The organism is Gammaproteobacteria bacterium, assembly GCA_021648145.1.
GTDB lineage: Bacteria > Pseudomonadota > Gammaproteobacteria > JAADGQ01 > JAADGQ01 > S141-38.
Genome location: JAKITI010000009.1, coordinates 1 through 57,671, shown reverse-complemented (window position 1 = coordinate 57,671; position 57,671 = coordinate 1). Strand labels below are relative to the sequence as shown.

Annotated in this window: 48 protein-coding genes, 1 other RNA gene and 1 pseudogene (1 of these 50 running past the window's edge); 27 read left to right on the top strand and 23 right to left on the bottom strand. The window is 44.8% G+C overall.

Annotated features, from left to right (window positions below):
* Both groL and groES read right to left on the bottom strand, forming a co-directional pair.
* Positions 1 to 1,073, bottom strand: partial view of a chaperonin GroEL gene (gene groL, locus L3J70_07350; protein MCF6236173.1) — the 5' portion only. It extends 574 nt beyond the left edge of the window; the window shows 1,073 of its 1,647 coding nt (coding positions 1-1,073); the start codon lies at positions 1,071 to 1,073; the stop codon falls past the left edge of the window.
* 65 nt (positions 1,074 to 1,138) lie between these two features.
* The gene (gene groES, locus L3J70_07345) at positions 1,139 to 1,429 is read right to left on the bottom strand and encodes a co-chaperone GroES (protein MCF6236172.1); all 291 of its coding nucleotides are present in this window, start codon (positions 1,427 to 1,429) and stop codon (positions 1,139 to 1,141) included.
* A 206-nt stretch (positions 1,430 to 1,635) separates the two neighbouring features.
* Between groES and argH the strand changes: the two genes are divergently transcribed.
* The 3 genes from argH to L3J70_07330 are packed head-to-tail and all read left to right on the top strand — an operon-like array spanning position 1,636 to position 6,621.
* Positions 1,636 to 3,033, top strand: a complete 1,398-nt coding sequence (argH, locus tag L3J70_07340) for an argininosuccinate lyase (GenBank protein ID MCF6236171.1) — start codon at positions 1,636 to 1,638, stop codon at positions 3,031 to 3,033.
* A complete protein-coding gene (gene lptD / locus L3J70_07335) occupies positions 3,030 to 5,273 on the top strand; it encodes an LPS assembly protein LptD (protein MCF6236170.1) in 2,244 nt (747 codons plus the stop codon). The genes argH and lptD overlap by 4 nt, the downstream gene beginning before the upstream one ends.
* Before the next feature lie 31 nt (positions 5,274 to 5,304).
* Positions 5,305 to 6,621 (top strand): peptidylprolyl isomerase, encoded by a 1,317-nt coding sequence (locus L3J70_07330; protein ID MCF6236169.1) that lies wholly within the window; start codon positions 5,305 to 5,307, stop codon positions 6,619 to 6,621.
* A gap of 3 nt (positions 6,622 to 6,624) precedes the next feature.
* Here the strand turns inward: L3J70_07330 and L3J70_07325 are convergent, their stop codons facing one another.
* From L3J70_07325 to cbiM, 5 genes and pseudogenes are all read right to left on the bottom strand, one after another.
* Entirely contained in the window at positions 6,625 to 7,281 is a 657-nt protein-coding gene (locus L3J70_07325; GenBank protein ID MCF6236168.1) for a DUF3047 domain-containing protein, read from the bottom strand.
* A gap of 43 nt (positions 7,282 to 7,324) precedes the next feature.
* The gene (locus tag L3J70_07320) at positions 7,325 to 7,954 is read right to left on the bottom strand and encodes a histidine phosphatase family protein (GenBank protein ID MCF6236167.1); all 630 of its coding nucleotides are present in this window, start codon (positions 7,952 to 7,954) and stop codon (positions 7,325 to 7,327) included.
* Between the two features lie 292 nt (positions 7,955 to 8,246).
* Positions 8,247 to 8,966 (bottom strand): annotated as a pseudogene (locus tag L3J70_07315) (energy-coupling factor ABC transporter ATP-binding protein).
* Positions 8,967 to 8,981: 15 nt separating this feature from the next.
* On the bottom strand, positions 8,982 to 9,770 hold the full coding sequence (cbiQ, locus tag L3J70_07310) for a cobalt ECF transporter T component CbiQ (GenBank protein ID MCF6236166.1): 789 nt from the start codon (positions 9,768 to 9,770) through the stop codon (positions 8,982 to 8,984).
* A gap of 36 nt (positions 9,771 to 9,806) precedes the next feature.
* On the bottom strand, positions 9,807 to 10,457 hold the full coding sequence (gene cbiM / locus L3J70_07305; GenBank protein MCF6236165.1) for a cobalt transporter CbiM: 651 nt from the start codon (positions 10,455 to 10,457) through the stop codon (positions 9,807 to 9,809).
* 175 nt (positions 10,458 to 10,632) lie between these two features.
* Between cbiM and L3J70_07300 the strand changes: the two genes are divergently transcribed.
* From L3J70_07300 to L3J70_07285, 4 genes are all read left to right on the top strand, one after another.
* Positions 10,633 to 11,508 carry a DNA ligase gene (locus tag L3J70_07300; protein ID MCF6236164.1) on the top strand — a complete coding sequence of 292 codons (876 nt, stop codon included), beginning with the start codon at positions 10,633 to 10,635 and terminating at the stop codon, positions 11,506 to 11,508.
* Positions 11,486 to 13,402 (top strand): RecQ family ATP-dependent DNA helicase, encoded by a 1,917-nt coding sequence (locus tag L3J70_07295; GenBank protein MCF6236163.1) that lies wholly within the window; start codon positions 11,486 to 11,488, stop codon positions 13,400 to 13,402. The genes L3J70_07300 and L3J70_07295 overlap by 23 nt, the downstream gene beginning before the upstream one ends.
* 96 nt (positions 13,403 to 13,498) lie before the next feature.
* Positions 13,499 to 13,963 carry a DUF2384 domain-containing protein gene (locus L3J70_07290; protein ID MCF6236162.1) on the top strand — a complete coding sequence of 155 codons (465 nt, stop codon included), beginning with the start codon at positions 13,499 to 13,501 and terminating at the stop codon, positions 13,961 to 13,963.
* Between the two features lie 12 nt (positions 13,964 to 13,975).
* On the top strand, positions 13,976 to 14,464 hold the full coding sequence (locus L3J70_07285; GenBank protein MCF6236161.1) for an RES family NAD+ phosphorylase: 489 nt from the start codon (positions 13,976 to 13,978) through the stop codon (positions 14,462 to 14,464).
* Positions 14,465 to 14,496: 32 nt separating this feature from the next.
* Here the strand turns inward: L3J70_07285 and L3J70_07280 are convergent, their stop codons facing one another.
* Positions 14,497 to 17,649, bottom strand: a complete 3,153-nt coding sequence (locus L3J70_07280) for an OmpA family protein (GenBank protein MCF6236160.1) — start codon at positions 17,647 to 17,649, stop codon at positions 14,497 to 14,499.
* Positions 17,650 to 18,187: 538 nt separating this feature from the next.
* Here L3J70_07280 and L3J70_07275 point away from each other — a divergent pair.
* Entirely contained in the window at positions 18,188 to 19,006 is an 819-nt protein-coding gene (locus L3J70_07275) for a sulfurtransferase (GenBank protein MCF6236159.1), read from the top strand.
* Positions 19,007 to 19,011: 5 nt separating this feature from the next.
* Positions 19,012 to 21,561: a DNA mismatch repair protein MutS gene (gene mutS / locus L3J70_07270; GenBank protein ID MCF6236158.1), complete on the top strand. Its 2,550-nt coding sequence runs from the start codon at positions 19,012 to 19,014 to the stop codon at positions 21,559 to 21,561.
* 94 nt (positions 21,562 to 21,655) lie between these two features.
* Here mutS and tal read toward each other — a convergent pair whose 3' ends face one another.
* The gene (gene tal, locus L3J70_07265) at positions 21,656 to 22,804 is read right to left on the bottom strand and encodes a transaldolase (protein MCF6236157.1); all 1,149 of its coding nucleotides are present in this window, start codon (positions 22,802 to 22,804) and stop codon (positions 21,656 to 21,658) included.
* A gap of 214 nt (positions 22,805 to 23,018) precedes the next feature.
* Here tal and L3J70_07260 point away from each other — a divergent pair, with 214 nt between their 5' ends.
* A complete protein-coding gene (locus L3J70_07260; GenBank protein ID MCF6236156.1) occupies positions 23,019 to 23,510 on the top strand; it encodes a hypothetical protein in 492 nt (163 codons plus the stop codon).
* A gap of 167 nt (positions 23,511 to 23,677) precedes the next feature.
* Here L3J70_07260 and yihA read toward each other — a convergent pair whose 3' ends face one another.
* On the bottom strand, positions 23,678 to 24,295 hold the full coding sequence (gene yihA, locus L3J70_07255; GenBank protein ID MCF6236155.1) for a ribosome biogenesis GTP-binding protein YihA/YsxC: 618 nt from the start codon (positions 24,293 to 24,295) through the stop codon (positions 23,678 to 23,680).
* 110 nt (positions 24,296 to 24,405) lie between these two features.
* Here yihA and argS point away from each other — a divergent pair, with 110 nt between their 5' ends.
* From argS to L3J70_07235, 4 genes are read left to right on the top strand one after another with little or no spacing between them, the layout of a single operon-like run.
* On the top strand, positions 24,406 to 26,172 hold the full coding sequence (gene argS, locus L3J70_07250) for an arginine--tRNA ligase (protein ID MCF6236154.1): 1,767 nt from the start codon (positions 24,406 to 24,408) through the stop codon (positions 26,170 to 26,172).
* Positions 26,173 to 26,174: 2 nt separating this feature from the next.
* Entirely contained in the window at positions 26,175 to 26,780 is a 606-nt protein-coding gene (locus tag L3J70_07245) for an SPOR domain-containing protein (protein ID MCF6236153.1), read from the top strand.
* A 36-nt stretch (positions 26,781 to 26,816) separates the two neighbouring features.
* On the top strand, positions 26,817 to 30,242 hold the full coding sequence (locus tag L3J70_07240; protein MCF6236152.1) for an acyl-CoA dehydratase activase-related protein: 3,426 nt from the start codon (positions 26,817 to 26,819) through the stop codon (positions 30,240 to 30,242).
* Positions 30,243 to 30,251: 9 nt separating this feature from the next.
* Positions 30,252 to 31,682: a 2-hydroxyglutaryl-CoA dehydratase gene (locus L3J70_07235; GenBank protein MCF6236151.1), complete on the top strand. Its 1,431-nt coding sequence runs from the start codon at positions 30,252 to 30,254 to the stop codon at positions 31,680 to 31,682.
* Here the strand turns inward: L3J70_07235 and lgt are convergent.
* A complete protein-coding gene (lgt, locus tag L3J70_07230; GenBank protein MCF6236150.1) occupies positions 31,679 to 32,473 on the bottom strand; it encodes a prolipoprotein diacylglyceryl transferase in 795 nt (264 codons plus the stop codon). The two genes, L3J70_07235 and lgt, sit on opposite strands and share 4 nt — an antisense overlap.
* A 93-nt stretch (positions 32,474 to 32,566) precedes the next feature.
* Between lgt and L3J70_07225 the strand changes: the two genes are divergently transcribed.
* Entirely contained in the window at positions 32,567 to 33,610 is a 1,044-nt protein-coding gene (locus L3J70_07225) for a hypothetical protein (protein ID MCF6236149.1), read from the top strand.
* Between the two features lie 2 nt (positions 33,611 to 33,612).
* Here the strand turns inward: L3J70_07225 and L3J70_07220 are convergent, their stop codons facing one another.
* The 3 genes from L3J70_07220 to L3J70_07210 are packed head-to-tail and all read right to left on the bottom strand — an operon-like array spanning position 33,613 to position 37,369.
* The gene (locus L3J70_07220) at positions 33,613 to 34,836 is read right to left on the bottom strand and encodes an amidohydrolase (GenBank protein ID MCF6236148.1); all 1,224 of its coding nucleotides are present in this window, start codon (positions 34,834 to 34,836) and stop codon (positions 33,613 to 33,615) included.
* Entirely contained in the window at positions 34,836 to 36,677 is a 1,842-nt protein-coding gene (locus L3J70_07215) for an MFS transporter (GenBank protein ID MCF6236147.1), read from the bottom strand. The genes L3J70_07220 and L3J70_07215 overlap by 1 nt, the downstream gene beginning before the upstream one ends.
* Positions 36,674 to 37,369: a nucleotidyltransferase family protein gene (locus L3J70_07210; GenBank protein MCF6236146.1), complete on the bottom strand. Its 696-nt coding sequence runs from the start codon at positions 37,367 to 37,369 to the stop codon at positions 36,674 to 36,676. The genes L3J70_07215 and L3J70_07210 overlap by 4 nt, the downstream gene beginning before the upstream one ends.
* 198 nt (positions 37,370 to 37,567) lie before the next feature.
* Here L3J70_07210 and L3J70_07205 point away from each other — a divergent pair, with 198 nt between their 5' ends.
* Complete coding sequence (locus L3J70_07205; protein MCF6236145.1) at positions 37,568 to 39,184, top strand: bacteriohemerythrin; 1,617 nt, start codon at positions 37,568 to 37,570, stop codon at positions 39,182 to 39,184.
* A gap of 54 nt (positions 39,185 to 39,238) precedes the next feature.
* Here the strand turns inward: L3J70_07205 and L3J70_07200 are convergent, their stop codons facing one another.
* The 3 genes from L3J70_07200 to L3J70_07190 are packed head-to-tail and all read right to left on the bottom strand — an operon-like array spanning position 39,239 to position 41,191.
* On the bottom strand, positions 39,239 to 40,255 hold the full coding sequence (locus L3J70_07200; GenBank protein MCF6236144.1) for an NAD(P)-dependent glycerol-3-phosphate dehydrogenase: 1,017 nt from the start codon (positions 40,253 to 40,255) through the stop codon (positions 39,239 to 39,241).
* On the bottom strand, positions 40,236 to 40,733 hold the full coding sequence (secB, locus tag L3J70_07195) for a protein-export chaperone SecB (protein MCF6236143.1): 498 nt from the start codon (positions 40,731 to 40,733) through the stop codon (positions 40,236 to 40,238). The genes L3J70_07200 and secB overlap by 20 nt, the downstream gene beginning before the upstream one ends.
* Before the next feature lie 35 nt (positions 40,734 to 40,768).
* Complete coding sequence (locus L3J70_07190; protein MCF6236142.1) at positions 40,769 to 41,191, bottom strand: rhodanese-like domain-containing protein; 423 nt, start codon at positions 41,189 to 41,191, stop codon at positions 40,769 to 40,771.
* A 186-nt stretch (positions 41,192 to 41,377) separates the two neighbouring features.
* On the opposite strand from L3J70_07190, the gene gpmI reads away from it, so the two are divergent.
* The 3 genes from gpmI to L3J70_07175 are packed head-to-tail and all read left to right on the top strand — an operon-like array spanning position 41,378 to position 45,066.
* Positions 41,378 to 42,934: a 2,3-bisphosphoglycerate-independent phosphoglycerate mutase gene (gene gpmI, locus L3J70_07185; protein MCF6236141.1), complete on the top strand. Its 1,557-nt coding sequence runs from the start codon at positions 41,378 to 41,380 to the stop codon at positions 42,932 to 42,934.
* A 39-nt stretch (positions 42,935 to 42,973) separates the two neighbouring features.
* Positions 42,974 to 44,152 carry a peptidoglycan DD-metalloendopeptidase family protein gene (locus L3J70_07180; protein MCF6236140.1) on the top strand — a complete coding sequence of 393 codons (1,179 nt, stop codon included), beginning with the start codon at positions 42,974 to 42,976 and terminating at the stop codon, positions 44,150 to 44,152.
* Positions 44,153 to 44,184: 32 nt separating this feature from the next.
* Positions 44,185 to 45,066 carry a fructosamine kinase family protein gene (locus L3J70_07175; protein ID MCF6236139.1) on the top strand — a complete coding sequence of 294 codons (882 nt, stop codon included), beginning with the start codon at positions 44,185 to 44,187 and terminating at the stop codon, positions 45,064 to 45,066.
* Positions 45,067 to 45,101: 35 nt separating this feature from the next.
* Here L3J70_07175 and L3J70_07170 read toward each other — a convergent pair whose 3' ends face one another.
* The 5 genes from L3J70_07170 to L3J70_07150 form a co-directional block, all read right to left on the bottom strand.
* Entirely contained in the window at positions 45,102 to 45,869 is a 768-nt protein-coding gene (locus L3J70_07170; GenBank protein ID MCF6236138.1) for a WecB/TagA/CpsF family glycosyltransferase, read from the bottom strand.
* Between the two features lie 19 nt (positions 45,870 to 45,888).
* Complete coding sequence (locus L3J70_07165; protein MCF6236137.1) at positions 45,889 to 46,482, bottom strand: 5-formyltetrahydrofolate cyclo-ligase; 594 nt, start codon at positions 46,480 to 46,482, stop codon at positions 45,889 to 45,891.
* 36 nt (positions 46,483 to 46,518) lie between these two features.
* Positions 46,519 to 46,702: non-coding RNA, 6S RNA (gene ssrS, locus L3J70_07160), on the bottom strand.
* 49 nt (positions 46,703 to 46,751) lie between these two features.
* Positions 46,752 to 47,072: a cell division protein ZapA gene (locus L3J70_07155; GenBank protein MCF6236136.1), complete on the bottom strand. Its 321-nt coding sequence runs from the start codon at positions 47,070 to 47,072 to the stop codon at positions 46,752 to 46,754.
* Positions 47,069 to 47,296, bottom strand: a complete 228-nt coding sequence (locus L3J70_07150; protein ID MCF6236135.1) for a TIGR02449 family protein — start codon at positions 47,294 to 47,296, stop codon at positions 47,069 to 47,071. Before L3J70_07150 ends, L3J70_07155 begins: the two co-directional genes overlap by 4 nt.
* 89 nt (positions 47,297 to 47,385) lie before the next feature.
* On the opposite strand from L3J70_07150, the gene L3J70_07145 reads away from it, so the two are divergent.
* The 7 genes from L3J70_07145 to L3J70_07115 all read left to right on the top strand — a co-directional run bounded on the left by L3J70_07145 (position 47,386) and on the right by L3J70_07115 (position 56,191).
* Entirely contained in the window at positions 47,386 to 47,961 is a 576-nt protein-coding gene (locus L3J70_07145) for a UPF0149 family protein (protein MCF6236134.1), read from the top strand.
* Between the two features lie 6 nt (positions 47,962 to 47,967).
* Positions 47,968 to 49,278 carry a Xaa-Pro aminopeptidase gene (gene pepP / locus L3J70_07140; protein ID MCF6236133.1) on the top strand — a complete coding sequence of 437 codons (1,311 nt, stop codon included), beginning with the start codon at positions 47,968 to 47,970 and terminating at the stop codon, positions 49,276 to 49,278.
* Between the two features lie 38 nt (positions 49,279 to 49,316).
* A complete protein-coding gene (gene tsaD, locus L3J70_07135) occupies positions 49,317 to 50,336 on the top strand; it encodes a tRNA (adenosine(37)-N6)-threonylcarbamoyltransferase complex transferase subunit TsaD (GenBank protein ID MCF6236132.1) in 1,020 nt (339 codons plus the stop codon).
* Positions 50,321 to 51,556, top strand: a complete 1,236-nt coding sequence (gene ubiH, locus L3J70_07130; GenBank protein ID MCF6236131.1) for a 2-octaprenyl-6-methoxyphenyl hydroxylase — start codon at positions 50,321 to 50,323, stop codon at positions 51,554 to 51,556. Before tsaD ends, ubiH begins: the two co-directional genes overlap by 16 nt.
* Entirely contained in the window at positions 51,553 to 52,818 is a 1,266-nt protein-coding gene (locus L3J70_07125; protein MCF6236130.1) for a UbiH/UbiF/VisC/COQ6 family ubiquinone biosynthesis hydroxylase, read from the top strand. The genes ubiH and L3J70_07125 overlap by 4 nt, the downstream gene beginning before the upstream one ends.
* 220 nt (positions 52,819 to 53,038) lie before the next feature.
* On the top strand, positions 53,039 to 55,543 hold the full coding sequence (locus L3J70_07120) for a S8 family serine peptidase (GenBank protein ID MCF6236129.1): 2,505 nt from the start codon (positions 53,039 to 53,041) through the stop codon (positions 55,541 to 55,543).
* A gap of 15 nt (positions 55,544 to 55,558) precedes the next feature.
* Positions 55,559 to 56,191, top strand: a complete 633-nt coding sequence (locus tag L3J70_07115; protein MCF6236128.1) for a hypothetical protein — start codon at positions 55,559 to 55,561, stop codon at positions 56,189 to 56,191.
* Between the two features lie 3 nt (positions 56,192 to 56,194).
* Here the strand turns inward: L3J70_07115 and L3J70_07110 are convergent, their stop codons facing one another.
* The gene (locus tag L3J70_07110; protein MCF6236127.1) at positions 56,195 to 56,527 is read right to left on the bottom strand and encodes a hypothetical protein; all 333 of its coding nucleotides are present in this window, start codon (positions 56,525 to 56,527) and stop codon (positions 56,195 to 56,197) included.
* Between the two features lie 115 nt (positions 56,528 to 56,642).
* Between L3J70_07110 and L3J70_07105 the strand changes: the two genes are divergently transcribed.
* Positions 56,643 to 57,392 carry a TSUP family transporter gene (locus L3J70_07105; protein MCF6236126.1) on the top strand — a complete coding sequence of 250 codons (750 nt, stop codon included), beginning with the start codon at positions 56,643 to 56,645 and terminating at the stop codon, positions 57,390 to 57,392.
* The last annotated feature ends 279 nt before the right edge of the window (positions 57,393 to 57,671 follow it).

Genomic DNA, 57,671 nt, shown 5'->3' with positions numbered 1-57,671 from the left:
TCAGAAGAAGTTTCTTCGATTTGAGCACGAATTTGAGTCACACGACCTTCAATTGTGGTTGCATTACCGATGCCGTCAATGATGACAGTGTTGTCTTTAGTGATCAAAACACGTTTAGCAGAACCCAGATCTTCCAAAGTTGCTTTCTCAAGGCTGAGGCCAACTTCTTCAGCGATCACAGTAGCACCAGTCAATACCGCAATATCTTCCAGCATCGCTTTACGACGATCACCAAAACCAGGTGCTTTCACTGCAGATACTTTAACGATACCGCGCATAGAGTTAACAACCAAAGTTGCTAATGCTTCACCTTCAACATCCTCAGCAATGATCAACAATGGCTTGCCGGATTTAGCAACACCTTCCAGTAAAGGAAGAAGATCACGAATGTTTGAGATCTTTTTGTCAAACAAAAGGATAAGTGGGCTTTCCAACTCAACACTCATGTTTTCTTGGTTTGTGATGAAATAAGGAGAGAGGTAACCACGGTCAAACTGCATGCCTTCAACAACATCTAGCTCATTATCCAGGCCTGAACCTTCTTCAACAGTGATCACGCCTTCTTTACCTACTTTCTGCATCGCTTCAGCGATGATGTTACCGATTGAAGTATCAGAGTTAGCAGAGATAGTGCCGACTTGTGCAATCGCTTTTTCATCGGTGCAAGGCTTAGACAGTGTTTTCAATTCTGCAACAGCAGCAATAACAGCTTTATCAATACCGCGTTTGAGATCCATTGGGTTCATGCCCGCAGCGACTGCTTTCATGCCTTCACGAAGAATCGCTTGAGCCAAAACCGTCGCAGTGGTTGTGCCGTCACCAGCCGCATCAGAAGTCTGTGAAGCAACTTCTTTAACCATCTGTGCGCCCATGTTTTCGAACTTGTCTTCCAGTTCGATTTCTTTCGCAACAGAGACACCATCTTTAGTGATGGTTGGTGCACCGTAGCTTTTATCTAAAACAACGTTACGACCTTTAGGGCCTAGTGTAACTTTAACTGCATCCGCAAGAACGTTAACGCCTGCGATCATGCGGTGACGTGCGTCATCACCAAATTTTACATCTTTTGCCATGATATTATTCCTATATATAACTTTATATTTTAAATGACTTAATTAATTGCAAGATCTGAAACTGATTAAGCTTCAATCACCGCCATGATGTCGTCTTCACGCATTACTAGCAGTTCTTCACCATCAACCTTGATTTCAGTGCCTGAGTATTTGCCGAATAAAACTGAGTCACCTTTTTTCAGGTCAAGCGGGCGAACATCGCCATTTTCCAGAATTTTACCGTTACCTGCGGCAATGATTTCGCCACGCATTGGTTTTTCAGTGGCTGAATCAGGAAGTACAATACCGCCTGCAGATGTAGTTTCTTCTTCCAAGCGACGGACAATGACGCGATCATGTAAAGGACGTACCTTCATCAGTGATTCTCCTATAGGGTTATTCAAATAATAATTTTTATGAAGTAATTGAGTGCTTTTTCGCACACTCTCAAAAGAGTGATAGAGATAATAGGGGTAATTATCTTGTAATCAAGGGGTAAAGTGAAAATTTTTACTGCTTACCTATATTCACTGCTTTCGTTATAATTTCGCACCTTGGATAAAATCAGAGACAGGTAACAGTAATGGCAGTAGGCAAGATATCAAACAAACTTTGGGCTGGGCGCTTCACGGAGCCAACAGATGCTTTTGTTGAGGCATTTACCGCTTCGGTCGAGTTTGATCAGCGAATGTATAAACAAGATATCACGGGTTCAATCGCTCATGCTTGTATGTTGGCACATGTCGGTGTGTTGAGCGATTCTGACCGCGATGCAATTATTGGTGGTTTACAGGCCATTGAAAAAGAGATTGAAGCCGGTGAGTTTAATTGGTCTGTGGCGTTGGAAGATGTACATATGAACATCGAAGCCCGTCTTACCGACAAAATTGGTATTGCCGGTAAAAAGCTGCATACCGGTCGGTCGCGTAATGATCAGGTCGCCACTGATATGCGCCTTTATCTACGTGATGCGATTGATCAGATTGCCATTGAAATACAGCGCCTGCAAAATGCTTTACTGGATGTGGCTTCCAAAGAAGTTGAAACGGTCATGCCGGGCTTTACTCATCTGCAAGTGGCGCAGCCAGTTACGTTTGGACATCACTTGATGGCATGGTTTGAGATGTTGTCACGCGATTACGATCGGTTGAAAGATTGTCGTAAACGAGTCAATGTGATGCCGCTGGGCTCGGCAGCACTGGCGGGAACCAGTTATCCGATTGATCGAGCCTATACCGCTGAGTTGCTTGGTTTTGATGCACCAACAGAGAATTCACTGGATTCGGTGAGTGACCGTGACTTTATCATCGAGTTCAATGCAGCCGCTGCGCTTTTGATGACGCACCTGTCACGTTTTTCGGAAGAGTTGATTATCTGGTCATCGGCTCAGTTTGGCTTTGTTGAGTTGTCTGACAGTTTTTGCACGGGTTCATCCATTATGCCGCAAAAGAAAAACCCCGATGTGCCCGAACTGGTTCGCGGCAAAGCGGGGCGTGTGACGGGTAATTTGATTTCATTACTGATGCTGATGAAAGCGCAGCCGCTGGCTTACAATAAAGATAATCAAGAAGATAAAGAGCCGCTGTTTGATACCATTGATACGCTTCGAGGCTCACTAAAAGTTTTTGCTGATATGATTCCTGCCATGGCAATCAATCGGGATAATATGGCGAAAGCGGCATTTCAAGGGTTTTCAACCGCCACAGATCTTGCCGATTATCTCGTGCGTAAAGGCGTTGCTTTTCGTGATGCACATGAAGTTGTGGGCAGAGCGGTACGTTTGGGCGTTGAGCAGTCGAAAGATCTGAGTGAGATGACACTGGACGAATTACGCAAATTTTCTGATGCGATTGGCAGCGATGTTTTTGATGTGCTGACGTTGGAAGGCTCGTTGGCGGCACGCGATCATTTAGGTGGCACCGCACCCAATCAAGTACGAGCAGCGATCAAGCGAGCACGAGCGCGGATGTTGTCTGCGTGAAAAAAGCCCGTTATCACGGTCGGTTACGTCAGTGGCTGAGTCTATTTTTCATGCTGGCTTTACCGCACTCATCGTTTGCAGAATTGATGGGGTTAGATTCGATTGACTTGACGCCTTCACAGCAATGTCCGCCATGGTCTAACGTGCATCAACCGACCGTAGAGTGGAAAGGTGATGAAGCATTGGCACCTCTTTATTTGACGGCTGACCGTGTGACGATGGCCGATCATGGTAATTATGTTCTTGATGGCGACGTGGTAATTCAGCAAGCGGGTCAGACACTCCGCACTGAATCTGCAACATACCAACAAAATACATCACAAGTGTTCGCTGAAGGTGACGTTGGTTTTCAGGATGGCGCTTTTTCGTTAACGAGTCGTGATGCGGTATTTTCACTGAACCAAAAACAGGGTGAATTCAACCAGGCTGAATTTTTCATGACAGATATTAATGGTCGGGGTCTGGCTGAAACCATTGCAGTTGATAGCCCTGAGTTGATTCGTCTGAAAACAGCACGCTATACATCATGTCGCCCCGGTAATGATGATTGGTACTTGAGTTCACCCGAAATAAAATTGGATAAAAAAAATGCAATAGGCAGCGCACGTCGTGTGGTACTAACTTTTAAGCAGGTTCCTTTTTTTTACTTTCCATATCTTTCATTTCCAATTGATGACCAACGTAAGTCGGGCTTGTTATCGCCTCGAATTACTAACTCAAGCCGATCCGGTTTTCAAATCAGTGTGCCTTACTACTGGAATATTGCACCGCAGTACGATGCGACTTTAACGCCGGTTTATATGGCAAAGCGTGGTTTGCAATTAAAGAATGAGCTGCGTTATTTAAGCCGTTTTGGTGGAGGGTCACTTCAAGCTGACTTTTTACCGAAAGACAAAATTTATGGTGGGAGTCGAGCGCTTTATAACTATAAACATGATGGTTCAATCGCTAAAAACTGGAATTTGGTGGTACGATTCAATCAAGTTTCTGATACAGATTACCTAGAAGATCTGGGCGGTAGCCTTGCCAGCTCCAGTGCGCGCTATGTGGAGCGCCGTCTGGATTTGAGTTACGGCGGCAATATGGGACGTTTTAAAATACGATTGCAAAATCATCAGGTTGTCGATAAAAATTTGGCGGATTCATCACGCCCTTATCGGCGTTTGCCACAGCTTATCTATGATCTGCCACAGCAAAAATTTGGACCTATAAAATTCAATTTTCAAAGTGAATTGGTGCGTTTTGAGCGTGCAGAAAGCATCAATGCAACACGTTTTGATTTACAGCCCAAAATAAGTGGATTATTCGGCAGGCAAGCGGGATTTTTTAAACCTCAATTGACACTGCGTCATACGGCCTATGCTCTTGGTGGCGCAGTGGTCGATGAGGCTGAAAAGCAACCTGTGCGTACTGTGCCGATTGTGAGTTTAGATAGCGGCCTATTTTTTGAGCGGGATACAGCATGGGGCAAAAAGCCGTTACTGCATACGCTGGAACCCCGCTTTTTTTATCTTAATGTACCTTTCAGGAGCCAGTCTGAATTACCTGTTTTTGATACGGCCGTACCCAGTTTTAATTTTTTACAGCTGTTTCAAACAAACCGTTTCAGCGGCTCTGATCGAATTGGTGATGCGAATCAACTGACGGTCGCATTAACTTCACGTCTGCTGGATGCTAATAACGGACAGGAATATTTTCAGGCGCGAATTGGTCAGATACAGTACTTTCGTGATCGCTTCGTTCAATTGTCTGGAGTGAGCATGGAAACGGTGAGTCAATCGGATACTATAGGCGAGATTAAATTTCGTTTGAATAATCACTGGAATGGAAAAACAGAGCTGCACTGGGAGCCAGAAACAGACAGTCTCTATAAAAAAACGGTGCGGCTGCAATACAAGCCAAGTCAACGTCATGTGTTAAATTTTGGTTACCGTTTTGAAAACAAACGACAAAAACAGATCGACCTCTCTTTTTTCTGGCAGTTCTCTTCAAAATGGAGTGCTGTGGGGCGTTGGAACTATTCACAATACGAGAGTCGATTGCTGGAGTCATTGGCAGGGTTAGAATATAGCAGCTGTTGTTGGGCTGTACGCGTATTATCACAACGCTTTCTGGTGGATAGTCTCAAGGATGAATACGATGAGTCCATTTCACTGCAACTGGAACTGAAAGGCTTGTCTGCGATCGGACAAGATATCCGCCAGATTCTGGAGCGTGGTATTCTTGGCTATGATGAATAATATAAATTTTCAGGTAAGTATTAGATAAAAAATGAATCAATTAAAAAAATTAGCTTTGTTAGTGAGTTGGGTTGGAATTTCCTGTTTTTTTTCGGCTGCCGGAGTTTCTGCCAAAGAGTCTGCTATTGATGCAAAGGCCATCCCGCTGAATCATATTATTGCTGTGGTGAACAGTGAAGTGATTACGTCTGTTGAACTGGAAACCCAGATGAAAGCGATGAAGCAGCAGCTTTCTCAGCAAAAAGTACAAGCACCACCAGACAATATACTGCGTAAACAGTTACTGGAACAACTGATCATGACGCAGCTTCAGCTTCAGTTAGCAAAAGAGACCGGAATTCGAGTGGATGATGATCAACTGAATAGTACGATCAGCAATATTGCCTTACAAAACAATCTCTCTTTAACGGCATTTCGTGATGTGCTGGAAGAGGACGGTTTCAAGTTTGAAAAATTTCGAGAAGATATTCGCAATGAAATTATCATAACTCGTCTACGCCAGCGTCAAATTGAGAGCCAGGTCAATGTCACCGAGCAAGAAGTGAATGATTACCTTGCCAGCGCTGGGGCACAGGGTGATTCAGGAAATGAGTATCATCTGGGGCATATTCTGGTTGCTACAAGCGAAGCGGCCTCACCAGAAGAGGTTAAAGAAGCACAGCTTAAAGCAGAACAAATTCTGCAAAAGTTAAAGGGAGGGGCTGACTTCAAAGAAGTTGCCGTGGCTTCTTCTGATGGCCAGCGTGCACTGGAAGGGGGTGATTTAGGTTGGCGAGAAGGGGGGCAACTTCCAACACTGTTTTCAGATATTGTGACTAAAATGAAAAAAGGTGATGTAAGCTCTGTCGTGCGCAGTCCCAGTGGATTTCACATTATCAAACTGATAGATCAACGCAATGAACAGCAGCACTCGGTGACCCAAACAAAAGCTCAGCATATTTTGATCAGCACTTCTGAGATTGAAACAGAAAAGAGTGCTATTAAGCGCCTTGATGAATTACGAGAACGCATTTTATTTGGTGATGATTTTGCTGAATTAGCGCGCTCCAATTCTGACGATAAAGGCTCTGCATCTGATGGCGGTGGATTGGGGTGGACGAGTCCAGGTGAGATGGTGCCGCCATTTGAACAAGCGATGGACTCTTTGAGGCCCGGCGAAGTGAGCGAACCTTTTCAAACCCGCTTTGGCTGGCATATTGTACAAGTGTTAGATCGACGAGCTCATAATAATACCGAAGAGTTTAAACGCTCTCAGGCTCGGCGTTTGTTACAACAGCGTAAAGCGGAAGAAGAGTATCAAACCTGGTTGCGTCGTTTGCGGGATGAAGCGTATGTTGAGTTGCGGTAGCCGTTATTCGCTGGAGAAATAAATATCACCGTAGGCCGCCGAGACACTTTGTTGAGTATTGTCGCTATCGGTCATTACTGCCACAGCATCGATCTGGGTGACCTCTTTGCCAAGAAGGCGGCGTAGATCCTCACGCACATTACGGCGTTCTTGCACCCAGCGGCCTACATCGTCATCTTTTCCCGAGCGCACGGCGAGCATCAGTGCGTTGTCAGTAAAAGCATTGGGCCAGCTTGTTCCCACTGTTTGATTGCTGGACCAGACATAATTTATTGCTCGCGTGCGCCAGAAAAACAGCCCGCCAGAGACGACGATATAGACCCGTGCTGGGTAATCGTCACCGTTCTTGGTTTGCTCATTATTGCCGCTAAATATGTTGTCTATCTGCCACGACCAATACAGGTATGGTGTTTTCGTTAAGTCGATAGTGACCTTCTTGAATAGTCCCGATGCGCTGCCTTGGCTACTAGCACGCAACACCTTCCCTTTGGTCGTGTCTGCGATTTGATAGCGGGTGTTGCCAGCGAAAGACTTTTCTTCCCAGCCGCTGAGATCACCTTGACTGAAGTCGCCGATACGGATTGTTTCGGCCTGTAGTGAAGATGTCAGTGTGACCAGCAATACAGTGATGGAGGATATGAAAATTTGAGTATGTATCATTTGATGCTCCAACTGGCTTTTAGCTGCTTTATTTTCAGGTTTTTTATAATTCTATTTCCGCTGTGACATTCATATAGATAAAATTATTTTGTGTTGCTCCGTAATCAATGCGGCTGATAGAGGCACAGTCAATGCGCAGTTGTCGATAGTGTTCAACAGGCATCTTCATGGCTTGGGTGAGTGCAACTCGAATGGGGCCAACATGGCAGGCGACAATGACTTTTTTGCCATAATTTTCAGTAATTATTTCATTTATTGCTTGTTGGATACGATGATTCATATCATGAATGGATTCACCGCCTTTTGGATTGAAACAAGCAGGGCTTTGTTTCCAGCGTTTGTAATCTTCGGGAAAATTATTCTCGATTTCATCAAAATAGAGCCCTTCCCAAATGCCAAAATTTCGCTCTTTCAATTTTTCATGCGTGATGATGGCCAGCCCCGTTTTTTTTGCAATTTCAGCGGCCGTCATTTGGCTGCGCTTGAGTGGGCTGGAATAGAGGGCGGAGGCATCGCAGCCTTTTAGAAGTTGCGCCGTAGCCTGTGCTTCCTTCAACCCTTTTTCATTTAGAGCGGGATCTTCTTTACCATCACAGTAAATACGTTTTCCAGGGAAGTCAGGCGTACCGTGTCGAACAAAGAGTAGCTGGGTTGAATCTTCTGTTTCACGCATCGTGTTGTTTTTTATCGGTGGTTGAGTGTGAGTGAGACACTACATCATCATGGGAGTGTTGGTGATCATCGCCATGCCCATGTGTTCCGTGATGAGAGTGTTCTGCGTTAGTGTGATCGTGCAGATGGCCGTGTTCATGTGGATGCGCATGGATGTGGTAGTGCACATGGCCGTCCGCACCGTGAGCATGGCGATGAGAGTGCAAAAACTTGCCAATAATTGAGCGGTGCTCTTCATCCATTTCTGCAGAATGCAAAATGTCATGCAACAGTTCGTGGGTCATCAATGCAAGCGGCAGTTCGAGCTTGTTTTCTTCCAATAGCTTTCGGTCATAAAGAATTTCTGAGGTGGGGCCTTCTTTAATGAATTGTCCTTCTGAAAGCACTAGGCAGCGATCACAAACTTCCAGCGCAATATCAAGGTCATGAGTACACAGCAAAATAGTGTTGTCGGATTGTTTTAACCATTCAATTAATTTCCGTCGATTCAGTGGATCCATATTGGTTGAAGGTTCATCGAAGACCAATATTTCAGGTTGGTATGAGAGCACGGTTGCCAGCGCTAAGCGTTTACGTTCGCCAAAAGAGAGATGAAATGATGAGCGTTCTTCAAAGCCCCCGAGTCCAACGACTTCAAGTGAGCTTTTAACGCGCTCTCGAATCACGTCTTCAGACAAACCTAAATTGAGTGGGCCGAAGGCCACATCATCAAATACCGTGGGGCAGAAAAGTTGGTCATCAGGATCTTGAAATACAATGCCGACTTTACGGCGGATTTGTATCAAATTCTTTTTGACAACTTTCATTCCATCAATAAAAACTTCACCTTTTGTGGTTAAATTGATGCCGTTGAGTAGATTCATAAACGTAGATTTACCCGCACCATTGGGGCCAATCAGTGCGACCTTTTCACCAGGTTTGATATCACATGAAATTCCTTTTAGAACTTCGTGACCGTCTGGGTAACTAAAAAAGGCATTTTTGACTCGTATAGAAGATTTATCGTCTGACACGTTTTTCTCTCTTGATTAAAGCCAGCCCTGAAGGGCGGGTGTAAAAAGACCTGAAAAATCACCTATCACAAGAATCAGGGTGATACTGAGTGCGGCTGCGGCTTTAATGTAATCTTTACGTATCGCCTGAAATTTGACTAAAGAATGAAATTCACCTTGATAGCCTTTGGATAGCATGGCTTTATAAACACGTTCGGTGCGTTCAAAACTGCGTATGAGTAGTGTGCCAATAAAGTTACCGATCACTTTTAAGGTATAAATATTCGTTTTCATCACAAAACCTCGTGCTTGCATCGCAAGCTGCATGCGGCGCATCTCTTCGAGAAAAACAAAGGTATAGCGATAAGTAAAAAGTAGCATCTGGGTGATAATTTTAGGGCATTTCAAATGCTGCAATGCAATCATCGAAATATCAAAGCGCGAGGTTCCAAAAATAGAAAAAGTACACATGACAATGGCCAGTGCCTTGATGAAAATAAGTGAGGCAAGGCGCAACCCTTCCCAAGCAAAAGGCAGGCCGATTACATGAAAAGCAGCTTCACCCGGATAACTGAAAGGTAAAATCAAAAAAAAGGGCAGTAAAAAGAAAATAATCCATTTAATGCCATTTGAAATAAAGTGATAAGGCAGCGCAGAAGACCAAAGCAACACACTGGCAAGGCCGAGCGCAATCACTGCCAGAGGCAGTGTTTTTAACAAGGCGATGCCAAAAATTAAAACCCCAAGGGAGGCTATTTTCAAGCGAGGATCCCACCGTTGTAACGGGGAGTCTATATGCGCAAAGCGATCAATATCGAGCGGCACTGTGAGTCTCTTCTGTTAATGGGTCGGGTTGAATGTTTATGAATCAGCCGTTGCGTTAACCGGTGAAGTGGTTCGTTTTTGCACGATTTGTCCCGCAAGTAAGTCAGGTTTGGCTTTCAATATAAAAGCAACGCAAAATCCCGTCACAATCGCTTCAAGAATCATGACAGGAACGTGAGCTCCCAGTGCAAGCCCTGCGGTGACGACGAACTCTTCACCAGTCGTGAGCAGTGCGATCGCAAGTATGATTCCAGATGAAATTGTGGCCACTCCTCCGGCGAGTCCGCCGAATAAAATATCTTTATTTTTAAATGAGAAACGATGCCGCTGTTGCCAGACAATATAAGCAATCAATGCGCCACCACCGAGCATTAATGTGTTCACGCCGATGACGGTGACACCACCATGACCAAAAAGAATGGTTTGTAAAATAATGCCCAGCATGATGGCCGGAAATGCACGCCATCCAAGAACAACGCCCACGAGACCATTCAAGATTAAATGAATACTGCTAGGCCCTATGGGCACATGAATCAGTGACGCGATAAAAAAAACAGCGGTGATGACTGATATTTTAGGCACGTCATCCATATCCATGTTGCGCATGGTCAGATACGCTAGTGCTGCGGTGCCAACAAAGCCAGCCGCTAGAACGGGAGCGGAAAGAATGCCGTCTGAAATGTGCATTGAAGTGATTTCTCCCGAAATTTAATGCGAGCAGGTTATTTGCGCATACTAATGTCAATAAAGTAACACGATGACTGGAAAATCGCTACCTGTCCTTTTCCCGTCAGTCGATTGTTGACGCTCATGGCTCGTGCTAATATTTTATTAACAGGTGCTAAATCAAGGATGATAACTCATGTTACGACAGGCTCGATTATTAATACTCATCAGCTTCATACTGGTTTTTTGTAATTTTAAAACAGTTTTTGCTGATATAGAGCCGCCTAAACTTCCTCTGGCACATACCTATAAACAAGGCGTGGATTTAAAAGAGTACTGGTTGAGTGAAAAGCTTGATGGTGTACGCGCCTACTGGGATGGCAAGCAACTGAGATCTAAAAAAGGCAATATCTACCATGCACCGAGTTGGTTTATTGCGGGTTTTCCAAAACAACCGCTGGATGGCGAATTGTGGGTTTCACGTAACAGCTTTGAGCAATTAATGAGTATCGTTCGTGACGATCAACCCAGCGACGATTGGCGTAAAGTGCGTTACATGGTGTTTGATCTACCACTGAAAAACGTCACCTTCACTAATCGTATCAACAAACTGAAAGCCTTGTTTTCAAAAATAGACTCCTCTTATCTTCAATTAGTCGAACACTCTCGAATTTCCAGCCATGAAGTTTTAATGAAAAAGCTAGATGGAGTGGTGAAAGCCGGAGGAGAAGGGTTAATGCTGCATAAAGGAGATTCTTATTACCTGGCAGGTCGCAGCCATGATTTATTGAAAGTAAAATCCTTTCAGAATGCAGAGGCACGCGTGATTGCTCATCTGCCGGGCAAGGGGAAGTACACAGGAATGCTCGGTGCATTGCTGGTTGAAACAAAAGACAACAAACGCTTTCGCCTCGGCACAGGGCTTACAGATCAACAACGTAGAGAAGCGCCACCTATTGGCTCAATGGTCACCTACAAGTATTATGGTAAAACAGCGAAGGGACTGCCGCGATTTGCCAGCTTTTTACGTATCAGGAGTTTATCGAGCGATGAAAAACAACCCTTCCATTGATGAATCATTACAGCAACACTTTGGCTTCGATCACTTTAATGAAGGCCAACGTGAGGTCATTGAATATTTAATGCAAGGGCATTCTGCCTTGGCTGTATTTCCCACGGGCGGTGGAAAATCCTTATGTTATCAACTGCCCGCACTGCTGCTGCCGGGGCTTACACTGGTGGTATCTCCTCTGATCGCTTTGATGAAAGATCAGATTGATGCTTTGGTTAAACGCGGTATTGCCGCCGCTCGTCTTGATTCCAGCTTGAGTGCCACTGAATATCATGAGGTGCTTAATCAAGCGCGCTCGGGAACATTACGCCTGCTTTATGTCGCACCGGAGCGTTTTAATAATGAGCGTTTTCGTGCCACCATTGAGCGACTGCCTATTGCACTATTGGCCATTGATGAGGCGCATTGTATTTCTGAGTGGGGACATAATTTCCGGCCGGATTACCTGAAGTTACCCGAATTTTCCAAACGCTGTGGCGCTAAACGTGTGCTCACTTTAACCGCGACGGCCACACCTACCGTTCAAGAAGATATCCGCCGTGCTTTTGATATCGCCCCAAAACATGCCGTGTGCACCGGTTTTTATCGCCCGAATTTGACCGTGCTCACCACCACAGCCACTCATGAAAACCGAGATCAGCAGCTATTAACCCATCTACAGGATCAGCCTAACGGCTCCACCATTGTGTATGTCACCTTGCAGCATACCGCTGAAGAAATTGCAGCACATCTTGCTCAAGCTGGCTTTCCTGCTCGTGCGTATCACGCGGGTATGAAAAGTGAACAGCGCAGCAATACACAAGATTGGTTCATGAACTCTGATGATGGCATCGTCGTCGCCACCATCGCTTTTGGTATGGGCGTGGACAAATCAAATATTCGCTACGTTTATCACTATAACCTGCCCAAAAGCCTCGAAAACTTCGCTCAGGAGATTGGCCGTGCGGGTCGTGATGGGCTGCCTTCCATCTGTGAAACTTTCGTTTGTGCAAATGATTTGAATGTTCTTGAAAATTTTATCTACGGCGATACGCCTTCTCTAGTATCACTCAAGAGCCTGGTGACTGAGCTATTTTCTCATGAAGATGAGTTCAGCGTCAGCCAATATACGCTCTCATCGGCACATGATATTCGTCCGCTGGTTTTGCGTACTCTGCTCACTTATCTGGAGCTGGATGGTTACCTGAAAGGTGGAACGCCCTTCTATTCCACGTATCAATTTAAACCTTTGCAAAGTTCACACGAGATTCTTAACCGCTTTGAAGGTGAACGCCGTGAGTTTATTGCGAGTATTTTCAGGCAGGCACAAAAAGCAAAAATCTGGTTCAATATTGATCTTGAACAAACGGCTGAAGCCATCAATACAACGCGAGATCGTATCATTCGTGCATTGGATTATTTAAGTGAGAAAAACCTTCTGGAAGTCAAAGTATCGGGGCTTCGTAATCGTTATCAGCGGATTAAAAGCCCAGAGACGACCGATGCTCTGGCAACAGACCTGCACCAACGCGCCTTGCAGCGTGAAAATAGTGAAATTAAACGTTTGCAACAAGTGCTTGAGTTGACTCACCATCAAAGCTGCCAGGTCAATTTTCTGGCAACTCACTTTGGTGATCAGAGGGATCAACCTTGCGGTCATTGCTCTTGGTGTCTGGAAGGTAAAACAGCCGAAGATATCCAGCATCCAGCCGTTGCCATTGATGAAGGAGTCTGGCAACAAGCATTAGATTTACAGGCTGACACAGCTCTGCTGCATGATTCACATACTTTAGCCCGATTTTTATGTGGCATCACTTCACCCAAGCTCAGCCGAGCCAAGCTCACAAAAAGCCCCCTGTTTGGTGCGCTGTCACATGTCCCTTTTCAGCAACTATTGGCTCATGCGGTTGCTTGATAAAAACATATATAAACAAATATAAACAAATTATATTGAAGTTAAGCCAGATGGCCGATATAATTCAGACATGAGTCTTTTCTAGAGGGTTTTAATATGATTCCACACACACATTTTGTTCCCTCAATAGATATTCAGCTAAAAAAAACTGCGACACCTTTCGGGCGAAGTTTGGGGTTGCATATCAACAACCGGGCGACAATGATCAACAAGGTCAGGGAAGGGCTTGATGTCAGTGTCGTTATCCACTTATCTAAAACCATGGGGCTGACAGAACAAGCGGTCGCAAAGCTCGCTCTCATTACCACTCGAACACTCACAAGGCGCAAAACCGAAGGCAAACTGCGTACCGATGAATCGGATCGTTTAGCACGTATTGCTATGGTTTTTGATGAAGCAGTGGATATGCTGGGGGGAGATAAAACCAAAGCATCGCACTGGTTTACTACACCAAAGAAAGCATTGGGCGGCGCTTCGCCTGCCGATTATGTGGATACGGAAATGGGGGTGCAAGAAGTCAGAAACTTGATTGCTCGTATTCGGCATGGTGTATTTTCTTAGATTTGAGTCTTTATGAACTCACTCATGGAGCTGTTTCGGATCGTAGAAAAACCATGGGGTGGTCATGCTTTTGACGGTGAAGGTGCCCGTCTTTGTGGAGGCCGCTGGAATGGTAAAGGCACAGCGATGGTCTACACGGCATCAACGCGCGCGCTTGCCGTTCTGGAGCTGCTCGTTCATCTGGAAGATTCCTACATCATACAACAAAATTTTGTTATTTTTAGAGTGACTGTGAATGACTCATATATCATGGATTTGGGCAAGGGTTTACCCAAAGATTGGCAGAGTGACATCATTCCACTTTCAACTCAGGCCATTGGCGATGATTGGGTCAAGCAACAAGCGTCTGCTGTGCTTGGAGTTCCCAGTGTCATCATCCCCGAAGAGAATAATTACCTCATCAATCCACTGCACCCCGATTTTAAGATGCTGAAGATTGAAGAGGCTCAGCCACTTTCATTTGACCCACGATTGGTGATAACCCACCGAACCACGCCATAACCTATGAAGGGTATGGCGTGGTTGAAGTGCGGTCACTCCTGAGCTGGTAGCACCAAAAGCTCCACCCGTCGGTTTTTAGCACGCCCGAGTGCTGAGTCATTACTAGTGATGGGTTTGGTTTCACCGAACCCGACCGGAAACATCCGCAGCATAGAGACACCCAGTAAATCCAGATAACGAGTCACGCTGTTTGCACGCTGCTCTGATAACTGCTGGTTATGTTCTAATGAGCCGTCGCTATCGGTATGAGCATGCACTTCCATTGTGATGGAAGGGTAGTTTTTTAACTCCACAGCCACCTCGCCCAGAACATATTTTGCATTATTGGTCAGTTCGGAGGAGTTGGATTCAAAATTAACGCCCTGCAACACACCCTCAAACATAGCGCAGCCCACCTCATCGACCTGAGCACCGTCAGGAGTCCCCGAGCAGTGATCCGATGCATCATTTACTCCGTCTGAATCTGAATCTACATTGGAAGAGGCCGCCGTTTTTAATCCTGGAGGCTGATAGCTCAGTGGTGGGGCAACTATGGCAGGCTCAACAGAAGGTTCAGAAAAATCCATTTCAGGCTCAACAAAAGCTTCATCAACAGAAGGTTCAGAAACTTCCATTTCAGGCTCAGCAATAGGTTCTTCCACAACGGTTACCGTTTTTGCTTTATGTCCAAAATATTTGAGGGCGCTGATCGAAAACACCTGAGCATCTTTTGCAATATATTCATATTCACCCCGTATGGCAAAACCGTTGTCAAACTCATATTTCACTCCCACGCTGCCGAAAGGAAGTAATGAATCATCTTGCTTATACTGTATGTTGGCCGAGTTATTAAGCTTGCTCACACCTAATTTGAACATGGGAGAAAACCCCGCAATATCCCCAAAAAAGTGGTAGGCCGCTCCTAATGTGTAAGCGTTGTATTTAATATACTTGTTATCCGGATTTAGATGAGCCTGCCCCATCAAGTTACCAGACATTTCAATGCTGATATAGTCGGTGACCTCATACCCAGCCAGAAATTTGATGGCAGTATCTCGGTTATGGGCAACAGAAAATTTTGTAGAGCCGACATCAGGATCAAGAAAGCTCGTTCCAAGACCCAGGCCGACATAAAAACCACTCTGTGGATCCTCACTATAAACCTCATAAGTTTCATTCTGCTCATCGGTGGTGGCTGCTCCTTGGCCGCTGACCAGTAAAAGAAGTATCGCAGGAAAAACTTTTTGAAAAGGAAAGCGGCGCATCAATCCTAACAAAGTCACCATCAACATCACCCAGCCCATAGAGCCACCGCCCATTGAGGTTGTGACCACCGCACCACCATCTCGTGCTTCAGCTTGAACGGGCTTGGGTTTGACATCGTCTTTATCTAGATAGTTGGGGGTTCCATCATCGTCAAAGTCTCCTGGCTGCTCGTCACGGGTCAGGAGCCCATCATTATCATCATCGTTATCAAGCGCATCAATCAGGTCATCACCATCGGTATTTCTAGGTGCCTTAACATCACCCACTTCATCGCCATCAGCAAGGCCGTCACCATCTGAATCGGTGTTTAGTGGGTCAGTTCCCAGCGTGAGTTCATCGCGGGTGGAAATTCCATCATTATCATCATCAGGGTCAAGCGCATCAATCAGCTCATCGCCATCGGTATTTTTGGGCGCATTAACATCCCTTCCCACTTCATCGCCATCAGGAGTGCCATCTTCATCTGAATCGGCCTTTAGTGGGTCGGTTTTCAGTATGTTGCGCTCATTAAGGGTGGAGAGCCCATCATCATCATCATCAGAATCAAGCGCATTAATCAGGTCATCACCATCGGTATTTCTAGGAGCCTTAATATCACCCACTTCATCGCCATCAGCAAGGCCATCACCATCTGAATCGGTGTTTAGTGGGTCAGTTCCCAGCGTGAGTTCATCACGGGTGGAAATTTTATCATTATCATCATCAGGGTCTAGATAGTTAAAAATCTTATCGTTATCGGTATCCAGCGTCACCGGCGCTTCATCGGCGGTCGGTATGCCATCGTTATCATCATCATTATCCAGATAGTCGGGTCTATCATCGCCATCACTGTTTCTCTGCTCTTTTTTGCCTTCATCATTATCAAGAATGCCGTCGCCATCTGAATCGGCATCCTTGGTTATCACTTTAAAGCGATCTGAAAATTGGCCATCACTGATGATTTTATTTTTGTTATCCCCATGAACGTTGGTAAAAGAGCGAACTTCAACAAAATAGTCAGTGCCGCTTTCCAAACCCTCAATCACTCTGCTATTTATGCCTTTTCCCTCAACTTCAATCGCATCATTAACCTTTTCACCCTTTTCATCATAGAGCTGAATAATGTACCCCCCCTTCTGATCATAATTTACTGCATCCCAACTTAAGGCGATGCTACTCTGTTCAGGGGTATACCCTGTAATTGTCGCATCCAGCGTCTGGGTTGGCATGAAATCTTCAATATTTGAGTCTTTAGCAGGGTAAAGTCCATTATAATCCAGACCTAGGAATAGGATCTCTATGTCGCCTATTTTCTTTGGGACTATCCCTGTAAGAGCATTACTACTTAAGTCCAATATTTCCAGAGAAACTAAATTACCGATTTCCTCTGGAATAGTACCTTCAATTGAATTACTACTTAAGTCCAATATTTCTAGGTTGGCTAAGCTCCCAGTTTCCTTTGGAATTGTACCTTTAATGCTGTTGCCATTTAAGTACAATTTTTTCAGATTTCTTAAATTTTTGATTTCCTTTGGGATGGTACCTTCGATTAAATTATTACTTAAGTCTAATATTTCCAAGTTAACTAAACTTCCGATTTCCTTTGGAATTGTGCCTGTGATTGAGTTATTACTTAAATTCAGTTGCTCCAGACAAGCTAAACCCCCGATTTCCTTTGGAACGATGCCTTTGAGAGTGTTGTGACTCAAATCTAATCCAATGACTGATTTATCATCATTACACTCTACCCCCCTCCAATTACAGATACTGACCATTCTGCGAGGCACACTATGTTCTAACGATTCAAATATTGTGGCCAGAACCTTTCTTTCATTGACACCTTCCGCCACAGCACAAGCATCATCATCATCAGCCACAGCTTGCCCATAAAAGGCAAACTGACCCATAACAACAATCCCTGTTATTTGTAATAATCTGTTCCAATTCAAGAACCATCTCATTTTTTATCTCCTGAGAGTTGTACCTGTATAAATAACAACTCAGCAACAATCACGCAATAACTTCGATCTCAAGTTATTCCGCGCTCGTTCCTGAGCAATAATAGGGGGATTCAATACCGTATGATGAAAGATAACACACTTATATGCAACCATCTGGCTCTTGTTCAAAAAACTGGAATTTCAAATCATGGACATATTGATCGGCGTAAAATAGAGTCGCGCGGATAGGGTGGGCTGCTGTCAGGTTTTTATTGAACGATATCAGGGCAGATTTTCATCTGCCCCTCCCAACGTTCGATCGTTTCGCCATTAGCATTGGCAACCTTCTCTTTTGACCGCCCTGGCAGAGCGCCATATTTTAACTCCAGAATTTTCAGAAACACCTGATGGTTGCATAATTTAAGAGCATTATCTTATACCATATGATTGGGTGGGTGATCTGTTCACGGGTGAGGCCTTTCCAATAATTTGCATGATTTTAATTGGTGTTATAATCCTCGCCCAATCATCCAAAAAATAAAGCCAGAAAAGTACACCCATGAATCAGTTCAATATACCTTTATTGCTTGAAGCCGATATTCTCGAACAGCTCCTGAATGTCGATAATATTTTGATCGTCGACCTCTCTTCGTCTGATATTTATGAAGATTACCATCTTGCAGGCGCAGTTCATCTGGATATCGAACAACTTTCAGTATCCATCCCTCCTGTCATGGGACTCTTGCCTGATATTGATACGATCAACCATGTTTTATCCGATATTGGCATGACCTCGAATACACATGTGATTGCTTACGATGACGACATGGGGCTGAAAGCATGTCGTTTTTTATGGACGCTGGATGCAATAGGTCATCACAGCTTTTCACTTCTTAATGGTGGACTACACGCATGGATGGGGGAAGGTTTTCCCGTAAGCGATGAAGCGGTGGTTCCAAGCTCCAGCCATTATCAAGCCAATACATTTAATAGCGATGCAATTGCTTCAAAATCTGAAATTCTGGCAGGGCTGGAAAGTAACAAAAATATATTGCTCGACGTTCGTTCTGATAGTGAATTTTCAGGGTGGGACAAACGTGCTCTGCGTGGTGGTCATATTCCTGGCGCAAAAAATATAGAGTGGATTGATGCGGTTGATCGTGAAAATAATACTCGCTTTAAAGACGAACATGAACTTCAAGCACTTTATGAGCAAGCGGGTATTAATAAAGACAAAACCATCATCACCTACTGCCAGACTCATCGCCGTTCGGCACATACCTATATTGTGTTAAAAAGCCTCGGCTACAAAAATATAAAGGGCTACCCGGGTTCATGGTCAGAATGGGGAAACAGCGAAGAGACTCTAATCGAATAACAACCATGTCTAACACACAATCCACCCCCATGATGCAGCAATACTTTAGCATCAAGGCTGACTACCCTCACATGCTCGTTTTTTATCGTATGGGGGATTTTTATGAGCTTTTTTTTGATGATGCTCGCCTTGCATCAAAACTACTCGACATTACGCTCACCAGCCGTGGCAAGCACGGAAACAACCCGATTCCAATGGCAGGCATTCCCTATCATGCGGCAGAAAATTATCTCGCTAAATTGATCAAAAAAGGGGAGTCTGTTGCTCTTTGTGAACAAGTGGGTGATCCGGCCACATCAAAAGGGCCTGTCGAACGCAAAGTCATGCGTATTGTCACCCCCGGCACTGTCACGGATGAAGCGCTGCTTGATGAACGTCGTGATAATTTACTGGTCGCCATTCATCAACACAAAGAAAAAATAGGCATTGCTTCGCTGGATATCAGCAGTGGTCGATTCAGTGTGCTTGAAGTAAACGGTCAAGATGCACTCGCCGATGAACTGGAACGCCTCAAACCCAGTGAACTGCTCTATGACGAAACCAAGCGCAGTGACTTACTGGCAAACCAATCATGTGCTCGGCCCATGCCCCCCTGGCACTTTGACCTTGATACCGCCACAAGGCTGCTCACAGAGCAAATGGGAACACGAGATCTCAGTGGCTTTGGCTGTGAAAAGCTGGACATCGCCCTTGCCGCTGCTGGTTGTCTGCTGCAATACGCACAAGATACCCAGCGTACGGCACTGCCGCATATTCAAAGCATTAAAGTTGAACAACGTGATGAAACGGTGCTGCTCGACCAAGCCAGTCGCCGCAACCTCGAACTGGAATTTAACCTCAGTGGCGGCCAGGATCACACCCTGGCCTGGGTGATGGATCGCACCTCAACCTCGATGGGAAGCCGCCTGCTCAGACGCTGGATCAATCGCCCACTACGTGATCACAACACATTGCGACAACGCTACCACTGCATCGGTATTTTGTGTGAAAACCAAGCTTATGAAGCACTTCAAACAAACCTCAAAGGCATCGGTGATATCGAACGCATTTTGACCCGTGTTGCACTCAAAACAGCACGACCGCGTGACTTGGCACTGCTACGTTTTGCTCTATCAGAACTACCCGCACTACAGCAGATGATAAACCCACTTGATGCGCCTTTGCTTTCAACGTTACAACAAAAAATTGCAGAATTTCCTGAAGTTCATCATCTATTAGAAAGTGCAATTATCGAAGAGCCGCCCGTACTCATTCGTGATGGCGGTGTGATCGCCACAGGTTACGATGGAGATCTGGATAAGCTGCGCTCGCTCAGCGAAAATGCCGACCAATACCTGATTGATCTCGAAACCCGAGAGAAAGAACGAACAGGAATTACAAACCTCAAAGTCAATTACAACCGAGTTCACGGTTATTACATTGAAATCAGCCGCCTGCACTCAGATAATGTACCGGATGATTACACACGTCGCCAGACACTCAAAAATGCCGAACGCTTTATCACACCCGAGTTGAAAAAATTTGAAGATCAGGTGCTCAGTGCGCGTGAACGTTCATTGGCACGAGAAAAATTTCTTTATGAAGGAGTGCTGGAAGGTCTGTTGCCACATATCGTAGCACTGCAACAATCGGCTGCTGCACTGGCGGAACTGGACGTTCTCACCAACTTTTCTGAACGTGCCGATACGCTGAATCTAAATTCGCCCGAACTGATCGACACACCCTCCATTCAGATTGAAGCAGGCCGACATCCAGTGGTCGAAAAAACACTGAACGCCCCTTTTGTCGCAAATGACACACTATTTGATGATAACCGGCGAATGCTCATCATCACCGGCCCCAATATGGGCGGAAAATCGACCTACATGCGACAAACGGCCATCATTGTATTGCTCGCACATGTCGGCAGCTATGTTCCTGCAACTCGTGCCACCCTCGGCCCGATTGATCGTATTTTCACGCGCATTGGTGCTTCTGATGATCTGGCCGGTGGCCGCTCAACCTTCATGGTTGAAATGACAGAAACAGCCAATATTTTGCACAACGCTACCGAGCAAAGTCTGGTTTTAATGGATGAGGTAGGCCGTGGTACCAGCACGTTTGATGGCCTGTCACTCGCATGGGCCTGTGCCGAGCATCTGGCACAAAATACCCGAGCATTTTGCCTGTTCGCCACCCACTATTTTGAACTCACCACCCTTCCAGAAACACTAGATACGACCTACAACGTTCACCTTGATGCCATTGAGCACGGCGATAAAATTATTTTCATGCATGCGGTCAAAGAAGGCCCCGCCAATCAAAGCTATGGTTTGCAAGTCGCGGCACTCGCCGGTGTGCCTTCAAAAGTGATTAAAGTCGCCAAAAAGCGCCTTGCCCAGCTGGAGGCTAATGCCCCACATGACAAAATAAAGGCCGCATCTGCCCCTCAGATGTCGCTTTTTAATGCTGAGCCAGAAAGCCATCCAGCGGTCGATAAGCTTGCCGACCTTGATCCAAACGACATGACCCCGATGCAAGCGCTTGAAGCTTTGTTTCAGCTTAAAAAAATGTAACGGAATATAATGGCCATCAATGCACATAAAATCATGTCAAGCACGATAGAGTTTTTCTACCGTACTCGACTCGACATAAATACAGGTTTAAATTTTATGCGCTGGCTGTCTGAAGTTCATTTATAACATCTGCTTTTTTCTGAATTGCATTTAATAATGTATCGAACGATTCAGAAAAAGATTTGACACCTTCATCTTCCAGGGTATCTGTAATCCGATTCAGATCAATGCCCAGATTTTTTAATAAATCAATACTATTTTTTGCAAGTTCCAGATCTGTTTCGAGTGTCGCTTGCGGGTTTCCATGGTCTTTGTAGGTTTCAAACGTTGCGGGTGGAATTGTATTGACTGTATCCGCACCGATTAATGTGTCGACATACAGTACGTCACTGTAATCCGGGTTTTTAGTGCCAGTGCTTGCCCAAAGTAATCGTTGCATTTTTGCACCACTTTCTACGAGATCTTTGCCTCTTTGGCTGTTGGAAACTTTTTTATAATGCTGGTAAGAGAGCTTGGCATTGCTAATCGCAATTTTTCCCTTGAGTGATTGAAGCTGAATTTTTGTATGATGATCGGCCGTTTCCATTTTTTGATCCAGCAACTTGTCGACCATTGCATCAACACGGCTGATGAAAAAGCTGGCCACTGAGCTGATGTTATCAATGGGCTGGCCACGGCGCAAGCGTGTTTCAAGGCCCAGTAAATAAGCCTCTAAAACTTCTTTGTAGCGTTTACTGGAAAATAGAAGCGTTGCATTAATGCTAATTCCTTCTGAAGTCAGTGTTTCGATTGCACTTAAACCTTCTCGGGTTGCGGGGACTTTGATCATCAGGTTGGGGCGGTTGACTCGCTTAACCAGTTGCAGTGCTTCTAAAACTGTTTTGTCTGCGTTATAGGCCAGATCGGGTGAGACTTCAAGGCTGACCATGCCATCAATACCATGGCTTTCTTTATAGATTGGCAGTAATAAGTCAGCCGCTGATTGAATATCAGTAATAGCGAGAGAGAAAAATAAATCGCGACTACTTTTCGATGGGTCTTCCTCAAGGAGTTGCTTTATTTGGTCATCGTAATCGCTGCTTTTGCTGATTGCATTCTGAAAAATTGTTGGGTTAGAGGTGATGCCTTTTACACCATCTTCTTGAATCATACGTTCCAGCTCGCCTGATGTGAGCATTTTACGATGAATATTGTCATACCAGGGGCTTTGCCCAAAATCATGTAAACGGCGCAGTGAGTTCATTATTATCTCCTAAATGTCACATTTCAAATGGTGGTATTGTTTGCTGAATAGGGCTATAATCGGAAATTGCCCTTAACCAGATTTTAAAGGTTGTCGGCAGATAGATCGGTATTCGATAGGTTAGTTTCATTGGCGTTGTCTGTTACGGTGAGGAAAAGAGTGTTGTTGTGCAGCAGGGACGAAACACTCTGAATCAAGCACGGGAGGTTTTATAATGATAAAGATAGATTTTACGTTGCCACGTATTGCTCTGTTTTTCATTGGAACCTGTGTTGCAGTTTCTGGTTATGCCGATGAAGTCTCTGGTCAACCCGCTGTGCAGACCGAATCGAAACAGATTATTTGCAAAACACCTGAAGAGGCAAAACGCCTCTGCTCCGAATCACTTCGATCCCACTCTTTTTTCCCTATTGATACCAAAAAAAAGTCGCTGTTACTGGACTATTCAAGTAACGCAATTTCAAGTTTACAAAACCGATTGTTGTCGGTTCACAAGCATATAGGCAATCCCACTTTTCGTTTAAATGTACAGAGTGATAATCCAGTGCTTGGTATGGGGTTGATTAATCAAGAGATCTTGCGAATCAGTTTTTTGCTGGGTACCGATATAAATATTGAGCAGGCGACTGCTGAAGAGTTGATGAACTCATTGACTGAACTTAAGTTGAAGCCAAACATTGGCTTGGGCTTTGAAAGGTACTGGTAAAATACCTGATTAATTTTGTGAACTTTTAAAAATAGCGCGTGTCTTTAATAGCAGAGTACGCACAAATACTCTCCCGCTTTTTATCTCCCTTCAAAGCGGGGATTTAAACTCCCCGGCTATCTCCCAGTAGCTGGGGTTTTTTTTGTCTCCAGTATAACCAATCAAAATTATTTTAATTGGTTGCTGACTTCTAGCCATTCATTTAATTTACTGTATATCTCTTCAATGCCTGTTTTTTTCAGGGATGAAAAAAGTTGTACGGAGATTGGGATATCTCGTGCTTGCTGCTTTAGGGTTTTTTTTGCTTTGCTGAGTGTTGCCTGGGCTGCATTTCTGCTGAGTTTATCTGTTTTGGTCAACAAAATATGTGCGGGCATCTTGGCGTGTTCACACCAGTCAAGCATCGACATATCAAATTCAGTAAATGGGCGGCGTGAATCCATGATAACAATCAGCCCTTTAAGTGCTTGTCGCTCATTTAGGTACGATGAAATCAGTTGCTGCCAATGTTGTTTGACTCGATCAGGTACTTTGGCAAAACCATAACCAGGCAAATCGACCAATCTGTGCTCTGAATCTATTTCAAAAAAATTGATGAGCTGGGTTCGTCCTGGAGTTTTACTGGTTCGCGCAAGGCCACGCCGATGAGTCAATGTATTAATGGCGCTGGATTTTCCGACATTAGAGCGGCCGGCAAAAGCGACTTCTTTTCCCATATCAACGGGAAGCTCGGAGGCTTTGTTGACACTGGTTGTATATTGGGCTTTATTGTAGAACGCACGCATGGATAAAAAACTTCGATCAAAGTTGTCACTTGCGGGTTGCAAGATCACAAATAGCCGCCATAATAGGCTGTTTTTGAATCGTTCTCCACTAATTAATAGATACTGACCTGATGAAACAACTGATAAAAAACCTGCTTTGTGATGCTGTTTTACAACTACAGCAGAGTGATGTGCTACCAAAAGAATTGAAACTGGATGTTCAGGTTGAGCGTGGGCGTAACAAAGAGCTGGGTGATTTTGCATGTAATCTTGCGCTGATGCTATCTAAAATTGCCCGTTGTAAGCCACGTGATTTGGCAGAAAAGTTAGTGCAGGCGCTGCCTGAGTCAGATTCAATATCTAAAATCGAAATTGCTGGGCCGGGATTTATCAATTTTTTTATGGCACCCGCCGCATTTCAGCAGATTATTCCAGCGATACATGAGGCTGGTGAAGCCTATGGACACAGTGCCGTTGGCCAGGGGCGAAGAGTGCAGGTTGAATTCGTTTCAGCAAACCCGACGGGGCCACTGCATGTCGGGCATGGCCGAGGAGCTGCATACGGTGCTACGGTGGCTGATTTGCTGGTGGCTGCTGGCTTTAAAGTGCATCGTGAATATTATGTGAATGATGCAGGTCGTCAGATGGATATTTTAGCCACCAGTGTTTGGTTGCGTTATCTGGAGCTGTGCGGTGAAGCCATTATATTTCCAGTGAATGGTTACCGTGGTGAATATGTCCGTGATATTTCAATGACATTGAAAAACAAGCATGGCGATACCTTTCAGCGTGCGGCTCAAATTGTCATGGCTGGTTTGCCAGAAGATGAGACCGAAGGCGGACAAGGCGACAAAGAGACACATATTGATGCTTTGATCCAGCGAGCAAAGCAGTTATTAGGCCATCAAGATTATCGCTCAGTCTTTAATGCGGGACTGGAGTCTATTTTAGGCGATATTCGTGAAGATCTTGAAGAGTTTGGTGTCGTTTATGAAACGTGGTTTTCCGAGCGTTCACTGGTTGAGAACGGTGCGGTTGAAAAAACAATTGAGCGACTTAAAAGCAGTGGCCACCTTTATGAAAAAGAGGGCGCATGGTGGTTTAAATCTACGGACTATGGGGATGAAAAGGACCGAGTTGTTGTTCGGGATAATGGAGAGACCACCTACTTTGCATCCGACATTGCTTATCATTTAGATAAGGCCGAGCGTGGCTACGACAAGGTCATTGATGTTTGGGGGGCTGATCATCATGGTTACGTACCACGAGTTAAAGCCGCACTTTCGGCCATGGGTAAACAACCCGATCTGCTGGATGTTTTTCTTGTTCAGTTTGCAAATCTTTATCGTGATGGCAAAAAAGTACAGATGTCGACGCGTAGTGGCTCGTTTGTGACGTTGCGAGAATTGCGTGAAGAGGTGGGCAAAGATGCGGCACGTTTTTTCTATGTGATGCGTAAATGCGAGCAACATATGGACTTTGATCTGGAGCTGGCAAAATCACAATCGAATGATAATCCGGTTTATTACGTGCAATATGCTCATGCACGTATCTGTAGCGTGATGCGGCAATTGAAGGAGCGAGAGTTGAGTTGGAGTAGCGCGCAGGGCTTCGCTCATCTGTCATTGCTGACCGAAGCTCATGAGCAAGCACTAATGGCCACTCTTGCACGTTATCCAGAGCTGCTCGAAACAGCGGCACTCAGTCATGAGCCACATCAGGTTGTTTATTATTTGCGTGATCTGGCGACTGAGTTTCACACTTATTATAATGCTCACCAATTTATTGTTGATGATGAAAAATTACGAGGTGCGCGCGTTGAACTCATATTAGCGGTGGCTCATGTGTTGAAAAATGCTTTATTATTATTGGGTGTCTCTGCACCGGAAAAAATGTGATCGTGTCTACAAAAAGTAAAAAAAATAAGCGTGTTTATGTGCGTAGAAATCCAGATAAAAAAACAGTGTCGAAAAAAAGAACACCCGGTTGGGTTTGGCTTTTATCCGGGCTTTTGATTGGTCTGGGTGTGGCATTTTTAATCTCTTTTTTTAAAGACAGCCCTGAAAAAGAGTCACATGAAATAAAAATGACAGTCCCCTTAGTTCAACAGAAAGAGCCCGTAGCACCTTTGCCGCCTAAGCCAGAGCCACGTTTTGATTTTTATAAATCATTGCGTGATATGAAGATTTTCATTCCAGATGAGGAAGAGATCATTCCGAATAAAAGAGCGGTTTCTGAAAGTGCTGAAAGTAAAAAAGTAAATGCCCCAGGGGCTTATATTTTACAAGTTGCTTCATTTAAAGAGCATGAAATGGCAGATGCATTGAAAGCAAAACTGGCTATACTTGGTATTAAGGCGGGTATACAAACCGTCACGATTGAAAAAGGAGCCGCTTGGCATCGTGTTCGCATTGGCCCTATTCATGAGTTGCCACGCTTGCATGAGACTCAATTACAGCTTCAGCAGAACAACATTGAATTTATTTTGCTAAAATTAAAAGAGTAATTATACTCAACAACACCTTAAACTATGAGCTCTAACATGCCCCATTCAACCAATAGCGGCGTTACAACTTATCTGATCGGCATTGATGTGGGTTCAACCACCGTGAAATGTGTGGTTGTTGAGCCTGAAAGCTTTTCTATTGTATGGCGCTGTTATGATCGACATGAAGGCTTGCAAGGGCCAAAGCTGCTTGAATCACTAGAGCGCATGGAGTCAGAAAATCCCTTTTTAAAAGAAGGCCAGCACTTGGCTTATATTACGGGCTCTGGTGGCACAGCTGTTGCCGAGCATGTGGGCGCGAGATTTATTCAAGAAGTGAATGCCGTCACGCTTGCGGTTGAACGATTGCATCCTGATGTCAACAGCGTGGTTGAGCTGGGGGGGCAGGATGCAAAAATCATCATATTTCAACCTGGTGCTAATTCTGAGGAACGGCGAGTTGTCACTTCAATGAATGACAAGTGCGCCTCAGGTACCGGTGCAACCATTGATAAATGTCTGTTAAAAGTGGGTCTCAGCTCAGAACAAGCGACTCAAATTCCATTTTTACCCGAAAAACTACACCATGTGGCCGCAAAATGTGGCGTGTTTGCAGAAACGGATGTGGTCAACCTAGTGAAGTCGGGCGTACCCTCTGAGGAGATTGTAAACTCATTGGCTGATGCCATTGTGATGCAAAATCTTACCGTGCTGACACGAGGTAATACGCTGCTAAGCAATGTATTGTTACTGGGTGGCCCCAACACCTATCTGCCTTTTTTACAGGCATGCTGGCGCAAACGAATTATAGAAACATGGAAGGAGCGTGGTTATGCCGTTCCAGATATTCCTGCCCAAGAGTTGATCAAAGTGCCCGATGATGCACAATATTATGCCGCATTTGGTGCTGTAGTATTTGGTGCACAGGAGCAGGCTGAAGGAGCTGATTATTGTGGTGTTGAACGGCTTCGTTCACATTTGAATGGTGATAGTCAGCGTGCATCCTCTCATCACACCGGCCCAGGCTTATGGAAAACACCAGAGGAGTTGGAAGCGTTTAAACGGAGCTATGCGAAACCTGCATTTAAAGCACGGCAATTTGACACCGAAAAAATTGTTCGTGTTTACGTCGGAATTGATGGTGGCTCGACCACCACAAAAGCGGTATTGCTTGATGAACAGGGTGAGGTGATAACAAAAGAGTATCTTCTCTCAACGGGTAACCCGATCAATGATAGCAATATAATTTTCAAAAAGCTGAAAGAGTATATATCGCAGCAAAGTGCTTCCATTGAAATTGCAGGCTGCGGTGTGACGGGCTATGCAGGCGATATACTCGAAAAAGCATTAGGCTGTGATGCCAATATTGTTGAGACAATTGCACACATGCAAAGCGCCAAGCGCTTTTGTGGCGATGATATTGATGTGGTTTGTGATGTGGGTGGACAGGATATCAAAGTGCTTTTTTTGCAACATGGTGATATAAAAAGTTTCCGTCTCTCAAATCAGTGCTCGGCCGGAAATGGCATGTTGTTGCAGGCAATGGCGCAGCAGTTTGGTGTGAAAGTAGAGCAGTTCGCTGATGTCGCATTTGAAGCTAAAAGCTCCCCTAACTTTAGTTATGGCTGCGCTGTTTTTCTCGATAGTGATCGTGTCAATTTCCAGAAAGAGGGTTACTCCCGAGAAGAGTTATTTGCTGGATTAGCTCGTGTCCTGCCAAAAAATATATGGCAATATGTGGTGCAAATTCCACGTCTTGCCGAATTGGGGCGTAAGTTTGTATTGCAGGGCGGCACGCAATATAACCTAGCGGCGGTCAAAGCCCAGGTTGATTATATTAAAGCGCGAGTGCCGAATGCAGAAGTGATTGTGCATCCCTTTTGTGGAGAAGGCGGCGCGATTGGTGCGGCGCTTGAGGCGATGCGGATCGTAACACTTCGCGGCAACTCTTCATTTGTCGGGCTTGATGCTGCGCTCAATGTACAATTTACTGCACGTACTGATGAAGAGACGCGCTGTACTTTTTGTACCAGTCACTGTTCGCGCACCTTTATTGACATCGAACTGCCTGTCGCGCCTCCTGTCAGGCATATCGCAGGATTTTCCTGTGAAAAGGGAGAGGTCGAATCCAAACAGGAAGTGGTTGCGCAAGAAAAGCGAAGGCGAAAGCTTAAATCGAACCACCCCAATCTGGTGGATGAAGAGTCGAAGCTGGTTTTTCGCCATGTTTATAAAGCGACTCTGCTTCCTGACGCTTCAACGCAGATCGAAACGACTCAACCTGAAAAGCGTTGGTTTACAGTTCACCATAAAAAAGTAAAACGTCATTTTCAGCGCAGCTCAGAAGCGGTCATGCAACGCCGCCAACAAATTAGAGTTGGAATGCCGCGTGCGCTTAATATCTATACGATCGCCCCTTTTATGCGAACTTATCTTGAAACTTTGGGCATTACTTCGCACAACATTGTGTTTTCCGATGAAACTTCTGAAGAGTTATGGCGTGAAGGGGGTAAGTATGGCTCGATTGATCCCTGCTTTCCTGCCAAGGTCTCACAAGCTCATATCTATAATTTGCTCTATAAAAAGCAGACGAGCCGTAAATCGCTTGATTATGTCTGGTTCCCGAGTGTGCTTCAGCTCTCTAATTTTTGCACAAACGTTATTGGTAATACGACTTGCCCCATTGTGGCGGGCACGCCCAATGTAGTCAAAGCATCGTTTACAAAGGAAAAGAATCTATTTGATCAATGTGGTGTTGGCTACATTGATAGTGCGCTTGATTTCAATAATTTGCCACTGCTCAAACGGCAACTTTTTGATACATGGGCTTCACATCTTGATATCACAGAAGATGAGAGTGATTGGGCATGTGAGCAGGGGCAGAAAGCGATGCAGCATATTGATGCAAAAGTGCAAAGCCGTGGCATGGAGTTGCTCAAATCCATGAAAGATAACAACCGAGTTGGTTTGTTAATGTTGGGGCGACCTTATCATAATGACCCTGGAATCAACCATGAAGTATTAAGTGACTTTCAGGCGCTCGGCTATCCCGTGCTCTCTATTCGTTCGATTCCTAAAGATCCTGCTTATCTCGATCAATATTTTGGTGAGGAAATTGCGTCAGGAAAGATCAGCGATGTTTTTGATACTCGTGATGTCTGGCCAGAAAGTTATTCAGTCAACAGTGCTCAAAAAGTATGGGCAGCAAAATTTGCTGCACGTCACCCTAATATTGCTGTTGTTGATTTTTCAAGTTTTAAATGCGGTCATGATGCGCCGACATATGGTTTGGTCAACCAGATTCTTGCGGCCAGTAAAACGCCACACTTTATGCTGCACGATATTGATGCAAATAAACCTGGCGGCTCAATTAAAATTCGAGTCAATACGTTTCACTATTCACTGCAACGCTTTCAAGCTGAACTGGAAGCCAGCAAAGAAAGTGTGATGCTCGCCTATAAACCTGACACCAAAGTATCGTAGGGAACAAATATGGAACCTCAATTCAAAGAAAATAACAGTGTAGGTGAAGTGGTTAATTTTGTTTCTATGGACAGGCTGACTGATCCAGATGTCGAACACTGGTACGACGAAAACCCAATTAATTTTAGTGCTGAAGAGCGCAGTGAAACAACGCTTCTTTTTGGTGGTTTGACTGAAATGCATGATCAGCTATTGGAGGCAGGGCTGTTAGCACTTGGCTATAAAGCAAAAGCACTGCCAGTCGCTGATCTTGCCGCATTGCAGTGTGGCAAGGAGTATGGCAACCGAGGCCAGTGTAATCCAACCTATTTTACGGTGGGTAATCTGGTTAATTACCTATGCTATCTGCGAGATGATAAAAATCTGTCCGTTGCTGAGATCATTAAAAACTACCTCTTTGTTACAGCGGCAACATGTGGTCCTTGTCGTTTTGGAATGTATGTCACCGAATATCGTAAAGCTTTGCGTGATGCTGGGTTTGAGGGTTTTCGAATTTTATCATTTCAAGGTGATAATGCAGGAAAAGATGGCAATAAAAATGATGGATTAAAAACAGATTTAAAGTTTTTTGCAACAGCAGTGAAATGTGTTGTGATTGCTGATGTACTGAATGCCATGGGCTATCGTATTCGACCTTATGAAGTCGAACATGGAGCGACAGATCAAGCTCTGCTTGCAAGCAAAAAGTTGTTGCAAACTGCAATTGGTAAACGAAAAAATTTAATTAAAACACTCTATCAGTGTCGGAAACTTTTGGCCGCAGTCAAAACAGATGTCACACAAGTCAAACCCAAGGTTTTAGTGATTGGTGAGTTTTGGGCGATGACCACTGAAGGTGATGGCAACTATCGCTTACAACGCTTTTTAGAGCAAGAGGGTGCTGAGTGTGAAGTGCAGCCCATTACCAATTGGTTGCTCTATATGGTGTGGGAGAAAAAGTCTCGTTTAAAAGAGACGATGTTGCTGCGCAAGGCAGAGCACACAGAAAACAGCTATAAAGATAAAAAATCTATACTCGCTAGTGCTCAAGTCAATATGGCCGCGCTTGGGCTCAAAGGGTTTTTTTACGGTGTTGCTTCTTTGGTCGGGCTCAAAAAATACAAACTGTCAGATATGGATGAAATTGCCCGTATCAGTCACCCCTATTACCTCAATGAGGTGCGGGGCGGTGAAGGACATATGGAAGTGGGTAAGTTGATTCAAGCGGTCGAGCAAAAAAAGGCTCATCTGGTTTTGAGTGTAAAACCATTCGGTTGTATGCCCTCTTCGGGTGTATCAGATGGTATTCAGTCACTCATTACGGCGCGTTATCCTGAAGCCAATTTTCTTGCGATAGAAACAACAGGCGATGGGGCAGTGAATGTTTATAGTCGTGTGCAAATGGCGCTGTTTCGGGCGCGTAAACAAGCACAGAAAGAGTTTGATCAGGCTCCAAGTTAGGAGCGTTCTTTAGGATTTAATTTGTACGCCAGCACGATTAATGCCAGCCCACCAATAATCATCGGCAGAGATAAAACTTGCCCCATTGTGAGCCAATCAAAAGCGATAAAACCAAGATGTGCATCAGGCTCTCTGAAGAACTCGACAAAAGATCGAAAGCAACCATAGCCAAGTAAAAATAGACCTGTAACAGCCATTTTGGGTCGAGGTTTACTGGAGTAAAACCACAAAATGAGAAATAGAACCAGTCCCTCAAGAATGGCTTCATAGAGTTGTGAAGGGTGACGTGCCAGCGGCCCACCGCTAGGAAAGATCATTCCAAAGGAGCTATCCGTGGTTCTGCCCCAAAGTTCACCATTAATGAAATTACCCATACGGCCTGCGAAGAGCCCTAAAGGTGCGAGGGGAACGAGAAAATCTGTAACACTGAAAAAGTCTTTCTTGTATTTTCGGCCAAATAACCAGATGCCAATCGTGACTCCAATAGCCCCACCATGAAATGACATACCCCCTTGCCATATTTTTAAAAGATCCAGAGGGTTGGCAAGTACAGATTCAAATTGATAAAACAGCATGTAACCGATGCGTGCGCCTAGCACGAGCCCTAGCGCACAGTAGAAAATCAGATCGCTGACCTGCTCACTGTTCCAGCCAGAACCAGGTTGCTTGGCGCGCCAATTTCCCAGTAGCCATGCCAAGGCAAAACCGATGAGGTACATCAGGCCATACCAGTGAATTTTTAGTGAGCCAAGGCTGAGTGCAACAGGATCTATATCTGGAAAAGGCAGCATCTAGTTCTTATTCTTTGATTAAAAATGAAATTAATTGTAGCATTTAACCTAGCTTTTCTCATACTGTTTGATTTTTGAGTCTATCAAGGAATTATGAAAATAGAACCCGAAATGCCGATTTTTAATCGCTTGCTGATATGGCTGGATTCGGCCTATTTCAATCTGTCGCCTCAAGCGCAGGAGAGCTTCCGTCTGCAGCTTAGTGATGCGCAACAAACAAAAGTCGCCATCTTTTTGCTGGATGCTCTTTTTGGCATCAAAACAGGGTCTGAGCAGGAGAGTAATACGGCCTGGGAACAGCTTGATAGTGAGCAAAAGAATATCTACAACGCCTACACTACGTTGTTGCGGGGTGTAGGCGAAAACTCTTTTTGTTTAAATGAGCATTTTGCTGAGGGGCATTCTCTGCAAGATTTCAAAACCCTCTATGACTACGATCTTGACGACTTCAATTTCCAGCAGCAGGCGCGCAAAGAGGAGGCGGAAAAAGAAGGTACTTCACCCTATCAAATCAAACCCTACCGCCTCTACCTGTCGCACCGTTGGGCACGGTTTATTGACGATGGCTGTTTCTATTACTCCACCATAAGCTCACTGAGTTTTTATCTTCACAGCGAAGTTGAAGAGTTTATCAACGAGCAGATCGACAACTTGATTCCCCACACTTATAAAAAGGGGGTTCACCACGGCGAGAGCGATAAGGGTGGTGTGCGCTGGGATATGCGCGTAGATGCCAACGGTCTTGAGGATCAGCTCGATGAGCTAAGAAGCCGCTGTTATCGTTACGAAGCAGCGCTGATTGAGAGGATGGATGAACAGTGCCAACAACAAACATCCACAGGTGTCTACCTGTTACCGAAGGAGGTCTACGGTGAGCCTAACCTCGATGTTGTGGTGCAAAATGACGAAGCGGCAAAAGCTATTCATTTTCAAACTTTCCTGCGAGATTGTCGTGCCTTGCAATGCCCCTCTGAAGAGCTGACGGCGCTTGTTGATGATGCTAAACAGGAGGCCGATAGTTTCCTGCGCCAGCAGTATCAGGATGTGATGGCAAACTTTGACCCAAAAATTAAAAAGTTCCAAAGGCGCCGCAAACTTATTGTTGCGCCGGGAGCGCAAGATGAGCTGGGGCTTTAAACTTATACAAAGTGCTTTCGCGTTTCAAATACAGAGGGTGAAAATTTTAACCCATCACTCTGCATGTGTCGTTTCACCAAAAAATCAAAAAGCAGTGGGTTGTATTTTCTAATCTCTGAAAATAGGCGTGCCTTTTCATTGCTGAACATGCCGCGCTCAACAATTTTTTTCATAGAAAAAAGTGGCATCACACCAGGCAAGGGATAGTCTGAGCCGTTAATCAAGCGGTGGTGCCAGTCCTGGCGTTTGATCAGGGTATCCAAGGCAGAGCCGACACGATTGGTTTGAGGCATGGCTGAAATATCGCCATACACCAGTTTTTCATAACGAGGTTCATCCATCAGGCGGCTGAACAGTTCAAAATTATCAACCGGTTTGGCATTCGGGCCTTTGTCGGTATCTATATTGTTTCCTTGTGATGCGCCGTGGGCGATGATCACACGCACACCATGATCCAGCGCCCGCCGTAAGCGTAAAGGGTTGCCAAGTTGTTGGCCGCTGCTGCTTTCAACGGCGTGTTCATCACCTGCGTGAGTGAGTAGTGGTATATTGTGGCTTTTAAGTGCTTCATAAAATCGATCACATAACGGTGAAGCGGGATCCATACCCATCGCTGAGGGAAGCCACTTGATCGCACGAGCACCAGCCTTTATGACTTGTTTCAGTGCATCAACGCAATCTTCACGATATGGGTGGATTGATGCAATCCATTCAAAGCGTTGTGAATGCTGCGCAGCAATCTGTGCTGTATATTCATTGGGTACATAAAAGGCGCTTCGATCCAGGCGTTGCCTGCCTGTTTCATCATAGTTGTGATCAAACGCCAGCAACATCAACTTGACTCCAGTGGGCAAGTCATTGTGGAGCGCCGCTAGTTTTGTTACAAAAGGCGTATCAACATCTTCTTCATTGACGCATGAGCCATTGAGAAAAAATTTAAAGCGAGTGTGCTGAATGGGATGCAGCATACTTTTCATTGAGGGGTTGACCCAGATGCCGCTGTTGCTATCGCCCAGACCGATGAGATGAACATGGCAATCCCAGACCTGTTTGCTGTCAATGCCTTGCCAGGCCTCTTTCACCCAATCATGCTGGGCAAGGCGGGCGGGCAGTGGGCCAGGTAAACATGGATTTAAAAACCCTTCATCAGGCCAAAAAGGCAAACAGCCGGTCAGGCTGGTTGAGAGCCCTGCGGCAAAGAAACCAAGGAATGTTCTGCGATGCATTATTGGTCTCCCAAAGGTTGACTGAGATCAGATACGCTCTGTTTGACTTCATCTGCGGTTGCCGTCATGGGCATCGCCTCGCCAAAGCTGACTATGAGGCGGCGCCTCCAGCCTGATCTGCCCAGCTCACATTGCCTTTTCGTTGAACGGGAGAATCGACTTCCCCACAAGCCATGAAGATAAAAAGGAACGATGGTTCCATGCACTCCATCAACGGTTTTTTCAAAGCCACGTTTGAAACTGTTTAACTGACCACTATGGCTAATCGTACCTTCAGGAAAGAGGCAAGCAATCTCACCGGCCTTTAATGCTTTATTGGTTTTTTGCAGTGCAGTTTTACTTTGGCCTGGTGTAATCGGAATGACATTAAAAAAGTTGAGAAACCATTTAAAGTACCAGCGCTGGTAATAGTGACGATCCATCACAAAGCGGATCGGGCGTGGGCTGACGAGCTGTATAATGGCCCAGTCGAGCCAGCTGATATGGTTGCCTAATAACAGTACCGAACCTTGTTTTGGCAGATGCTGCAGGTTTTGTACGTCAACATGGTAGATGCTACGAAAAAGAAGTCCGATTAGATAGATCATCATCGGGCGGGCAAGCAACTTTATTGTGTAGAGAGAGCCGATCAGTGCAATGAGTGCAATCATATAAAGTAGCCCGATACTTTTTAGGCCGATGAACGCAAATGAGACCGTCATGATTAAAAAACTTAGCATCGTCAAGTTTTGTACCCAATTATTGCCCGCTATAATGGTGGCTCGGTGTTCATCACTGGCGTGAAGCTGGATCAGCGAGTTCAACGGAACAATAAATAACCCACCAAAAAAGCCAAAAATAATAAATGTAATCGCAAGTGATTCAAATGATTGCAGCTGAGGCACGAGTGTCAGTGTGGCCATAATGCCGATGGCTCCGATCGGTATTAATCCCAGCTCAATGCTGTGGTGTGAAGCACGTCCGGCGAGCAGTGAGCCGATTACAATGCCAATGCCTGAGCAAGCGAGAATGCCTTGAATGATTATGGTATTGGTCTCTTGTAATATCTCTTTTGCAAATGCAGGGAAAGCAGCCAGTGCAACTTGTGATATTCCCCAGAAGATTGATAATCCGACAATCGACAACCAGATGGTTCGTTGGTGACGAATGGCATCAATGTTACGACGTAAATAGGTGCCATTAAAATAACTTCGGCGATCAAAGGTTTGAGTTGAATCACCATTAACTATTTCAGGCAGACGATAGGCGAAAAATAGCTCGATGATTGAGCACAAAACCAGCCCCCAGCCGATGGGTGCAATGGTTTTTAAAATCATCTCTTCATCTGTGATGGTGTGGCCATCCAGATAAAATTCAAAGGCGATAGAGAAAGCAAATATACCCGTCAAAATGGCGATAATCGTCGTCGCTTGAACCATGCCATTGGCCATTGCTAGCCCCTCTTTACCCACAACCTCTTTGATATAACCATATTTTGAAGGCGAATAAAAAGCACTTTGTATTGCCAAAACCAATGTCATTAAAAATGCAACTTGGTACCAGCCTTGGTAATAACACAAGGTAATGACTAGCGTTAAAATAACTGCACACCAAGCACTGATTCGCATCACTTTAGGCTTGCTAAAGCGATCAGATAAAAATCCGGCCGGTGCAAAAAGCAGAACAAATGGCAGTAAGATGAGCGCATTAACGATGGCGATTAAAACAATCTGTGTTTGTCCGTCGTAAATTTTGAAGACTGTATTTTGAATGATAATTTTATGCCCAAGATCAACAAAAGCATTGAGAAAAAGCACCACCAAAAAAGGTAGAAATCCCTGCCGTCGTAAAATACTATTCATTGCTGACTTTCTGACCCAGAATGCACGCTTAGCTGTTGATCCAGTTCATGAAGGCGCTGTGGTGTGCCAACATCAACCCATTGACCGCAGTAGTACTCCCCTGTGATTTGGTTGGCCTGCATTGCTTTGCGTAATAAGGGAGCCAGAGCAAACCGGCCACTTTTTTGTTGTTTGAATAGATTGGGATGATAAATACCGATGCCACTAAATGTATAACGCCGCTGCCTTGCTGTCTCGTGCAGTTTGTTGTCTGCTGAAAGTGAAAAATCACCCTCAGGATTATGAGGTGGATTATCCACAAGAATGAGGTGTGCAAGAGTGTCCGGCTTTAGTGAGGGAATTAGTGAGAGTGGGTAATCGGTCCAGATGTCACCATTAATCACTAAAAAAGGTAAATCACCTAAAAGTGGCAAAGCGTGATGAATGCCGCCACCCGTCTCTAATCCACCTTCGGGTTCACTGGAATATAATATATTGAGCCCATAACGCGGGCCATCGCCGAGCCTGTTTTCAATTTGTTGGCCTAAATGAGCGTGATTAATCACGACCTGCTTAAAACCTGCCAGTGCAAGTGCAATTAAGTGGTGCTCAATCAGTGATTTTCCACCGGCTTGTAACAGAGGTTTTGGTGTGTGGTCTGTGAGTGGACGCATACGTTCGCCACGCCCAGCCGCTAGAATCATCGCTTTCATTGGAATTGTTGAGTTACAGTTCAGGTTTGGACTGCTTTTGAGTATAACAAAATGTCTGAGCCTGATTTGATTGTTTATGCGCTTATGACTTGAATTCAGGAAAATAAAAAAAGACCATTGATGGCTAATTATTTATTCTGGTTTGTCCGACTTATGTAGCAACCTGCTTATGACATGTGGCAACAAAGGAATGAACCAGTGAAAATAGATAGTTTAAAAACTAAAGCATTAATCATGCTCGGAGTCGTAATGCTGGTTGCGTCCAGTATGGCGGGTGTGGTGTTCTATTCACTGCAATATGCCGTTGAAAATGCTGATGCTATCATTGTATGGGCAATAATGGCATGGCTGGTTATGATGCTGGTTGCTTTTATAGGGTTCTATCTGTTTCTGGATAGGGGGATTATCAACCCGCTGAAAAAAATTGTTGAACGTGCCAACGATATCGCAGAAGGCGATTTGACTCAGTTGATCAATATCAAGCGTAATGATGAACTAGGTGAGCTAGTGACTGCGTTCAATGCGGCCATTATTGATATTGGCTCCTCTGTTATCTCTATTAAATCTTCCAGCGCCTATCTGACTGATTTGTCATCAAGTATGTTGGATGCTAATCGCACTACAGGTGATAGAGTCAGAGCACAGGCTGTCGATATTGAGCAGGCCGCTTCAGCGGTGACTGAGATGAGTACCACCATTGAAGAGATGGCTGCCAATGCCAGCATGGCTTCTGATGCAACCACCAAAGCTCAAGAGTCGGCCAATCATGGCCAGCAGGTGGTCGATGCAACAATTGATACCATTACTGCACTTTCCGATGAAGTTAAGCATGCTGCAGAAGTGATCCGGCGAGTTGAAGACGATAGCGGCAATATTAATCTGATTCTCGATACAATTCGTAATATTGCGGAGCAGACCAACCTATTGGCATTAAATGCTGCCATCGAGGCGGCTCGGGCGGGTGAGCATGGTCGTGGTTTTGCTGTGGTGGCGGATGAAGTGCGCTCTTTGGCCAGCCGAACTCAAGAATCAACTCAAGAGATTCAGGAGATGATTGAGCGCCTGCAAAAGGGTACCAAAGAGGCGGTCAATGTAATGATATCCGGCAAAGAAGCGGCAGAATCCAGTGTCAGCCAAGCCGAACAGACCAGTGATGCACTACAGGAAATCGTAAGTAGTGTTGGTGTAATTGCAGATATGAACCATCAAATTGCCACTGCAGCGGAAGAAATGTCCTGTTCATCTTCTGAAATTAATAAAAGCATGGTTGCTGTTCATGAGGTATCACAGGATACAGCGCTGACAGCAGATGGAGCCTTTGAGTCCAGTTACCGAGTGTCGGCATTATCATCTGAGGTGCGCTCATTGATGAATCGATTTAAGATTGATGAGGTAAACCGTAGCAGAAACGATGAGATGTTTGCCTGGGATAGCTCTATGAATGTGGGCGTGGAAGAGATTGATCGGCAACACAAAATGCTGGTTAATATTATCAATGAGTTGAACTATTTGGTGCAGAGTAAACGTAGTCAGCGTGTGATACGTAGAGTGCTGTCTGGGTTGGTGGATTACACGCTCATGCATTTTAGTTATGAAGAGCATTTGATGAAAAAAAGTGGCTATCCAGATTTTGATAACCATATAAAACTTCATAAGGCTTTGATCACCCAAGTGACTGAATTTGTTCGTCGGGTTGATGCAGGTGAAAATATTGGTGAAGAGCTGCTAGAGTTTCTCAAGGCGTGGCTGATAAAACATATTAAAGGACAGGACAAGCAATACGTACCTTATATGAAAAAAAAAGGGATTAGTTAACTCCGCTTTGTTGGTGATTTAAGGAACCCAAGGGGAGAGCCATGCTGAAACTATTTATATTTCAGTTTTCGGACGACGTTTGAGCAGTGCTTGGGCGGCATCACGAGGGCTCAAATTTTTATAGATAACTTGATATATTTGTTCACAAATCGGCATCTCAACACCAAGTTTTCTGGCTTTTTCTGTCACCTCTTTTGCACCTTTTACCCCTTCAACGGCTTGGCCGATCTCTTCTAGGGACTTTTGTACTGAATTACCACGAGCCATTGATAAACCAAAGCGGCGGTTGCGTGATTGGTTATCAGTGCAGGTTAGAACAATATCTCCCATCCCTGTAAGCCCCATCAGAGTTTCTCTCTGGCCACCTAATTTCGTTCCGAGACGCATGAGTTCGGAGAGTCCACGGGTAATTAGTGCGGCGCGTGTATTGGCTCCAAGTTTCAGGCCATCAGAGATCCCTGTGGCAATCGCCAGTACATTTTTAACTGCACCGCCAAGTTCTGCACCAATAATGTCTGTAGAGGTATAAACTCGAAAAGATGGTTGGTGAAGGCGTTCTGCAAGCTGAGCAGCGAAGTGTTTGTCTGCTGATGCTAGCGTAATGGCAGTGGGCAGCCCTTTTGCAACTTCATTAGCAAATGTGGGTCCTGATAAAACGGCAAGTGGAATTGTATCGCCCAGTACTTCACGAGCCACTTCATGCAATAATTTTCCTGTGCCTGGCTCAAGCCCTTTGGTGGCCCATGCGATGCGCGAATTTTTATTAATATAAGGTTTGGCTTTTTCCAGTGTACTGCGAAAAGCAATGCAAGGAACCGCCAATAAAATATCTTGCGTAGTTGATGCCTCTTCTAGTGAGGTGCAAATATGCAGGTCATCAGGAAAAGGGGTGTCTGGAAAATAGCGCGCATTGCAGCGTTCACTTTCCATTTGTTGCAGATGCTCTGCATTATGAGCCCACAGCAAAGTATTTTGTTTGTTACGAGACAGCACCAGTGCCAGCGCGGTTCCCCACGATCCAGCACCGAGTACGAGAATGGGGTTGTTGCTATTAATGAGTCGTTTCTCCACTCTCACTCTTTTGTTGTTTCAAACGGTTGAGGTGCTGTTCATAGAGTGCGTCAAAATTAAGAGGCGCAAGTAACAGTTGAGGAAAGCCCCCTTTAGAGACCATGTTTGAGATGGCTTCACGAGCGTAAGGAAATAACAGATTAGGGCAGTAGCTGCCAACCATGGCACCTAACTCTTGCTGTGAAAAACCAGTGATCTGAAAAATTCCTGCTTGTTGAATTTCGACCAGATAAGCCGTTTTAGCATCCTCTTCCTCGCCTAGTTTGGCTGTGACGGTGATAGACAATACAACTTCATGGACATTTTCATTCAGTACAGCTGCGTTATTCGAGACTTGCAGATTAATATTCAGATTCATCTGTTCACGAAAGATATGAGGAGAATTGGGGGATTCGAAAGAAATATCTTTGGTATAAATATTTTGTACTGCGAACTGTTTTTCCTGAGCTGTTTGCTCATTTTTTTCTGCGTCGGCCATTACTATGGTTTCCTTTTAAAAAGATACTAAATTTATTATTTACTGATCACTGGCATATTTTCACCACGCCATGCTTGCATACCACCATTCAGTCTGTAAATAGCTTCAAAGCCTTTTTTGTGAAGAATTTTGCTTGCAGCGATTGCTTTTTGTCCAGTATTACAGCAAACAATAATGGGTTTGGATTTGAATTTTTCAAGCTCACCGATACGGTTTTCCAGATTGGCATTGGTGATATTTTTTGCATTGGAAATATGCCCTTTTTTGAAATCTGATTTGTCACGTATATCTAAAACAAGCGCTTCTTCCTTATTTATATAGTGGGTGGCCTCTGAGGGTGAAAGTGTTTTAACTCCCATTTTGCGTTGAAGTTCTGACATGATTAATGCCGTTACAACAGTAATCAGCGCTAGAAAGAGGAATATGTTGTCAGAGAAAAAAGTTCCAAAGTCATTCATGTTGTACGGTTTTATCCTTGAGCTTAAAGTTTGTGACTAATATAAATTCTGAAAAATGTGAGGGAAAGCTCAGTCGTACCGTAGCCTTTACTCGCTCAGCATTATACAATACTGCCCATTTTTAGCGTATAGCTAAAATATTAAGGAAAAATTTTCAGAAAATCATCTGGGTTAAAATGGATAATTATGACAGAAAAACATCGTCCCGCAGTACTTGTTATTCTTGATGGCTGGGGATACAGCGAAAGAACAGAGTCGAATGCGATACATCATGCGCATACACCCGTATGGGATCATTTGTGCCAACAGCATCCTAACAGTTTGATTTGCACCTCTGGCGCGGAGGTGGGCTTGCCTGGGGATCAGATGGGTAATTCTGAGGTTGGGCATTTAAACCTCGGTGCTGGGCGTGTCGTGCATCAGGAGTTGAGTCGTATTGATCTGGATATTACGAGCGGTGACTTTTATACCAACCCTATTTTGGTAGGTGCGGTGGATAAAGCCATCAAAAATGATAAAGCGGTGCATATCATGGGGTTGTTATCTACGGGCGGAGTGCATAGCCATGAAGTGCATATCCAGTCCGCGGTAAAAATGGCTGTGAGACGTGGTGCGACACGCGTTTATCTTCACGCTTTTCTTGATGGGCGAGATACACCACCTAAAAGTGCTGCAAAATCAATCAGATTAATGGAAGCCTGTTTTTCTGGCTTGGGGTGCGGTTCATTTGCCTCCGTGATTGGGCGATACTTTGCTCTGGATCGGGATAATAACTGGGATCGTGTGAAAAAAGCGTACGATTTGATTGCTCATAGCAAAGGTGAATTTAAAGCGCCCAGCGCAATTGCCGCCTTGGAAGCTGCATATGAACGTGGTGAAACAGATGAGTTTGTACAAAGTACAGTGATCTCAAAAAATGGTCAGGCCGTTCATGTTGAGGATGGTGATGTCATGATTATGATGAATTTTCGTGCTGATCGCGCACGTCAAATCAGCCGAGTATTTTTTGAGAAAGAGTTCACTGATTTTGCTCGAAATAAACATCCTGAACTTGCCGAATTTGTCTGTTTGACAGGATACAGCAAAAGTTTTGATGTGCCTGTTGTTTTTCAGGCAAAACAGCTCGAAAATACTTTTGGTGAATATATATCCAGCCTGGGTTTGAAGCAGTTGCGTGTCGCTGAAACTGAAAAATATGCTCATGTGACATTCTTTTTTAATGGCGGTGAAGAGAATGCTTTTCCAGGCGAAGATCGTGAGCTGATTCCATCCCCTAAAGTCAGTACTTATGATAAACAGCCCGAAATGAACGCATCAATCGTGACGGATAAATTAGTCGAAGCCATTAAAGGTGGCCATTATGATGCCATTATTTGTAACTATGCGAATGCTGATATGGTTGGGCATAGTGGTAATTTTAAGGCAGCTGTTAAAGCGATTGAAGCGTTGGATGCCTGTTTGGGGCGACTCTATGAAGCGGTGAAGGAATCGGGTGCGGATCTATTAATTACGGCGGATCATGGTAACGCTGAAAAAATGCGAGATGAGATTACGGGTCAGCCACATACTGCGCATACCAATAACCTGGTTCCCTTTGTTTATGTTGGGCTTCGTCCGGCAGGGCTAGTAGGTGAAGTTGATCGACGGGGTTCATTAAAAGATATCACACCAACCATGCTGTATTTAATGGGTTTGGAAAAACCGCCAGAAATGAATGGGTCGTCACTCGTGAAATTCATCTAGCCAAAGGGGGTAGAGTCGATTGATATCTTGTTTGATATAATGAAAAGGCTTCTGAATCAATCAACCCTGACCTCTTTGATTGTCGCTCTATTTTTATCCCTTTCAGTTTCAACTCTATTTGCTTCAGATAATTATGCGGTCAAATCTTCACAGCATAAAAAATTACAATCCACGATTGACAGTTTACGTTCAAAGCTCGAAAAAACACGGGGTGAACAGAGCAGTTTACGCGTTCAACTCAGACCTATTGAACGTGAAATGGGCCAACTTAATAACTCATTAAAGCAACTCGGAAAAAGTTTAAAATCTGAGCAGCGTGAATTGAAGCAGCTCGGAGTAGAAAAAAATCAGCAGCAGTCGGGTATCTTTTCACAACGCAAAGAACTTGAGCAGCTAGTACGCTCAAATTATGCGCTGGGTCGACAAGGGCCGCTTAAGTTTTTATTGAATCAGGAAGATCCATCGGCAGTCAGTCGAACATGGGTCTATTACGAATATTTTAATAAAGCACGCGCAAAAAAAATTGCTGAAATTAATCTTCGTTTAACTGAGCTTAAGTTGCTGGAAGAGCGTATTGGAAAGAAAGTCCAGTCAATTGAAACATTGTATCAAACGCAAAAATCTAAAAAAAACCGATTAAGCAGGCGCAGTCATGACCGGCGATCATTGCTGGTCAAGCTGGATGCAGAGGTGCGTGATAAAAGCCAACTGCTTGAGAACTTGAAATCAGATGAAAAACTGTTGGGAAAGTTACTATCAGGACTGCGCAAAGCGTTGGCTGATATTCCTAAGGAGAAAGGTGAGCGTAAACCATTTGTATCATTGAAGGGCAGCCTGAAACTGCCGGTAAAAGGGAAAGTTTCAACCCGTTTTGGTGGTATACGTGATAAAGAGAGTGGCTTGAAATTGCGCGGCATTATTATTGATGCAAAAGAGGGGCGCGATGTTCAGGCAATTGCACCTGGACGCATTGCCTTTTCTGATTGGTTACGTGGTTATGGCTTGTTATTGATTATTGATCATGGGGGTGGTTATATGAGTTTGTATGGGTATAACCAGAGCCTCTATCTTGAAGTCGGTGACTGGGTTGAAAAAGGTGAAGTGATTGCAAGTGTGGGTCTCAGTGGCGGGCGCAATCAGGCGGGTCTCTATTTTGAGGTGCGTAACCAGGGCAAACCCGTTAACCCGTTGTTGTGGTGCAAGGCTTCAAGCTCATAAATGTAGTGGCCAAGTCAATCTAGGAAAGAAAAATGCCTCCATGGAAAATCATTGCAAAAGAGATCTCAATAGCAACAAACCAAACATTTATATGCCACCAGCATCACCCTGTCGGTGGCGGCTGCATCAATGCCTCTTACCTTCTGGAAAGTAAATCAGGGCAAAAATATTTCGTCAAAATTAATGATGCCTCAAAGTTTCTCATGTTCAAAGCGGAAATGAGCGGGCTCAATGAAATTATCAACAGCCAAACAATTCGTACTCCACCCCCCATTTGTTGTGGCCAAGCGGATAAACACGCATTTTTAGTGCTTGAATATATTCATTTTAGCCCCTCAGGTAATTTCGAATTGCTTGGGCAGCAATTGGCCGCATTACACAAAGCACAAGCTCCTTATTATGGCTGGTTTCAAGACAATACCATTGGTTCCACCTCACAAATAAATAGCCAGAAAGAAACGTGGAGTCAATTTTGGAAAGAAAATCGCCTAGTGTATCAATTAGAACTCGCAGCTCGCCATGGCTACAGAGGAGATTTGCAGAGGCGAGGTGAGCAGCTCGTCACTCACCTCGATCAATTTTTTTCTGGCCACAAACCCGCGCCGACTATTTTGCATGGTGATTTATGGTCAGGAAACTATGGGTTTGATGCGCAGGGTCAACCTTTCGTTTTTGACCCCGCAGTTTATTATGGTGACAGAGAGACGGACTTAGCCATGACAGAGCTTTTTGGTGGTTTTCCGCCCCTGTTTTATAAAGCCTACAATGAAGCCTACCCACTCAGTGATGATTATCCCAGCCGTAAAGCACTTTATAACCTTTATCACATATTGAACCATCTAAACCTTTTTGGGTCGGGCTATCTATCACAGGCGCAACATATGATTGATGAATTATTAAGCACTATTGGCTAATAATCCCTGTTAGGAACGGTCTCGAAATCACCTGATCACCTTGCTTGCTTATTCATGCGCTGTTTGGCTTTTTCTTTTAACAGCATCCATAAAAACAGACTGTTTGTGACTAAATAGCGTTTCCACATTCGCCCTGGTTCCTGTAAAACACGATAAAACCACTCAAGTCCGTAGTTTTGCATCCATTGTGGAGCCCTTTTAACCTTCCCGGCAACCACATCAAAAGTGCCCCCCACTCCCATTACAAAATTAACACCGAGTTGCTCTTGCCACTGGTTAATAAAGTTCTCTTTTTTCGGTGAAGTAATCGCAACAAATAATAAACGGGCTCCCGACTCTTTTATTTTACTCACCACAGCACCTTCATCATCCCAGAAATAGCCATGATGATGACCTGCTACAATCAACCCTGGATAAAGTTTCTCGACTTGGTGGCGCGCTTCAGTGACAACTTCATCTTCAGCACCCAATAAAAATACTGGATAACCTCGCTCGGCACTCATCCGCAATAGTGCATGAAACAGATCAACGCCAGCAACACGCTCAGGAACGTCATGCCCTAACATCCGAGCTCCCAGAACAACCCCCATACCATCAATATTAATGATATCGCAAGAGCGAACTGATGCATCCAGTACAGCATCCTTACGCATATTGACCACTTTCGCTACATTCACAACAACATGCTGTGTAAAGCGTCTCTGCTCGACTCTCTCTGCAATCACACTTACAGTATCACTCTCTGTTGCCACATCCATAGGGCAGCCGAGAACTTCTATACGCTTCATAGAGTTTTGATTCATATGTTTTTTCCTAGGAAATTCACTCGTTAAGATACAAGTTTTTTTCCGTTATTACACCCGATAATGGAATATCCCAAGGGTCATGTGGAATAGCATCTAGTTTTTGAAAATCGTACGCCAGCCCCATCAAACAGGGCTTTTTCCAATGTTGGCGATGATGTAAAAAGTTAAAAGTACGATCATAATACCCTCCCCCCATCCCCATACGGTGCCCTTTTATATCAAAAGCGACCAAAGGCAGCAGCACCAAATCCAAAGCCCAGGCGGGTACAATGGAGCAAGCTGAAGCAATGGGTTCTGGAATGCCATATTTATTATTCTGCATGCGACTTTTTGTATTATAAGAAGTAAACATCAGGCGGTTTGAATAAAATGGTTGTATCACCGGTAAATAACTCTGTTTATTTAAGTTCCGAATGATATCTAATGTTGGTGTGGGATCTAGCTCTCCATCATGGGGTAGGTAAAGTGCAATTCGGTGTGAACGCTGAAATAACCTGTTTTTCGATAAGGATTGAGCCACCCGTACAGAGGCTTCATGGCGGTCAGAATCACCCAGTGAGCGACGCATGTTGCGCATCTGTTGGCGTAGTTGCTTTTTTGAAAGCGACATCTGTTTTTAAGTTTGAGTTGAGTATACAAAGAGGAGGCATATCCGCAAGCGCCGCTTGTTGTCATCAGTCTTGAACCAAGGGTTCAAGTGGGTACACATATGACGCATCAGGCGACCCGCAGCAAAGCGGGTATGCACAACAGCGTCGGGGACGCGTTCCCTGAGATATATATTAGGCCCAAGACCATCTCAGACAAACTGGCAAACGTTGCAGAGTATGCCTTGATTTTCAGTTTAACTCAGAACTATAAGCTTGGGTAGCTTAATTTTCACTTTGGTTCACCTTTATTCAATGCGAGCGCGGTGTCTATTTTCTCTTGTAATACTTTTATTTTTTCAAAAGCAGCATCGTTGTTTTTATATTCATTTTTCTGGCTGATAGTTAATTCGTGCGCAAAATTAAGTGCAGCCATCACAGCCACTCGCTCAGTCCCCAGCACTTTACCCGCCTTGCGAATTTCTCGCATTCTGGAGTCAAGAAGATCCGATGCCGAGACCAACGCAGGCCGCTCCTCTTTTTTACAGGCAACCTGATACTCTTTTCCGAAAATATTAATTAAAATCGGCTCTGGCTCATCGTTCTGACTCATAATTCAACCTCCATCATTTTAAGTCGTGAAATCATCAATTCCAAACGAGCGCGCACCCTCTCATTTTTTTCTAAAAGACATGAACGCTCCACAGGCCACTCAGCCTGCTTTTTTTTAAGTGCGCGATTCTCATCTGTTAGCTGCTGACAAGTCAACAATAGATCATTAATACTACTTTCCAACTTCGAAACAGTGGTGATTTCATCATTTTCTTTTTCAAACATTCATTTAAACCCAGTTATAGTGCCCACCAAGCAGATAGAATGATAGCATACCCCTTTTGACGAAATGCAAAGTTTGAGGGCAAGCACCATTGACACAAAAAACAGATTCGACCACTGACTTCAACCTCATAGATAAGTTGCTGAATGAGCAAGAAATTATTATAGGCGCATCAGAGTGCCACGGTATTTTATGCGGTTTATTCTGTAGCAAGGGTCACTTCAGTGACTCGCTCTGGATCAATCAGCTATGGGATGGCGAAGATAATGAGCTTGGAAATGACCTTTCTATTGAAACTCAAAAGGGACTCAAAAAGCTATATGAAATAACATTCCAGCAACTCAATGATGTTGAATGTACATTTTATCCACTTTTGCCCGAAGATCAGATGCCACTCCATTATCGTACCGAAATGCTCGCCAGTTGGTGCCATGGCTATCTTTATGGGCTAGGTATTGGTATTAAAAAACCACTGAATCAACTGCAAAATGATACGGCTGAAGCGATTCAGGATCTTGTTGATATATCACACGCGTTGCACCATACGGCCAACAGCAATGAGAAAGACGAAGGTGCCTACAATGAAATTGTAGAGTATGTACGTACGGTTGTGATGCTGCTTAACGAAGAGTTGCAGCCATTCAAAACACCCCCACAATTACATTAGATTATTATGGATAATAAAGAGTTCTTCCTGCGCCGCAAGCGGCTCATGAAAAAAATTGGGGTGGGTAATATTGCTATTTTACCCACATCGCTTGAGCAGCAACGCAATAGTGATGTCAACTACCCTTTTCGCCCAAACAGTAATTTTGCTTATCTCACGGGATTTACAGAGCCTGAAGCCCTTATGGTTCTCATTCCAGGACGAAAGCAAGGGCAGTTTGTTCTGTTTTGCCGTGAAAGAGATCAAGAAAAAGAGATTTGGAATGGTAAACGCGCAGGCCTGGAGGGTGCTCAAAAGCAATGGGGTGCCGATGAGGCGCGACCGATTCAGGAAGTAGACCAATATCTTCCTGAGCTCATCAAAGATCGCCAACAAATTTATTGTACATTAGGAGAGAGTCAGGCTTTTGACCAACAGCTCATGAGCTGGGTTAAACAGGTACGCGCAATGGCTCGCAAAGGCGTTAGCGTACCCACTGACTTTATCGGAATTGAACCTTTACTGCACGAGATGCGCCTTTTTAAAAGCAGCGCTGAAATCAAAGCGATGCGCAAGGCTGCAATAATTTCAGCCAATGCCCATCGCCGTGCAATGCAATTCTGTCAGCCAGGCATGATGGAATATGAGGTTGAAGCAGAAATTTCACACGAGTTTAACCGTATGGGCTGCCGTGATTCAGCCTACTCCTCCATTGTTGCCGGAGGTGAAAATGCATGCATTTTGCACTACACAGAAAATAACATGCCACTGAATGATGGAGAGCTTCTACTTATTGATGCCGGTGCAGAATATGACCTTTATGCCGCAGACATCACACGCACCTTCCCCATTAATGGTCGCTTTAACACTGAACAACGCGCTCTTTATGAAGTCGTTCTCAAAGCGCAACAGGCTGCGATCAAAAAAGTAAAACCAGGCAATCACTGGAATGCGCCTCATACTGCTGCTGTATTAGAGCTCACCAAAGGGCTTATTAAGCTGGGGCTACTGAAGGGAACACCTAGGGAGCTCATAAAAAAAGAGGCTTACAAGCTTTTTTATATGCACAGCACTGGCCACTGGCTTGGTATGGATGTGCATGATGTCGGTGATTACAAGCGCGACAAAAAATGGCGAACCTTTGAGCCGGGTATGGTTTTAACCATTGAGCCGGGTCTTTATATCGCATCTGGAAGCAAAGGTATTGCAAAAAAGTGGTGGAATATCGGCATTCGTATTGAAGACAATATATTGGTAACGAGTGATGGAAATGAAGTGCTTACACACGGCGCACCAAAAACTATTGCCGATATTGAAGATCAGTGCAACAAACAATGAAACCGTGATCCAACTGATTTTTCAGGTACTATATCTACATGCGAATACTCGGAATTGAAACTTCATGTGATGAAACAGGTATCGCTATTTATGATGCCAGTCAAGGCATTATGGCGCATGTGCTTCATAGTCAAATTGCACTTCATGCAGAATATGGCGGCGTAGTGCCTGAGCTGGCTTCTCGTGACCATATTCGCAAAACGATTCCGCTGATTAAGCAGGTTATGAAAGAGGCGGATGTTTCAGCACAAGAGATTCAAGGCGTTGCTTACACCTCAGGCCCTGGCCTGATCGGCGCTCTGCTTGTCGGCACCTCAATTGGTCGAAGCCTTGCGCTCGCCTGGCAAGTGCCCGCGATTGCTGTTCACCATATGGAAGGTCACCTGTTGGCCTCCATGCTAGAAGATAATCCGCCCCAATTTCCCTTTATTGCTTTACTCGTTTCTGGTGGACATACACAGCTTATTAAAGTTGAGGGCGTGGGTCGCTATGAGCTGTTAGGCGAAACTCTCGACGATGCCGCCGGTGAGGCGTTTGATAAAACCGCTAAAATGCTCGGTCTCAGTTATCCTGGTGGCCCTGCGATTGCCGAAGCGGCGAAGCAAGGCAACCCTGACCGCTTTCACTTCCCACGTCCGATGACCAATCGTCCTGGGCTTGATTTCAGTTTCAGTGGCCTCAAAACATTTTCAGTCAATACGCTTCATCAATTTGACTCACCCGATGAGCAGACCAAAGCCGACATTGCCTGCGCCTTTCAAGAGGCGGTCGTCGATACTGTCGCTATTAAATGCCAACGCGCTCTCAAACAAACAGGCATTAAACGACTTGTGATTGCCGGAGGTGTCGGAGCCAATGAGCGGCTTCGTGAACGGTTGAACCTGCTTTCAGAAAAGTTACAAAGCGAAGTTTTTTACCCACGTTTTGAGTTTTGCACCGATAATGGTGCCATGATTGCCTATGCGGGTTATTTAAGGCTCAAAGCGGGTCAACATGAATCGCTTGAATTTAATGCCCGGGCTCGATGGCCTATGGAGGAGTTATGCCCCGCCCCGTAAAAATTGATTACGACATTCTCATTATTGGCGGCGGTATGGTTGGCATCAGTCTTGCGGCTGCACTTTCCAATCAGCCGTTACGCATTGGAATCATCGAAAGCACCCCTCTTTCTGCCAAAATTCAACCCAGTTATGATGACCGAATCATCGCGCTCTCTTACGGAAGCCGCTGCATTCTTAAAAGTATTGGCGTTTGGGACGAACTTCAGAGCGATATCTGCCCCATTGATAAAATCCACGTTTCAGACCGAGGGCACTGCGGCTTTACCCGCCTAAATGCGGCGGATGAATCGGTTGAAGCGCTTGGCTATGTCATCCCCAGTCGCAGCATTGGCCTAACCCTTCATGCACATATTAAAAAACAAGCCAATATCGATTTTATCTGCCCCGCTCGCTGGACAGAGCTTGAGTCAAACCCCGATCACATCACACTGGCAATCACAAAAAAGAGTGCCAAACCACAAACCATGACCACCCGTTTATTAGTCGCAGCCGATGGGGGGCAATCTGCAATACGTGAAAAGCTCGGCATTCAGACAAAAACCAGTGATTACCAACAAAGCGCCATCATCACCAACATCACACCCGAACTGCCCCATCAGAACAGAGCTTTTGAACGCTTCACTGAAACTGGGCCACTGGCCATGTTGCCGATGACTGAAAATCGCTGCTCTGTTGTCTGGACAGCTCGCACCGATCAACAGCAAGAAATTCTTGGTCTGGATGATGAAACCTTTCTCAAAAGGCTGCAAGAGCGTTTTGGTTATCGCTTGGGTCGATTAACAAAAGTAGGCTCACGTTTCGCGTATCCACTCCAACTGATTCAAGCGCTGGAGCAGGTTCGTCCGCGGATTGCCATTATTGGAAATGCAGCCCACTCCCTGCACCCACTGGCGGGACAAGGCTTTAATCTTGGGCTGCGTGATGTCGCAGCGCTGGCAGAAACCATCGCAACCACAACTCAAAAGGGCGGTGACCCCGGCGATATCAATATTCTTGAGCAGTATGCTGAGACACGAAAGCAAGATTATCGTACGGTTTTAACCGCCACCGACACGTTGGTTCGCCTGTTTACTCAACCCTTCATTCCGGTGGCCATTGCACGCAATAAAGTGCTGACGCTACTGGATCTCTTTCCGCCCGCCAAGCGCCTATTAGCTCAACACGCGATGGGCATTGCAGGTAAACAGTCACGGCTCACCCGAGGATTATCGTTATGAAGACTGATTACGATGTTTTGATTGTAGGCAGCGGCATGGTCGGCGCAGCCATTGCCAATGCGCTTGGCGATAGCCCACTGCGCATTGGCATCATTGAAAACCATATGCCAAACTTAAAGTGGCCACCTGAAAATTTTGATATTCGCGTTTCTGCTATCACCCGTGCATCCCAGCGATTTTTTGAAAATCTTGGTGCTTGGCAGGGCATGGTAGATCGCCGAGTCACGCCTTATAATGAAATGCACGTATGGGACAGCACGGGCGGTCACGGCGAGATCCTCTTTGATGCCGCTGAAATCAATGAGCCTAACTTAGGTCACATCATTGAAAACAGCGTAATCCAATCCGCTCTGGTAGAGCGCTTTAATGATTTCGACAATATTGAGCTTATCTGTCCCGCCAACTTCACTCGCTTGGCCTTTGAAAAAGAGCATGCCTGGTTGGAGCTTGATGATGGTAAAAAACTCACCGCCAAGTTAATCATCGGCACGGATGGCGCGAATTCACGTGTCCGGAAAATTGCGGGAATCACAACTAAAGGTTGGCAGTACGATCACAAAGCGGTGGTCACTGTCGTTAAAACTGAAAAACCACACCAAAACATCGCTTGGCAACGGTTTTTGCCGACCGGCCCTTTAGCTTTTTTACCGCTTGAAGAGGGTTACAGTTCGATTGTCTGGTCGACCTCGCCATCGCAAGCCGACCAACTGGTCGCGATGGATGCTAATCTGTTCAAACAAGAGTTAGAGCAAGCTTTTGAAAACAAGCTAGGGGCAATTACAGAAGTTGGCCAACGCGGAGCGTTCCAACTCAAACTGCAACACACCACCGACTACACCCGTCCACGCCTGGCGCTGGCCGGAGATTCCGCTCACGCGGTTCACCCTCTTGCCGGTCAAGGCGTTAATTTAGGGCTACTTGATGCAGCGGCACTTGCTGAAGTGATTCTGGATGCGCACCAAGCGGGTAAAAATATCGGCTCTCATCAAGTTTTACGTCGTTTTGAACGTTGGCGCAAAGGCGACAACCTCGCCATGCTCGCCGCTATGGACGGCTTCAAACGCCTCTTCAGTAACCAAGCCGCCCCCGTTCAATTCATGCGTCACCTTGGATTGAATGTGACGAACAGAGCCACACCACTTAAAAACTTCTTTGTTAAATATGGCATGGGGTATAAGGGCGATTTACCAAAGGCTTGTCGAATAAACGGATCAGTACAACGTACTTTTAGTGAAAAAACTGATAGTGACCTAAAGCAATAAATTTGAATTTAGGCTGATATTTTTAATATCTTAATTTGGTTATAACAGCGAAAGTATGCTCTTCGTGCTAAAGTCTCTCTCTATTTAAAGTAAAACCCTTTATCTGTTACCATTTATATGTGTTCTTTTAGAAATATACTGAAGGTTTTTTGCGGGTTTGTTGGAATAAATTAAGTTGGTTATATTAACAAAATATTTATCAATAGCCTTCGCTATTATTATGCTGACAGCATGCGGTGGCAGCTCTAGCGGTGGTGATATCACACCACCGGATACAAATATCACAAAGAGTCCTTCTTCCGTGATGAATTCAACCCTGGCTGAGTTTTTTTTTACAGCCACGGAGACAAAGGCTTCGTTTGAGTGCAGCCTTGATGGTAGTGAGTTTGTTAGTTGTACCAGCCCTGTAAACTATGAAGGCCTGACGGTGGGTGATCACACATTCAAAGTCCGAGCCATTGATATTGCGGGAAATACGGATCCCACGGATGCAGTTTACCAATGGGGTATTGATACCACACCGCCCGATACAAATATTACAAAGCGCCCTTCTTCCGTGATGAATTCAACCCTGGCTGAGTTTTTTTTTACAGCCACGGAGGCAGAGGCTTCGTTTGAATGCAGCCTTGATGGTAGTGATTTTGCTGACTGTAGCAACCCTGCAAGCTACGAGAACCTGGCTGAAGGCAGTCATACATTCAAAGTTCGAGCCATTGATATTGCAGGAAATGCAGATTCTACGGATGCAGTTTACCAATGGGATATTGATACCACACCGCCCGATACAAATATTACAAAGCGCCCTTCTTCTGCGACGGGCTCAACTCGGGCTGAGTTTTCTTTTACAGCCACGGAGGCAGAGGCTTCGTTTGAGTGCAGCCTTGATGATAGTTCGTTTGTTAATTGTAGCACCCCTACAACCTACGAAGACCTGGTTGAAGGCAGTTACACATTCAAAGTCCGAGCCATTGATATTGCAGGAAATATGGATCCCACAGATGCAGTTTACCAATGGGAAATTGATACCACACCGCCCGATACAAATATTACAAATGATCCTTTTCCTCAGCCCACAGAGCTAACTGATGCTATTTTTTTGTTTGAGTCAGAGGCAGACGCTTCGTTTAAATGCAGTCTTGATGACGGTAATTTTGAGAGTTGCACCAGTCCTGTAAATTATACAGGTCTGAAGGCGGGTGATCGCACATTCAAAGTTTGGGCGATTGATGCGGCTACCAACGAAGGTCAGGCGGCAACCTATCATTGGGAAATTTACAGTAACGACCCTTTATTTTCAGGCCAGTGGCATCTGAAAAATACAGGGCAAGCGGGTAATGATGGAATTCTAGGCATTGTGGGTGAAGATATTAATGTCGAGCCCGTTTGGAGCAATTGCCTTGAGAGCTCATGTCGTGGGGAAGGGGTTCGCATTGTTGTTGTTGACGACGGACTGGAAATTGGGCACGAAGATCTAAAAGCAAACGTAGTACCCGGTAAAAGTTATAACTATTCTGATGAGGGAACTGATCCATCACAAGGGAGTAAGCATGGCACTAGTGTCGCAGGCATCATTGCTGCTCGGGATTTGAATGGCGTGGGCGTTAGAGGGATTGCGCCTCGTGCTGAGCTGGTCGGATATAACTATTTGATGGAGCAGACTGATGAGAATGAAGCTGATGCGATGACTCGAGACGCAGTAGACAACCACATCTCTAATAATAGCTGGGGGGTTCCTGATTACAGAGGGATACTTTTTGATTCTTCGGCTCTCTGGCGTACGGCGATTGATGAAACGGGGCACAAAGTTGGGCGCAATGGTTTAGGGGTCATTTATGTTTGGGCGGCGGGTAATGGCCATGCAGGGGACTTCAGTGATAATTCAAATTACGATGGCTATGCGAATTATCGGGGCGTTATCGCCGTGGGCTCAGTGAATAATTCAGGCCAACGCTCTATTGACAGTGAGCAGGGAGCGAATCTGTTAGTCAGTGCTCCGGGGGGAGAGGATTGTAAAAAACATGGCATTGTGACGACAGATAACACTGGAAGTAGTGGTTATAGTGCTGATGATTACACCGATTGTTTTAATGGAACTTCTGCTGCAGCGCCGATGGTATCTGGTGTGGCCGCGCTGATACTGCAGGCCAATCCTGAATTAGGGTGGCGTGACGTTCACGCTATTTTAGCGCACAGCGCGAAAAAAAATGATCCAGATCAATCCGATTGGAAAATAAATGGCGCAGGGCTGCATGTGAACCATAACTATGGCTTTGGCGTGGTGGATGCGGAGGCTGCTGTTTTGTTAGCAAAAAACTGGGATTTTTTGGGGGCTGAGAAAAAGTTTTCGATACAGGCTGATAATGTTAATAAACCAATTGGAGATAATGATGGCACCTCTTCTGATTCAACTTTGAGTGTAAGTTCGAGTGGCATCAGTCAACTTGAGTTTGTTGAAATCAAATTTAGTGCTGCGGATCACACTTACTCTGGTGATCTGGAAATAATATTGGTTAATGTGACAACAGGAACAGAGAGTCGTTTAGCAGAAAAGCATAAGTGTGATGGTAGGTTTGGTGGATGTGCGCCTTATGATGCATGGCGCTTTGGTTCAGCACGCCACTTCGGTGAAAGTGCAGATGGAGATTGGCAGTTAATTATTAGAGACAAGAGTTCGAGTGATAAAGGGACATTTCAGTCATGGGGGCTGACCTTTTACGGAACTTAGGATTAATAGTTTATTATGAATATAATATTGTTACGTAAATGGGCTTTTGTGAGCATCATCATGGGGCTGATGGTGCTCCACTCAGGTTTGTCGGTGAGTTCATCTTCGAAAATGGGTGAAGCTGGGCTTGCGGAGTTACCGCATTACTTTTGGTATGACGGGGATCGGAAAAAATCCGTCTGGGTGAATCCGGAGTTAATCGCTGAATTCAAGTTAAAGCCTGAAACAAGCGCTCAGCTAAGGTCACTTTATGCCGCGAAAGAAGTTGATGTAAAATCACCCTATATTCGCTTGTGGAAGATTAAGGATCACACCTCAACCAAAGCGGTTGCTAGAAGCTTAAAGTCCGGAACGGACAGCAATCTCTCTCCTGTATTGCATGATACGGCATCAACTCATGGAGTAAAAAGGGCTCTGCCAGGGAATGTTCTGGTTCAAATGAAGCCTGACTGGAGCCAGAAAGAGATAGAGGCATGGTTTGATGCGCATGCTTTAACTGTGATCAAACCTCTAACATTTGCGCCGAATACTTTTCTGATACAGACAGAGTCAGGGCTGGACTCTCTTAAAACTGCGAATCGAATTTACGAAACAGATGATGTCGTATTGGCTTCGCCCAACTGGTGGCAGGAAGTCGTTGCGCGGTAGTTCCTAAACATACATCTCCTGCTCATCATTCAGTCGCAGCCAGCCTTTGACGATGCGATAAATAAGCCAGATCATATTGGCGATCAAGATGACATATCCAATACCAATAAATATGGTTATAAATCCAATAGCGCCCCATAACAAACTGAACCAAAAAGTGCGTATTTGCCACCTGAAGTGGGACTCCAGCCAGGTTCCTTGAACACTCTCCCTTTTAATGTAATTAATAACAACCGCAATAATAAGTGTAATACCAAGAAAAAATGAAACGGCTTGCAAAGCATAAACAACGGTGGCAATTGTTTTGGTTGAGGTGGGGGCATGTTCGTTAAGCATTTCGGCTTCTCCTTTGTGATTGCTTTATTGTTAGCAACTGACGATGATTAATTTTACACTGTTTTCATTTTATCTATGAAAAAATCTCTGAATAAGCCATGAACAATAAACAAAAATGAGTCACTTACTTTTGGGTTTTGATGCCACGCAACTGATTTTTATCGGATTGATTTTTGTCTGGACGGGCTTTGTTCGTAGCGGTTTAGGTTTTGGAGGGGCGGCACTGGGGTTGCCGTTGATGCTGTTTATCTATGACCAGCCCATATTCTGGCTGCCGGTCATTGGTTTGCACCTGCTATTTTTTTCTGCTCTCACGCTGCGCACTCGCCTTCATGATGTAGATTGGGCTTACCTACGCAAATCCAGTCTCTTCATTATTCCGCCTGCTTTGGTGGGAGTTTTTGGTTTAATTACTTTACCTAACCAGTGGCTGGTGATCTTCATCTACTCTGTGACACTCTTTTATGCATTGGTGTGGCTATTCAATATAGTGATTCATAGCAATCAGGAGTGGAGTGATAAGTTGTTACTGCTATTTGGGGGGTATGTGGCGGGTATGTCGCTGACGGGTGCGCCATTAATGGTGGCTGTTTATATGCGTAATGTTGCTTTTGAACAGCTGCGCAATACCTTGTTTGTGCTTTGGTTTGTATTGGTGGGCATTAAAATGAGCACCTTTGTTGCATTTAGTGTGGAGCTGAATTGGCAGTTTTCGCTGTTATTACTGCCCGCAGCAGCGATCGGCCATATAATCGGATTAAAATTCCATGATGCAATTTTGAAAAATAACCGACTGTTTAAACAGGTGGTGGGTGGCGTGTTAGTTGTGATTAGTGGGCTGGGATTATGGAGTGTTATTTTGTAGATTTGCTCACAAAATAAAAAAATTAAAGTAAAAATTATTATGGCCGATGGTATTCTTACCGCTCTTACCTTAGTAATAAGGTAAGAAATATTTGTTTAAGCGGATTAAGTATAAAAATAAATATAAAAATATGTCATTTGTTTGTTAAGGATTAATTTTTTGACAAGGTTGTCTCTCATGTTGTTACAAGAGGGGACTCACACTATGAGATCACGCAAGAACTTCTACCGAACACACTTGTTATCAAGTCTGTTTATTCTTTCGTCAGGAGCCGCCATA

Coding starts and splice junctions, on each gene's coding strand:
- groES (MCF6236172.1), bottom strand. CDS start 1,429: ATGAAGGTACGTCCTTTACATGATCGCGTCATTGTCCGTCGCTTGGAA.
- argH (MCF6236171.1), top strand. CDS start 1,636: ATGGCAGTAGGCAAGATATCAAACAAACTTTGGGCTGGGCGCTTCACG.
- L3J70_07330 (MCF6236169.1), top strand. CDS start 5,305: ATGAATCAATTAAAAAAATTAGCTTTGTTAGTGAGTTGGGTTGGAATT.
- L3J70_07325 (MCF6236168.1), bottom strand. CDS start 7,281: ATGATACATACTCAAATTTTCATATCCTCCATCACTGTATTGCTGGTC.
- L3J70_07320 (MCF6236167.1), bottom strand. CDS start 7,954: ATGCGTGAAACAGAAGATTCAACCCAGCTACTCTTTGTTCGACACGGT.
- cbiM (MCF6236165.1), bottom strand. CDS start 10,457: ATGCACATTTCAGACGGCATTCTTTCCGCTCCCGTTCTAGCGGCTGGC.
- L3J70_07300 (MCF6236164.1), top strand. CDS start 10,633: ATGTTACGACAGGCTCGATTATTAATACTCATCAGCTTCATACTGGTT.
- L3J70_07295 (MCF6236163.1), top strand. CDS start 11,486: ATGAAAAACAACCCTTCCATTGATGAATCATTACAGCAACACTTTGGC.
- L3J70_07290 (MCF6236162.1), top strand. CDS start 13,499: ATGATTCCACACACACATTTTGTTCCCTCAATAGATATTCAGCTAAAA.
- L3J70_07285 (MCF6236161.1), top strand. CDS start 13,976: ATGAACTCACTCATGGAGCTGTTTCGGATCGTAGAAAAACCATGGGGT.
- L3J70_07280 (MCF6236160.1), bottom strand. CDS start 17,649: ATGAGATGGTTCTTGAATTGGAACAGATTATTACAAATAACAGGGATT.
- L3J70_07275 (MCF6236159.1), top strand. CDS start 18,188: ATGAATCAGTTCAATATACCTTTATTGCTTGAAGCCGATATTCTCGAA.
- mutS (MCF6236158.1), top strand. CDS start 19,012: ATGTCTAACACACAATCCACCCCCATGATGCAGCAATACTTTAGCATC.
- tal (MCF6236157.1), bottom strand. CDS start 22,804: ATGAACTCACTGCGCCGTTTACATGATTTTGGGCAAAGCCCCTGGTAT.
- L3J70_07260 (MCF6236156.1), top strand. CDS start 23,019: ATGATAAAGATAGATTTTACGTTGCCACGTATTGCTCTGTTTTTCATT.
- yihA (MCF6236155.1), bottom strand. CDS start 24,295: ATGCGTGCGTTCTACAATAAAGCCCAATATACAACCAGTGTCAACAAA.
- argS (MCF6236154.1), top strand. CDS start 24,406: ATGAAACAACTGATAAAAAACCTGCTTTGTGATGCTGTTTTACAACTA.
- L3J70_07240 (MCF6236152.1), top strand. CDS start 26,817: ATGCCCCATTCAACCAATAGCGGCGTTACAACTTATCTGATCGGCATT.
- L3J70_07235 (MCF6236151.1), top strand. CDS start 30,252: ATGGAACCTCAATTCAAAGAAAATAACAGTGTAGGTGAAGTGGTTAAT.
- lgt (MCF6236150.1), bottom strand. CDS start 32,473: ATGCTGCCTTTTCCAGATATAGATCCTGTTGCACTCAGCCTTGGCTCA.
- L3J70_07225 (MCF6236149.1), top strand. CDS start 32,567: ATGAAAATAGAACCCGAAATGCCGATTTTTAATCGCTTGCTGATATGG.
- L3J70_07220 (MCF6236148.1), bottom strand. CDS start 34,836: ATGCATCGCAGAACATTCCTTGGTTTCTTTGCCGCAGGGCTCTCAACC.
- L3J70_07215 (MCF6236147.1), bottom strand. CDS start 36,677: ATGAATAGTATTTTACGACGGCAGGGATTTCTACCTTTTTTGGTGGTG.
- L3J70_07210 (MCF6236146.1), bottom strand. CDS start 37,369: ATGAAAGCGATGATTCTAGCGGCTGGGCGTGGCGAACGTATGCGTCCA.
- secB (MCF6236143.1), bottom strand. CDS start 40,733: ATGGCCGACGCAGAAAAAAATGAGCAAACAGCTCAGGAAAAACAGTTC.
- L3J70_07190 (MCF6236142.1), bottom strand. CDS start 41,191: ATGAATGACTTTGGAACTTTTTTCTCTGACAACATATTCCTCTTTCTA.
- gpmI (MCF6236141.1), top strand. CDS start 41,378: ATGACAGAAAAACATCGTCCCGCAGTACTTGTTATTCTTGATGGCTGG.
- L3J70_07180 (MCF6236140.1), top strand. CDS start 42,974: ATGAAAAGGCTTCTGAATCAATCAACCCTGACCTCTTTGATTGTCGCT.
- L3J70_07175 (MCF6236139.1), top strand. CDS start 44,185: ATGCCTCCATGGAAAATCATTGCAAAAGAGATCTCAATAGCAACAAAC.
- L3J70_07170 (MCF6236138.1), bottom strand. CDS start 45,869: ATGAATCAAAACTCTATGAAGCGTATAGAAGTTCTCGGCTGCCCTATG.
- L3J70_07165 (MCF6236137.1), bottom strand. CDS start 46,482: ATGTCGCTTTCAAAAAAGCAACTACGCCAACAGATGCGCAACATGCGT.
- L3J70_07155 (MCF6236136.1), bottom strand. CDS start 47,072: ATGAGTCAGAACGATGAGCCAGAGCCGATTTTAATTAATATTTTCGGA.
- L3J70_07150 (MCF6236135.1), bottom strand. CDS start 47,296: ATGTTTGAAAAAGAAAATGATGAAATCACCACTGTTTCGAAGTTGGAA.
- pepP (MCF6236133.1), top strand. CDS start 47,968: ATGGATAATAAAGAGTTCTTCCTGCGCCGCAAGCGGCTCATGAAAAAA.
- tsaD (MCF6236132.1), top strand. CDS start 49,317: ATGCGAATACTCGGAATTGAAACTTCATGTGATGAAACAGGTATCGCT.
- ubiH (MCF6236131.1), top strand. CDS start 50,321: ATGCCCCGCCCCGTAAAAATTGATTACGACATTCTCATTATTGGCGGC.
- L3J70_07125 (MCF6236130.1), top strand. CDS start 51,553: ATGAAGACTGATTACGATGTTTTGATTGTAGGCAGCGGCATGGTCGGC.
- L3J70_07120 (MCF6236129.1), top strand. CDS start 53,039: ATGCTGACAGCATGCGGTGGCAGCTCTAGCGGTGGTGATATCACACCA.
- L3J70_07115 (MCF6236128.1), top strand. CDS start 55,559: ATGAATATAATATTGTTACGTAAATGGGCTTTTGTGAGCATCATCATG.
- L3J70_07110 (MCF6236127.1), bottom strand. CDS start 56,527: ATGCTTAACGAACATGCCCCCACCTCAACCAAAACAATTGCCACCGTT.
- L3J70_07105 (MCF6236126.1), top strand. CDS start 56,643: ATGAGTCACTTACTTTTGGGTTTTGATGCCACGCAACTGATTTTTATC.